Origin of the sequence: Acinetobacter sp. AOR12_HL (genome assembly GCF_027855275.1) — a bacterium.
Taxonomy (GTDB): Bacteria; Pseudomonadota; Gammaproteobacteria; order Pseudomonadales; family Moraxellaceae; genus Acinetobacter; species Acinetobacter baumannii.
Genome location: NZ_JAKTIJ010000020.1, coordinates 229,475 through 287,145, shown reverse-complemented (window position 1 = coordinate 287,145; position 57,671 = coordinate 229,475). Strand labels below are relative to the sequence as shown.

Below are 57,671 nucleotides of genomic sequence, written 5' to 3'. Positions count from 1 at the left end.
TAAAATTATTGGCAGCCACCCATGTATTAAAACGAGCAGTTGCAAATAACATGGCTGCGCTCACTTGACCACGAAGCTCGGCCGGGTCTGGCTTTTGGCCTTTTGGCGGGCGACAAAAATCATTTGCTTGTTTAATGAATTCATCCGCACGCTCAAAGAAAACAGCATTTAACGCTTCTTCTTCAGTAATATCTGTTGCATTAATCTTTTGAGACATGACTTATTCCCGCAAAAATAGAGCTGCTTATTATAGGCAAAGCCTTGCGGAAACAAAACCTTTGCCTTAGTCTGTAAATAGCCTAAGTATTGGGAGTTATAATATGCAAGATGCAATTGCCGTTCAAAGTCTAAAAACAGACATTGCTTTATTACGCCAGCATATTTTTCCACCCCAATATTTGGAGCATGTAGAAGGGCTGCCAATTTATTATGGTTTGCAAGAAGAAGTTGTGGCCTATTATCAGCAATGGAAAGATTTAATAGAAAGGGCACAAGAGCTTTTTCAACCTTTTATGGAAGATGAATTACCAGATGCAATTCATTTACCAAGCCATCTAAACTTACCCTTATTCTTTTTCCATGTAGACCGAATTCGGATTAATAAAACACGAGCAAAAGAATCAAAAACTTTCCGTGGTGTGGCCAGTCTTATTGAAAAATGTGGGCAGTTTGACACAAACCAGATATTTACCATGCAAGAATGGTTGCAGAGTGATGATACAGCAGCATTAGTTGCACATCGTGAATTTATCGATTTAAGGACGTATGTATTCCAGCATGGTCAAAGTGAATATACGCGTTCACGGTTTTATACCAATGGTATTGTGTTAGGGGTAGAGCCACACTTTAAACTCGTCGATGCTCGCGATAAGCCAAGAAAACAGCGTAGTGATAGCTATAGCGATCCATTAGCAGATAATGGTGTATGGAAAGTATTTGGTAAATATAGATAAAAAGTCGCGGCATATTTGCCGCGACTTCAAGATTCTTACCAAAATGTTTTTGCCTGTTTAAATTTTTGCAAAGCTTCGGCAGACTGATTTTGTAAATAAGGTTGTTTGGCTTTAACCCATCCTAATGCAAACCAAAAATGTGGGTCGTGTTCAATCGTTTTATTAAATAGATCTTCGGCAATAAATAAGTCGTTATAAAGTCCTAAAGTATTTTGCACAGGCTGTAATTGTTTTAAAAACTGCTGAACATTTTTACGAGGATATAAGCTCGATATAAACTCAATGCAGTAACGAAGCTGTTTGGCTTTCTTGCGCGTTCTGTGCTGTTCGGTGACTTCAAGCTCAGTGAAATGATTGGCATTACTCACCACTTGATGATGTAACTTATCTAAGCTTTTTCCTATATATTTTTTCAATTTTCCTTTGGCGTTTTGATCGTCTTCTTCTGAATAGGCAAATGCTAATAAGGCGAGTATAAGCTTAATGGTGTCTGCGGATTTAAACAGCGTGGCAAGGTCTTTTAATGGCTGTTCAGAGATCGGAAGTAAAAGCTCAGGTGAACCATGCTGCACAATCATAGGTAAAATTTCGGTACGAATGGCATCTTCGTCTCGCGTGTTTCCAAGCTGACGGAACAGTTCGGCAATTTGCTCTTCCCACACAGGGTTTAACTCGTCTGACCATGCTGAAAAATGTTTTAGTGCACTACGTAAACGGCGTAAGCTTACGCGTGCCTGATGAATGTGCTCAGCCTCGGCAACTCCATCGGCAATTGCGGCCATGTTAGGCAAGAATTGTCCCAAACAGTTTTCTACAATCTTTTTGAGTGCCTGTTCTGCTGAAATGTCTTTATCTAAGTTCAGATTTTTTGCGTGAACAGCCGGTGAAGCAGCTTGCCCCAATGCGAGTAAATTACCGCGCTCGGCTTTACTTCTCACATCGAGCCAAAGTTCATAACGATTAATCCATTGCTGAGCAAATTGAATAAGTGTTTTAACTGCACCTTGTTTAAGTTCGAACTCAACTTCGCAAATTTTGCTTTGTGCTGTTGCTGTTTTTACGGCGCCGTCATCAAGACAGACTTCAATTGCCGTGTCATCTGCTTCAAAAACATGATAGGTACGTTGTACATCAGTCTCAAACTGTAAGCTTAGCTTTTCGACTTCAGAGCCTAAAGCTTGAGTAATCAAATCTGTGACGGCTTTATTGTCTTTATATAACTCAAGGTTTAAGTCAGGTTCTTGATCGCATTTTCCTAAAAAAACTTCTTCTTCGACACGATGTAAATGACTTTGGCCGGCAGCCTTAAAGGTTTGTACCCACAGATCATTTTCTTTACGTAAGCGTAAGGCCATACCATTTTTTGCAAGTAGGCGATCTGGCGTATCGTAATACTTGGCCTGTAAATGAATATACTGTGCTTTATGTTTTTTTAAATATTGCTGGACGGTTTTTTTCTTCGATTCAGGTAACTGAAACTTAAGCTCAACTTCAACCATAACAGATCTCCCTGAATCAGGTATTTAAACTATCTTGAATAAGTATAATAGCTTAGCGCTAAAAATAATGTTATTGATAGAGAAAGTTACAATCAAACATATGACGCTACACTTTTATTTAGGTGTACAATCAGGTGATATTTTGATCAAATAAAAATCAGGAAGATGATCGTGAATGCACCCGTAAATTTTAATCATGAAACTCAGCCAGAGTTTGAATTACCTATTAAAAACTATCAGGAATTTTATCGTTTTTATTTAACTGAACACCGTAACATTATGAGTAGGCGCTTACATGCGGTGGGCAGTAGCATTGGTCTATACTTTTTTTCAAAAGCTATTCGTAAGAAACAGGCCAAATACGCACTCTATGGTTTGGTTTCTGGCTATGCATGTGCATGGGTTGGACATTTTATGTTTGAGAAAAATAAACCTGCGAGCTTTAAACAGCCACTTTATAGCTTTATTTCTGATTGGCGAATGCTCTCTGATGTTGCGACTGGTCGATTAAGTTTAATTGATCGCAAGTACGATAAAATTCCAAGTTAATTTTTATTTCTATTTTTAATATACCGATTGGTACTGATAAGCCTATATCAATCGGTACTTATGATGACTTATAAATCCGTTATACTAGCGAAGTTTTTAAAAAGCGAGAGTAGAGTATGCGCGGTTTATACCTCATTACCAATGATGACCCAATCCAATTATTATTAGAAAAATTAGACGCCGCACTCGCAACCCGTCAAATCGCAATTTTACAGTACCGCCGTAAAAAAATAGACAAAGCCGAACAGCCTGCTGAAGTTGAACAGATTAAACAGTTATGTGAAAAATATCAGGTTCCTTTTGTCATTAATGATGACCTAAAACTGGCTGCACAGTTTGGTTTAGGTGTGCATTTAGGCCAAAGTGACGGTGAAATTACCGATGCAAAATCACAGTTACCAGAAGGTGTGATTATTGGCCGTACTTGCCTAAACTCATTAGAACTTGCCCAAAAAGCAATTGCCGATGGCGCAACTTATATTGCCTTTGGTGCTGTGTATGCAACTGCCACAAAACCAGAAGCAGGCAATGTCGGTATTGAAGTCATTAAGCAAGCAGAGGCTCAATATGATTTACCTATTTGTGCAATTGGTGGTTTAACAGTTGAAAACTCAAAACCCGTGATTGAGGCTGGTGCTGACCTCTGTGCAGTCATTAGTGATATATTAGGTCGATCAACTGCTGAAATTCCTGCCCGTGTACAGGCGTGGGCACAATTATTTTCTTAAGCTTTCAAAATTATTTTTTAGATATTTAAGACGAGCATTTCCATGAGTTTATCTCCAAAGCAAGAACAGTTATTTAAACAAGCCAGCAAACACATTCCAGGTGGTGTGAACTCTCCAGTACGTGCCTTTAATGGCGTTGGAGGAACACCGGTTTTCATTGAGAAGGCCAAAGGTGCATATTTGTGGGATGTAGATGGCAAGCGCTATGTAGATTATGTTGGCTCTTGGGGACCAATGATTTTGGGCCATGCTCATCCGGATATTATTAAGGCTGTGCAAACAGCAGCAGAAGATGGCTTAAGTTTTGGTGCACCAACCGTACATGAAACAACATTGGCAGATATTATTTGTGAAATCATGCCATCAATTGAATTGGTACGTATGACCAACTCTGGTACAGAAGCGACCATGACTGCTATTCGTTTAGCACGTGGTTATACTGGCCGTGACAAAATCGTGAAGTTTGAAGGTTGTTACCACGGACACTCTGACTCATTGTTAGTAAAAGCAGGTTCTGGTTTATTAACTAAAGGTGAGGGCGAACCAACATCAAAAGGTGTACCAGCTGACTTCGCTAAACACACTTTAACGCTGCCATATAATGATATTGCAGCATTAAAAGAATGCTTTGCTAAATTTGGTCATGAAATTGCAGGCGTCATTATTGAACCTGTCGCAGGTAACATGAATATGGTGAAACCAATTGATGGTTTCTTACAAGCGATTCGTGATGTGTGTGATGAATACAAATCTGTATTTATTATTGACGAAGTAATGACAGGTTTCCGCGTTGCATTAGGCGGTGCTCAGTCAGTTTATAACGTTAAACCTGACTTAACGACTTTAGGTAAAATTATTGGTGCTGGTTTACCTGTAGGTGCCTTTGGCGGTAAGCGTGAAATCATGGAGTGCATCGCACCTTTAGGGGGTGTATACCAAGCGGGGACTTTATCTGGTAACCCACTTGCTATGCGCGCTGGTATCGAAATGTTTAAACATTTACGTCAACCGGACTTTTACAGCAAGTTATCTGCTCAACTTGAAAAGTTACTTGCAGGCTTACAAGCAGCAGCAGATGAAGCGGGTATTCCATTTAAAACTCAGCAAGCTGGCGCAATGTTTGGGCTTTACTTTACCGATCAAGAAGACATCACAAGCTTTGACTCTATGTTGGCATGTGATATTGAAGCTTTCAAAAAGTTCTTCCATGGCATGTTAAAACGTGGCGTAAACTTGGCACCGTCAGCATTTGAAGCAGGCTTTATTTCATCTGCTCATTCTGATGAAGATATCGAGTTTACCATTCAGGCTGCAAAAGAAACCTTCGCCGAAATGAAGTAAGCAAAAAGGCCCGTTTTAAACGGGCTTTTTAATTTGAGCTATTTTATATTTGTAGAGAACAATGTTTTATCCCTTACCTCGAAAAATTCAGTTAGCCGCAAGTACTTCAAATTGGCCAATTGAATCTACGCAAAGCATATTGCTCCTAGTCGGGCTAGATGATCTTGAAAATATATCTGATTGGGCGCATCAGCCATTAGCCGATCATTTAGAAATGCTAAGTAAAAGAGCACAAGCACTCGAAATTCCGGTCATGATGATTCAGTCATCTCAACTTCAACAGGCCATGTTACAGCTTGGGCAGCACTTGTCATCAAACACTCAGGCACAGGTAATTATGGCGGGGAATTTATCACCGCTATTTAAGCAAGTGATGCAGCTTGTTTTATCCATTACCGATTATGTAGCTGTTGTAAATGATGCAATCTTGGCGAGTAGTTTAGAGCAGCATATACAATGGATTGAAAAAATCAGTTTTGACCATATTCAACATATAAACACGCAGACTTTAATGCGCTTATGGTCTTTAAGTGCACCGTCGTCACAGGTGTTGTCCGATAAAGGAATTTTATTGGCAGTTGCTGAACAGGTAGGGCGACATCCAATGGAAATTCATCCCGAAATAGATTTAAGAAACTATGGTCTAGACGCTTCGGGAGTCAATTATTTGGTGGAATTATGGCGTGCTAATGGTGCGAGCCTAACTGTTGATGAGTTGATGCAAACTCCTACATTGCAACATATTATGCAGTTATTGAAGCGCTAATCGGCTTTAGCCGTAATGTGATTCATAATATTTGCAAATTCTGTCGTTAATTTACCCGAACGGCATTGTAATTCGGACGTAAGCTTTTTATTATTGCCCGCTTGTTTTTCATCTTGCCTTGGGAATACAACTTTGAGTGATTTTCTAAGTGAACATCTGATCTATCGTGATGATGATTTTATGGTGATTCATAAACCTTCGGACATCTTGAGTGTGCCAGGGAAAGGTGATTTACATGACAGCGTTTTGACAAGACTGGTGGCAATTGAACCACGAACTTTGCTCATTCACCGCCTTGACCGTGATACTTCGGGTATTTTGGTTTTTGGGTTATCTAAGCGTGGACAGAGTGCGATTGCACGCCAATTTCAAGACCGTCAAACTTCGAAAATATATGAAGCGCTAGTTGCTGGTCATTTAGAGGGTGAAGGGACAGTGGATATCCCTGTCGTCTATGATCCGAGTCGACCACCTTTACATATTGTCGATGCTTCTCATAACAAACCTGCTTTAACACATTGGCAGGCGATTGAACATTTCCAGATTCAGGGACAACCGGTTACGCGTGTCAAATTAACACCGATTACCGGACGTTCTCATCAACTCCGTGTACACATGCAATATCTGGGACATCCAATTGTAGGTGATACATTGTATGCAACACCGGAACAATTACTTGTTCCTCGTCTGTGCTTGCATGCTAAACAGTTAAGCTTTAATCATCCTGTCACAGGGGAATCATTAACTTTTAACTGTCCTGTACCGTTTTAATGTAAAAACTTTCGATGAGTAATTTTTGTAGCAAAACAATTTAATTAGTTTTTGCTGCAAAATTTTGCTTTAAAGACTACATAAAAAGATGCAAAAATAAGCTACTTTGCATCGTACAATATGTAGTGCGAACTTGAGAAAAAGGTGGAAAAATTGCAGCAGTATGCTATTGGTCAACGTTGGCTATCAGATACAGAGACTGAGCTCGGTTTAGGCGTTCTTATTGATGTAGATGAAAGATCTGTCAGCATTTTATTCCCCAAAAGTGATGAAACGCGTGTTTATGCACGCAATAATGCACCGCTTTCTCGTATCATCTTTAATGTAAATGATGAAGTTCAAGACCAAGAAGGCAATAAGTGGAATGTCGAGTCTATTGAAGACCGTCATGGTGTATTGCGTTACAACGTTGTTCGTACTTTAGAAAATGGCGAGCAAGAACGTAAAGCGCTAAACGAAACACGTATTGGTGCACAAATTCAATTATCAAAACCTTTAGATCGTTTGCTGGCAAGCCAGATTGATTATAAAGAGTGGTATGACCTACGCATTGAAGCAATGTTGATGCAGGCACAAATGCAAACCAGTCCATTACGCGGCTTGGTTGGGGCGCGTGTAGGTTTAATTCCGCATCAACTCTATATTGCACATGAAGTCGGTAAACGTTTCGCACCGCGTGTTTTACTTGCTGATGAAGTAGGTTTAGGTAAAACAATTGAAGCTGGTTTAATTATCCACCAACAGCTTAAAACCGGCCGTTCTGAACGTATCCTGATTTTAGTCCCTGATTCTCTTCAGTATCAGTGGATGATTGAAATGCGACGCCGTTTCAATTTGCAATTTTCTCTGTTTGATTTAACCCGTACCGCATCTATTAAAGAACATGATCCAGAACTTAACCCGTTCTTAACTGAGCAATGCATTATTGCCAGCGTCGACTTGATGGTGGACCATGACGATTTGCGTGAGCAAGCATTAGAAGCTGGTTTCGATTTACTTGTGGTCGATGAAGCGCATCATTTGATGTGGAGCGAAGAAGAGGGTGGTAACGATCGTTACGACTTGGTTGAAGAGCTTGCTGAAAATACGGCAGGTGTATTGTTGCTTACTGCAACGCCTGAACAGCTGGGTGTAGAAAGCCACTTTGCGCGTTTACGTTTGTTAGACCCACAGCGCTTTAGCAGTTTAGAGCGTTTCTTGGATGAAGAAGCTCAATATCAGCAAACTGCGCAAGTTGCAGAAGTGCTTATGTCGGATGAACCTTTAACTCAAGAGCATTTAACTGCTTTAGAAGGTTTGTTGGGGCATTCAATTGAAGACCAACCTGAGCAACGTTTCAGAGCGATTCATGAGTTGTTAGACCGTCACGGTACAGGTCGTATTTTATTCCGTAATACGCGTGAAGCGATTCAAGGCTTCCCTGGCCGCGATTGCCAACCTGCGCCTTTACCTGCGCCAGCAGATTGGTCAAAAGACGGTAAATTACGCGAGCAAATGTGGCCAGAAGAAGCACAAATTGATGGCTCATGGATGCAAAATGATCCGCGTGTACCGTGGTTAATGGAAATTCTACGTAAAGAACTTAAGCATAAAAAAGTTCTTTTAATTGCCCGTAGTGGTCCTGTTGTCGAGTCTTTAGAAAGTGCGCTTCGTTTGCATGCAGGGATTCGTACAGCCATGTTCCATGAAGGTATGAGTTTGCTTGAGCGTGACCAAGCGGCTGCTTACTTTGCAGAAGAAAGCTACGGTGCTCAAATCTTACTTTGTTCAGAAATTGGTTCAGAAGGCCGTAACTTCCAGTTTGCGAGTGATTTAATTTTATTTGATTTGCCTGCAAACCCTGACGTTTTAGAACAACGTATTGGTCGTTTAGACCGTATTGGTCAAGAAAACCGTATCCAGATTCATGTACCGTATTTAATGGGCACCGCTCAAGAGCGTATGTTCCGTTGGTATAATGAAGCATTAAATATTTTCAGCAATATTTCTCCAACGGCTCAAACGCTACAAGAAAACTTTATTGTTGAATTAAAAGATTGCTTGCTTGCCGACCAAGGTCAAACATTTGAAGATTTACTTGAAGAAGTTAATGTTCAACGCCAAGCTTTGGAAGCAGAGTTACAAGCTGGTCGAGATCGTCTGCTTGAGTATAACTCATGTCGTCCTATCGTTGCACAAGAAATTGTTCAAGCGTTAGAAGACTATGATGACAACACAACGCTACCTATGTTTGTGAAGCGTTTCATGTCTTCAACTAATATTGACTTTGATGAGCAAAGTAACGGTACAGTCATTATTCGTCCAACCGACCAGATGCAAGTGCAAGGTTTGGCATTAGATGAAGAAGGTATGACTGCGACTTTCTATCGTGATCAAGCGCAAATGCGTGAAGACGCTCAGTATCTAACTTTAGAACATCCGTTTATTGAAAGTGTCATGGAAATGATCCGCACACAATCATTTGGTAGTACCAATGTTGCTGTGCTTAAGTCCAATGCATTAAAGCAAGGTTCGGTTTTACTTGAAGTCTGGTTTAAAGTTGATGTGGTGGCACCAAAATCCTTGAACTTGCCATCAAGCTTACCAAAACAACTTATTCGCGTATTGTTAAGTGAAAATGGTCAGGACTTATCTGAAAAGATTGATCCAACCATTTTAAAACCGTATTTGCATCATTTAGATGGCAATAGCTGCCGCCAAGTGGTTAAAGCCCGCCGTGAAGTGATTGAAGAGCGTTATAAACAAGCGCTTGATATTGCTAAAGAAGGTTTACCTCAGCTTCAACAGCAAGCAAAAGAGCATTATGGTAATAAATGGCAATATGAGATTGATCGTTTAACTTACTTAAAACAGTTCAACCCGAGCATTCGCCAAGACGAAATTGAGCGCTTACAGAAGTTGCAAAAAGAAGGTTTAAGCTTGCTTGATGGCTTAACCGTAACCCCTGAAGCGATTCAAGTGCTTGTAGTAGTCAAACCATAAGCAATGAGTAATAAAAAAAGCGCCACACAGGCGCTTTTTTTATTGAGTAAATTTTAGTTAAATCAATCTGGCATCTTTTAATTCTAGTTTTAAATAAGCATAGAAAATCGGTGCTGCAATTAAGCCACTTAAGCCAAAGATTGACTCGAAAATTAACATGGCCAATAAAATTTCCCATGCATTGGCATTAATTTTATGACCAATAATTTTGGCATTAATAAAGTATTCTAACTTGTGAACTAATACGAGGTAGAGTAGCGCAACACCTGCTAGACCGAGTGAAATTGTAAGAGCCGCAATAAAAGTTAAAGTATTTGAAATTAAATTCCCTAAAATTGGAATTAAGCCAAACATAAAGGTAAGAATGGTTAGGGTTTTGGCGAAAGGTAAGTGAACACCCCAGATCGGCAATAGTACAAAAGCAAATAATATAAAGAGCAGCGTATTAATCGCTGAAATTTTAATTTGTGCAAAAACTACATTTCTAAAAGAAATTGATAATTTTTGAATACGTTGAATCAGTAACGATTTGAAAACAGGTTGGGGTGTACGTCGGTGAAAGCCGTGAATAGCAACCAATATACCGATAATAAGACCCATCACCATAGTCACTAGATTGTGCAAAATATCGGAACTGGCATTTTTTAATGTAGTCACGTTATCTTTCATAAACGCGAATATTTCATCTTTTAGTTCTGTAACGCTATCTGGAATATAGCCCGGTAAATATTTCCCAATCTCCGCTTGTAAGTGCAGTAGTGTTTGGTCGACTTTACCGTTAATACTATGTAAACCGACTCCTTTTAAATCATAAACTACAAAGCTAATTAAACTTGTAATGAAAAAGGCAAGAAGAGAAATAGTAATAATACTTAATAAAATACTAATAAAAATGCGGGCTCTTTGACCATCAATATAACGTTCAACAATAGAGCTTAAACTAATAATAATTTCATAAATGAGAAAGCCTGCAAAAAAACTTGCTAAGAGATGCAAGGGGATAACCGAAAGCAAAAAAATGCCCATCAGAATATAGCTTGCAATCAGGCTTTGACGATTACTCAAACTTTGCATGTGAATCCCTGAATAACGTGGGGAAGTATTGATATGTATTGCTAGAATTATTTACTTATACTCTTGCATCTAAGCTGCTTCAATCTATGGTTTATATTTTTATTAATCAGCAGGCACAGGTGTATAAAAAATGGCTTGTAAAATCACAAACCATTTTATGTGGAATCTATCTTATTTTTGCTTCGTCTAGATGACGGGCACCTTCTAAAATCATTCTGATCATAACCATTGTTTGTTCTGCGACTTCCGCACGCTGATCAATAGGAAGGTCAATCACTTTGGCACCCATGTGAAAAACAAGTTGTGTAATTGCTTTTGCAACAAGTTCAGGGTGATATAGATGATTGTTATTGAGGCGTTCTAAGCGAATTAAGTCTTCTTGTAGCTCTTGCTGAAAGAAGTTGAGCTGTCGATCTACAGCAGCTTTATAAGAGGCGGAACCTGTAAAACCTTCTCGCAACAATAAACTTAAATTACCTTCATCAGCATCAAGCTGTTGCAGAAAAATTTCTACAGAACTACGAATAATGCTGTCTTGCAAAGATGCACGAAGGCGAGCTTGACGAATAATTTTACGTAATACGATACCGGCACGGTCAATGAGTGAAATAGCTAATTCATCAATGTCTTTAAAGTGACGATAAAAACTATTTGGGGCAATACCAGCTTCTCTTGCAACTTCACGTAAGCTGAGTGAGGCAATACTTTTTTGTGGACCAATCAGGTTAAGAGCTGCCTGAAAAAGTTCTTCTTTCGTAATCGTCGCTTTTCTTCCAACAGAACGCGTTACTGTTTTTATTTCAATGACATCTTGTGATGAGGTTGTGTCATTTGGGCTCTGAGAAAGTGAGGTTTGAGTCATGTTTTTCAATATATTCATAAACTGTCTGGATTATAGCGTTAGACAGGGAACTTGTGAAATTGTAATTAAAAGTACGAGTGTATATACAAATATATATACATGTGTATAATAATTAAAAAAGAGCGACAGAGCCCTCAGTTATGCAAGCAATCGAAAAGAGAAATTCTCTATTCAATTCATTAACACAAGCTGTATTTGACAAAAATATGGCGAACTTCTGGCTACAAAAAATAAATCCTTTATGGTCTGTGCAGCATGGACTAGTTCAAATTGTAAAAAAAGAATTCGTAGCTCATGACACCGTGAGCCTGACACTAAAATGCAACCGCTTGGTGAAAATGGGCGCGGCAGGTCAACATCATCCAGTGATTGTTGAAATTGCGGGCCGTCGTTATGAACGTACTTATAGCTTGACGCAAATTGATGCAGAGCACTTACGTTTAACAGTTAAAAAAGTTGCTGATGGTATTGTCAGTAACTGGTTTATTGCAGATAGCAAAATTGGTGATGTTTTTGAGCTTGGGCAGCCTTATGGTGACATGCAACAAAACATCCAGACACCGAAATTAATTATGTTAGCTGCTGGTAGTGGTATTACACCAATGTTGAGCTTAATCACAGCAATTAAGCAAAGCCAACAGTTAGAAAAAACGCAGGTTCAGCTTTTATATTGGGTCAAACAACGTTCTGATGCTGCTTTTACAGAGTACTTTGAACAAGTGGCTGAACAAAACCCAAACTTTAGCTATCAGGTGTTTTACACACAAGAAACGCCAAATGATGAACGTTTAAATGCTGAACATCTTGCACTGGTTGAAGGTATTGAAAACAGCACAGTTTATGCATGTGGTCCATCGGGTTTTGTTTCAACTGTTGAACAGCTTTTTGAAAAAGCACCAACTGTACTTACTGAAGCATTTAGTTTAACTAATGAAAGTTCTGCGGATGACATTGGTTATGTGAATGTCACATTAACCCAGTCTAATAAAGTGATTGCAATTCCTAAAGGCCAATCCATTTTGGTCAGCCTTGAGCATGAAGGCCTTAAGCCGACACATGGCTGTCGTATGGGAATTTGTAATAAATGTGTTTGTAGTAAAACGCAAGGTTCTACACGTAATTTACTAAACGGTAGCCAAAATACGGAACCAAGCCAATTACTTAAAATTTGTGTGAACTCAGCACAATCCGATCTAGTTATTGATCTTTAAGAGAGAACTCTTATGAATATGCCAGTGAAAGTCGAATATTTTAAAAATCCTAAAAATCGAGATTTGACTCCAGCAGAACTTGAAGCATTTGCAAAAGAGCTTGATCAGATCAAACAAGAAGTATTGGATGATTTGGGTGAAAAAGACGCTAAATATATCCGCCGTGTCTATGCTGCTATTCGTTATAGTAGCTTTTTAGGCCGAGCTTGTTTATTTGCAGGTTGGTTCCCGCCAGCGTGGATTTTAGGTACGGGTTTATTAGGTTTCTCTAAAATTATGGAGAACATGGAGCTCGGCCATAATGTTATGCACGGTCAATATGACTGGATGAATGACCCGAAATTTAATGGTCAAACTTATGAATGGGATACTGTAGGTACCTCTGATAACTGGCGTCAAACCCATAACTATAAACATCATACTTATACCAATATTAAAGGTATTGATGATGACATTGGTTATGGCTTACTTCGCTTATTCCCTGAACAACGTTGGAAGCCAGGGTTCTTATTGCAGCCTATTTACAGTATTCCATTTTGCTTATTGTTCCAGTGGGGCGTAGCAATTCAGAATCTTGAAATTGGGCGTGTACTTTACAAGCGTAAAACTAAGGCACAATTTTTAGAAGAGTTAAAACCTGTTAATAAAAAGATTGGCAAGCAACTCTTTAAAGATTATGTTTTCTTCCCTCTTATTGCAGGGCCGGCAGCATTACCAGTATTTACAGGTAACTTGGTCGCAAATGGCCTTCGTAATATCTGGACCTTTAGTATTATTTTCTGTGGTCATTTCACGAAAGATGCAGAAGTGTTTCCAAAATCTGTTTTACAAGAAGAAAGCCGTGGACACTGGTATATGCGCCAAATTCGTGGTTCTTCTAACTTAACAGGTTCAGAAGCATTCCATATTTTGTCTGGTCACTTAAGTCATCAAATTGAACATCACTTATTCCCAGATATTCCTGCTCGTCGTTATCGCCAAATGGCTCCAAAAGTTGAGGCGGTTTGTAAGAAATATGGTTTGAACTATAACAATGCCAGCTTTGTTAAGCAGTTTGGACAAGTAGTTGGGCGTATTGTGAAATATGCGTTCCCATTTAAAAAATAATATTTTGTTCTTATAACATTGTACGCACTTCTGATTTTACAGAAGTGCGTTTTTTTTGACTTAGCACTAATTATGAAGGAATTATTGAATTATTATTAAATATGCCCCATTGTTCAAACTGCTTTAAAGAGAGCGAGGTTTGCTCTGTAATATCATTTTCATTCAATTGATTTGCATTAAAAATAACATGGGGAGGATGCCAGATTAAACCACATCTGCGTGCAGTGGCTTTTAAAGGAGCCATGAGTTCATCTAGAGTAAAGCCATTTTGCCCCAGTTTTTGATATGCCGAATTTAAATTGCCAACCGTAATATGCAAATAAAGTGGTTTGCCTTCAATATGCTGACCTTCCTGTTCATAAAAAAGATAAAACATCCGCGTTAAGACGGCATCCATCCAAGCTTTAAAAATAGGTGGAACTGAATACCAATAGATAGGAAACTGCAAAATAATGTGCGAAGCAGAAATCAGGCGTTGAGCTTCAATCGCACCATCGTTCATTATATCTAAAGATCCGTTATACAGCTTTTGAATGTCAACAATATCAATTTTGTCCTGATCCTGTAATGTTGCAACCAAAGCGCGATTAACCTTAGATTGGCTCAAATCGGGATGAAAAACTAATAAAAGTGGTTTATTCATAATATATCTCCTTAATTTCTATGATGATTAATCACATGCGATAAATAATATTCACATCATAAAAAAAGCATCCCTATAATAAAATTGACTAATTTAATTGAGCAGATGAAAGAATTTTGATGAACAAACAGATTTCTTGGGATGATCAGAAATTCTTTTTAGTGGTTTTAGAAGAAGGGAGTTTCTCAGCAGCAGCTCGTAAATTGGGCGTTACACAACCCACTGTTCGAACACGTATTGAGCATCTTGAACATCAGTTGGGAACTGTTTTGTTCAGCCGTTCTGTTCATGGTTTGAAGCCAACGGAACACGCTTTGGCTCTTGAAGTCCCTGCGCGAGCAATGCAACGTGCTTCTGACTATTTTATGCGGACAGCAAGTGCTCCGTTAAACCTAATTGCAGGCAGTGTCCGAGTGAGCGTATCGGATTTTCTGGGAACAATGGTTCTACCTCAATTACTTTCAAAGTTCCGCTTACTGTATCCCGAAGTTAATATTGAATTATCCCTAAACAATTCTTCTGCCAACTTACTTGAGCAAGAGGCTGATCTGGCAATCAGAATGTATCCACCAGTTCAAGAGGCACTTGTGGCTAAAAAGATAGGTGAGGTGCCATTGGGGCTCTATGCTCATCGAGATTATATACAGCGTAAAGGTAATCCCACTTGTCTAGAAGATTTAAGACAACATGATTTGATTGGTCCAGATCGTAATCTTCTTGAAAGAGAAATGATAAGGATGCTTTTACCTGAGCTTAAAAATGAACAATTCAAGATACGCACCGATAGCCATCCTGCTCAGTTTTCAGCAGTAAAGGCCGCGTTAGGAATAGGTTTTATTCAGTGTCCTATAGCAAATCAATGCCAAGAGCTTATACAAGTGATTCCAGACCTAGAAGTTCATCGATATGACCTATGGCTCGTAATCCATGAAGATTTTAGACAAATTCCGAAAATCAGAACGCTTTTTGATTATTTGGCTCAAGCTTTGGGAAATTATTTAATTGGGAAAAATTTAGAGAAGTAGCAAGACTTAAATATAAAAAGCTCATGAAGCTTTATCAAATAAATAATATATGCTGATCAGATATAGAAAAGGGTCCAAGCAATCATATGTTTGGACCCGGAAAATTACTTTTATTTAAACTGGATTGAACCGTTTGCATTTACAGTAATTTTAGATTCACCAGCAGCCATGTCTTGAGCTGGTGCCGCTTCAGCAGCAGCGAACTTAGCTAAGCTGGCACGTATTACAGGTTGAGGAAAATAGTTATTCGTGTTCAGGTTTAGAGTAACCAAAGAATATTGGCTTTTATTCCATGCTTGAGTCAGCATTTGAGCACGCTGTTGAAAGTTTTTAGATGCTTCTACCATCAATTCATTCTCAACTTTTTTACGTTGCTCATCTGAAACGCTAAAATTAATGGATTGAGTTTGAAAGCTTTGTTGTAACTCATTAATTAATTGGCTAGCAGCTTTAAAATCTTTACTTTCTAGACGAATTTCCGCGCGGCCACGCCATTCTTTTAATTTATTACTGTCATTGTCATAAATTGGATAAGTGCTTTGAGCACCAGTTTCCACTTTCACTTGTGGGTATTTACGCGAAGTTGCGAGTGCTTGGTTCATTAACTGGTTAATTTGGTTTGAAAGTTCTGCAGGCTGCTTATTGCTTTTTTCAATATATAAAGTTGCATGCATTTCATCGTTTGAAACTTGGCGAGAAGCTTCTGCTTGAACATTTACAATATTGTAGTGAAGGGCATTATCATCTTGGGCAAAAACCATAGGGCTGAGTACCGTACCAAGGAGAAGAGTAGATATTGCTAAAGTACGCATAAATTTATCCTTTAAAAATTAATATAAATTTAATTTTTTTCATTAAGAAATGTTAAACATAAGTTATGCATAACTTTTGCAGATTTTGTGGGGTATTTGTAATATTTAAATCAAGTTTTTTAATTTTTGGTAAGAATAAAATTCTTTAAAAATAAAAAACTTAGAATTAAAGTGTTTCAATGTAACTTAAAAAATCACACGAATATAAAAAAAGAATATTTTCTTTAGATTGTCACATAGTATGATGATAATTCATCATAACTATTGGGATAATACAATTTTTCAATAAGATTAGATGAGTAAAGTACACAAAAGACGTTTTTTTTCTTGCAAAATTAGGTATCATCGCGCTCCTAGTTACAAGATATAAAATATGTGTCTTCGCTAGTTCTATAAAGCACCGAGTCAAAGGACCAAAAGTCACCAGACTTATTTCTTTCTACCCTTATCAGAGATGGTAATCCGATATGAGCGTTACTTCTGTCAACCCTGCCACTAATGCTACCAACGAATATTATTTGACTCGCCAAAGTCAAATGGAATCGAATGTTCGTAGCTATCCACGTAAATTACCGTTAGCGATAGCGAAAGCACAAGGTTGCTGGGTTACTGATGTTGAAGGTACACAGTACCTTGATTGTTTAGCTGGGGCAGGTACATTGGCTTTAGGTCATAATCATCCTGCGGTGATTCAAAGTATTCAAGACACATTGGCAAGTGGTTTGCCATTGCATACTTTAGACTTAACCACACCTTTAAAAGATGCGTTTACTGAAGCGTTGTTAGCATATTTACCAGGTGGTAAAGAAGAATATTGCTTACAGTTCTGTGGTCCTTCTGGTGCAGATGCGACTGAGGCAGCAATTAAACTTGCTAAAACTTACACTGGCCGTAGCTCAGTGATCAGTTTCTCTGGTGGTTACCATGGTATGACTCATGGTTCACTTGCAATGACTGGTAACTTAAGTGCAAAAAATGCAGTGAATGGCTTAATGCCAGGTGTACAATTCATGCCATATCCGCATGAATATCGCTGCCCACTTGGTCTAGGTGGTGAAGCTGGTGTTGACGCTTTAACTTACTATTTCGAAAACTTTATTGAAGATGTTGAAAGCGGTGTAACTAAGCCTGCTGCTGTTATTCTTGAAGCAATTCAAGGTGAAGGCGGTGTTGTTACAGCTCCAGTAAAATGGTTGCAAAAAATCCGTGAAGTGACTGAAAAGCACAACATCGTTTTAATTTTAGACGAAGTTCAAGCAGGCTTTGCTCGTTCAGGCAAAATGTTTGCATTTGAACATGCCGGTATTGAACCTGATGTCGTTGTAATGTCTAAAGCAGTAGGTGGTGGTTTACCACTTGCAGTATTAGGTATTAAGCGTAAATTTGATGCTTGGCAGCCTGCTGGCCACACTGGTACTTTCCGTGGTAACCAACTTGCTATGGGTACAGGTCTTGTCGTATTAGAAACGATCAAGGAACAAAACCTTGCTCAAAATGCACAAGAGCGTGGTGAATTCTTACAAGCTGAATTGAAAAAATTAGCTACTGAATTCCCATGTATCGGTAACGTACGTGGCCGCGGTTTAATGATTGGTGTTGAAATCGTTGACGAGCGTAAACCTGCTGACCGTATCGGTTCTCACCCTGCTGACTCTCAGTTAGCGGCTGCGATCCAGACTGCTTGCTTTAACAACAAGTTATTGCTTGAAAAAGGTGGTCGTAACGGTACAGTAATTCGTTTACTTTGCCCACTCATCATTACTCAAGAAGAGTGTGTAGAAGTAATTGCTCGCTTTAAGAAAGCAGTTGCAGAAGCATTGGTTGCAGTGCGAGGCGCGTAAGTATGGTGGATTTTGCAGAACATCGTAAAGCGTTACTCTGCAATGATGCACAATCCATTGCTGACTATGAGTCAGCAATGGGCGAAGCGGTAAAAGCCGTTTCAGCATGGTTGCAAAATGAAAAAATGTACACAGGCGGTAGCATTAAAGAGTTGCGTTCAGCAATTTCTTTCCAACCTTCAAAAGAAGGTATGGGTGTACAACAATCTCTTCAACGTATGATTGAGCTTTTCTTGAATAAAAGCTTGAAAGTACACCATCCCCATTCATTAGCACATTTACACTGCCCAACCATGGTGATGAGCCAGATCGCGGAAGTGTTAATCAATGCAACTAACCAGTCTATGGACTCATGGGATCAAAGCCCGGCAGGTTCATTAATGGAAGTGCAGCTTATTGATTGGTTGCGTCAAAAAGTAGGTTATGGTTCTGGTCAGGCAGGTGTGTTCACTTCTGGCGGTACTCAATCTAACTTGATGGGTGTGTTACTTGCTCGTGACTGGTGCATTGCGAAAAACTGGAAAGACGAAAATGGTAATCCATGGTCTGTACAGCGCGACGGTATTCCAGCTGAAGCAATGAAAAACGTCAAAGTCATTTGTTCTGAAAATGCGCATTTCTCTGTGCAAAAGAACATGGCAATGATGGGCATGGGCTTCCAGTCAGTTGTAACTGTTCCTGTGAATGAAAATGCACAGATGGATGTTGATGCTCTTGAAAAAACAATGGCGCATCTTCAAGCTGAAGGTAAAGTTGTTGCTTGTGTGGTTGCGACAGCGGGTACAACTGATGCTGGTGCAATTGATCCATTGAAAAAAATCCGTGAAATTACTAATAAGTATGGTTCATGGATGCATATTGATGCTGCGTGGGGCGGTGCACTGATCTTATCAAATGACTATCGTGCAATGCTTGATGGTATTGAGTTGTCTGACTCGATTACCCTCGACTTCCATAAGCATTATTTCCAAAGCATCAGCTGTGGCGCGTTCTTGTTAAAAGATGAAGCGAACTATCGTTTCATGCACTACGAAGCTGAATACTTGAACTCTGCTTATGATGAAGAGCATGGCGTACCTAACCTTGTGTCTAAGTCATTACAAACGACTCGTCGTTTTGATGCATTGAAATTGTGGATGACAATCGAATCACTAGGTGAAGACCTTTATGGTTCAATGATTGACCATGGTGTAAAACTTACTCGTGAAGTTGCAGATTACATCAAGGCAACTGATGGTTTAGAACTTTTAGTTGAACCACAGTTTGCTTCGGTATTGTTCCGTGTTGTTCCAGAAGGTTATCCAGTTGAGTTTATCGATAGCTTAAATCAAAACGTAGCAGATGAATTGTTTGCACGTGGTGAGGCAAATATTGGTGTAACAAAAGTTGGTAATGTACAGTCATTGAAGATGACAACATTAAGCCCTGTTGTAACATTTGAAAATGTTAAAAACCTTTTAGCTCAAGTATTGGCTGAAGCTGAACGCATTAAAGATGCGATTGCTTCTGGTAACTACGTACCACCAATCGACTAATTGAGTTGATACCCCAAAAAGCTCGGTTTATTGCCGGGCTTTTTTATTACATATTATTTTTATCAAAATTGTGTATCAGAAGAAGGGTATATGCACAAAACATGCATATTTTCAAAAAACAAAAATAATTATGCATGATTTATGGTGAGCAAATTTCTTATTGTATTGGTATGTTCCCGATTTTTTGGTCGCATTGATATATCAATACGGCACTTGCTTTAAACCATACTACATAAAGTAAGAAGTCGTAATTACAATTAAGACAAGGAAGAAGAAATGCAACAAGCGAATATGCTTAATGAATTTAAACTTATTATTGGCGGTCAACTTTGTTCAGGTGAACAAGGTGAACTGGAAATTATTAATCCTGCTACAGGCTTAACTGCGGCACGTTGTGCAAAAGCATCAGTTGCACAAGTGAATCAAGCTGTTAGTGCAGCTAAACAGGCTTCTAAAGCTTGGCAGCTTGTCTCGCATGATGAGCGTAAAACAATTTTAAACAAGATTGCAGATGGTATTGAAAAGCACGCTGAAATGCTTGCAGAGCTGGTGGTGCTTGAACAAGGTAAACCACTAGCACTGGCACAAATGGAAGTGCAAGGTGCAATTGGCTGGACGCGTTATGCGGCTTCTATGGATTTACCGGTAGAAGTAATTGAAGACAGTGAAACTAAACGTATTGAACGCCATCGCCAACCATTGGGTGTAGTGGCTTCAATTACGCCATGGAACTGGCCACTCATGATTGCAGTTTGGCATATCATGCCTGCTTTACGTGCAGGTAACGTTGTCATTAGCAAACCTTCTGAATACACACCATTATCGACTTTACGTTTATGTGAAATCATTCAGCAAGAAGTTCCAGCAGGTGTAATCTCAATTGTGGTTGGTGCTGGTGAGATTGGTGAAGCATTATCTTCTCATCCAGATGTGCAAAAAGTCGTGTTTACGGGATCAACTCGAACAGGTCAGCACATTATGGCTGGTGCAGCACAGCAGCTAAAACACTTAACTTTAGAGCTTGGTGGTAATGATGCTGGTATTGTATTACCAGATGCAAATATCGATGAAATTGCTGCTAAGATTTTTAATATGGCGTTCTTGAATGCTGGTCAAACATGTGCGGCGTTAAAGCGTTTATATGTGCATGAAAGCCAATATGAAGCTTTATCTCAAAAGTTAGCTGATATTGCCAACGCTCAAGTTGTGGGGGATGGTATGGCATCTTCTACAACATTTGGACCAGTACAAAACCAGATGCAATATAACAAAGTGAAAGCTCTTATTGCTGAAGCGATTGCACAAGGTGCAAAAGCACTTTCTGGGCAACAACAGCTACCAGAGCAGGGCTACTTTATTGCACCAACTATTTTGACTGAAGTTTCTGACTCTTGCCGTGTGGTGCAAGAAGAGCAATTTGGTCCAGTGTTGCCTGTTTTAAAATATACCGATATCAACGATGCTATTGCTCGTGCCAATGACAGTGAGTTTGGTTTGGGTGGTTCAATTTGGTCTTCTGATCTTAAAGCTGCACAGACCTATGCTACACAGCTTCAATGTGGAACAGTTTGGATTAATACCCATGCAGAAGTACTGCCTCATGCACCTTTCGGAGGCTGGAAAATGTCTGGCTTAGGCGCTGAGTTTGGTTTGGAAGGTTTGCTTGAAAATACGATTGGGCAAACGGTTCACATCAGTAAAGTCTAAAGATTAATTTTAAGGCGGATTTAGTATCCGCCTTTTTATTTTCACTTTTAAGAGTGAAAAGCTGAGTTACTTTATTGAGAGTGATGATAGCTCATGCTTTTAGGCTTGATTAAAAAATGATTCTGTTCTTTAATTTTTTTCAGAACAATGTAAGACTTTATGTGCCCTATAAAATTATAAGAAAGCAATCTTTCAGTTACAAATTGAGAAAGCTGTTCTAAATTTTCAGCAACGACTTTTAAAATAAAATCTGCATCACCACTAATTGAAAAAGCATCCTGAATGTTGTCTTCAGCTTCAATCAGCTCTTGGAAAGCCTGCTGTGATTTCGCCTCGTGTGTTCTTAAGTTTATGTGAATCATCGCTGTAACTTCTAGTCCTAGCGCCTGTTGCTGGATGCGTGCCGTATAACCGAGAATCACGCCTTTTTGTTCAAGCAATTGACGTCGTCTTGAACATTGAGAAGCAGATAAACCGATTAAATCTCCAATTTCCTGATTGGTGAGTCGTCCATTCTTTTGTAGTGCCTGAATGATTTGCCAGTCGAACTTATCCATTGCATAAAATCCTTTTATGATACACAAATCATGTATTTTTATTAAAATGCGTTTTCATTATGCACGAAATCTAAAAGATAGATGAAATATTATTTTTCTATGGAATAAAAATTGGTCTCAAAGGATATAGAGCAATGTTCATAGAAATTGGTGAATTTTTAAATCTTCGTCTAAAACAAATGGGTATCCAACATCTTTTTGGTGTACCTGGTGATTTTAACCTCTCATATCTAGAACAAGTTGAAGCAGACCCACAACTCGAATTTATTGGAAATTGTAATGAATTAAATGCTGCGTATGCAGCAGACGGTTATGCACGAATTAACGGTTTTTCTGCCTTGGCAACCACTTATGGTGTAGGTGACTTAAGTGCCATTAATGGTATTGCCGGTGCCTATGCAGAAAATGTACCTCTTATTCATATCTCAGGTATTCCACCTTTACATGCAGTTCAAAAGGGTACTCTCATACATCATACGTTAGTTGATGGTAACTACGACAACATTATGAACTGTATGAAAGAGTTCACAGTTGCCCAAACTCGTTTAACTCCTGCAAATGCAGCTTCTGAAATTGACCGCGTATTGCGTCAGTGTTTCCTTGAACGCCGTCCTGTACACATCCAACTACCTGGTGATATTACTCACGTTAAAATTGAAGTGTCTGAACGTCCACTCGACTTAAGCTATCCAGCTGTTGAACCTGAATTATTGCAAAGTGTGGTAAGCAAACTTTGTGACATTATTGAGAATGCTCAAAGTCCAGCGCTTTTAATTGATAATGAAGCCTCAGTTTTTGGTGTAACTTCACTTTTAAATGATTTGTCTCAGAAATGCTCAATTCCATTTGCAGGTATGAATACTGCAAAAAATATTATGGATGAAGGTTCACCTCGCTACATTGGCACTTATGTGGGTGGGGCAAGCCAACCGCATGTGAAAAATATCATTGAACAATCCGACTGCTTAATCGGTATTGGCGCACGCTTTACCGATGTAGGCTCAGCTGTATTTACTCATCAAATTGAGACCAAAAACTACATCGAAATTAAATCTTATGGCCTAAATATTTTTGGACAGGATTTTCCGGGTATTGAAATTGGACAATTACTTGTCGAGCTAAATAAAAAAGTTGCGCCACGTAAATCAACAACACCTCTTCTTGAAAAACAACCGGCGAAAGTAATAGAAGCTCCAGCTCAACAAAAGCTTAGCCAAGATGTGCTTTGGAACTACATTTCAGGGTTCTTAAAAGAAGATGATGTGATTATTGGTGAAGTAGGAACATCAAACTCTGCATTGTCAGGTATCAAACTTCCTGCCACAGCTAAATATATTGCTCAACCGCTTTGGGGTTCTATTGGTTATACCTTGCCAGCTTTGCTTGGTAGTTTGTTAGCTGCTCCTGAGCGTCGTCAAATTTTGTTTATTGGTGACGGTTCGTTCCAGCTTACGGTACAAGAACTCTCTACGATTATCCGCCATGGTTTAAAACCAATTATTTTCTTGTTGAACAATGGCGGCTACACCATTGAACGTTTAATTATGGGTGAAAACGCTGCCTATAACGACGTGCAAAACTGGAAATACACCGAAATTCCAGCGGTATTTAACGGTAAAAAAGGCCATACCACTTACGTGGTTGAGACTGCTGGCCAACTGAAGAGCGTTTTAGATAATGTTCAGCAAAATGATCAGTTAACTTTCATTGAATTGAAACTACCAGCAATGGATGCGCCGGTAAGTTTGAAAAAATTTGCTTCTGTGATTGCACGTTTTGACTACGGTGATCGCGGCTACGAAATTTTAAAGGAGCGTTCCCAACCAGTTAAATGTAAGGATGCAATCTCTTTTTAAATAGAAGATAGGACACGTCTTCTCAAAAATTAAATGGACTCATACTAAAGCAACTTATGTCCGAAGGCCGGTTTCTGGTCTTCGGATATGGTGCTGAATAAAGGTGTACAGGAAGTGACACCAACATTGGAGATAATGTTATGGATGCAAACAATAAGCACGAGTTAAAACAAGGCTTATCCAATCGGCATATTCAACTCATCGCACTCGGAGGGGCGATCGGAACAGGGTTATTCTTAGGTCTATCACAAACAATTAAACTGGCAGGTCCTTCAATTTTATTGGGATATGCAATTGCAGGAATTATTGCCTTTTTGATTATGCGTCATTTAGGTGAAATGGTTGTTGAAGAGCCGGTAAGTGGTTCTTTTAGTTATTTTGCGAACAAATACTGGGGCAAAATGGCTGGTTTTATGTCTGGCTGGAACTACTGGGTTTTGTATGTACTGGTAAGTATGGCCGAACTGAGTGCGATTGGTACTTTTATTCAGTTTTGGTGGCCAGAAATTCCGACATGGCTGACCGCTCTATTTTTCTTTATTTTAATTAACGGCATTAACTTGGTAAATGTCCGCTTTTTTGGGGAATCGGAGTTCTTATTTTCCTGCATTAAAATTGTTGCGATTTTAAGTATGATTGGCTTCGGTGCTTATCTTTTACTTTCAGGCTCAGCAGGTCCGCAAGCGGGTGTTGCAAATTTATGGCAACACGGTGGTTTCTTCCCGCATGGTATTCATGGCTTTATTATGGCCTTGGCTGTCATTATGTTTGCATTCGGTGGTCTAGAGCTTATCGGTATTGCAGCAGCTGAAACGAAAAAACCTGAAACAACAATTCCAAAGGCAGTAAACCAGATTGTTTATCGCATCCTGATTTTTTACATTGGTGCAATCGGTATTCTTTTATGTCTTTATCCATGGAATATGGTGGCAGAAGGCGGTAGCCCGTTTGTCTTAATTTTCCAGTCACTCAATAGTAATGGTGTTGCGAACGTTCTAAACTTTGTGGTCTTGATTGCTGCTATTTCGGTTTATAACAGTTGTATCTATTGTAATAGTCGTATGTTGCATGGTTTGGCAGAGCAGGGTAATGCTCCGGCAATTTTGAAAAAAGTAAACAGCCGCGGTATTCCAGTTCCAGCAGCAGTTGTTTCTGCTTCAATTACAGCCGTCTGTGTAGTGGTCAACTATTTAATTCCAGGTCAAGCTTTTCAGCTCTTTATGATGTTGGTTGTGGCTGCGCTTGTTATTAACTGGCTTATGATCTCAGTCACGCATTTGAAATTTACCAAAGCAATGAAATTGCAAAAGCGTCAAACCAAATTCCAAAGCATTATGAGCCCATGGAGTAATTATTTAACTATTAGCTTTGTATGTTTCATTCTCATTATTATGGCGATGACACCAGATATGAGACTCGCTGTTATTTTGGGGCCAATCTGGCTTGCTGTTTTAGCGATTATGTATTTCTTTAAGTATCGTAAAAAAATGGTCGCAATGCCGGAAGTACAATCAAACTAATAAGCTAAATTTACAGTGATATTGCGGTTATCTGACATAAGGCAGGTAACCGTTTTTGTTTTGTCATAATATTTTCATGTTCGGGCGAAATAATTTTTTAAAAATAAAGGTGACACGTAAAAAATTGAGAATTGTATCAATAAAATAATTTTGTAGCATCAATTCATTAAATTACTTAAGTTTTTATAATTTAAGCATAATTACAATTTTATTATTTTAAACGTTTGTCATATTTCCCATTAAATCTAAATATCAAAGGACTTATAAAATCATCTTAAATAATTGATATAAAATAGATTTAAAAATGTGACAATGAACATTATAAAAATCATGAAAGCGTCATAATACTGTAACTTATTTGTCATATTTTCTATTCACAATGCAGCTATCGAAGAGCGTACAAGCACTCAACAAAAAGTGACGTACAACCTATTGCATTAATGAGAGAGAACAGAATGCGCTTAAATCCACGTCAAATCGCAATTGCATTAGCAGTAACTGGGGCCGCTGTAACAACGACTGCAAATGCAGCTCGTGATACGATTCAAATTGCTGGTTCTTCAACTGTATTACCATTTGCCAGCGTTGTAGCTGAAGAGTTTGGTAATACATTCCCTCAATTTAAAACTCCTGTTGTAGGTTCTGGTGGTTCTTCTGCTGGTTTAAAACAGTTCTGTCAAGGTGTTGGTGACAACACAATCGACGTTGCAAACGCTTCTCGTAAAATTAAAAGCACTGAAATCGAAGCTTGTAACAAAGCTGGTGTAAAACAAATTCAAGAAATCAAAATTGGTTATGACGGTATTGTATTTGCGTCTAGCTCAAGCAAAGCAGCTTATAAATTAAAACCTTACCATGTGTTTGCTGCTTTAGCTGCACAGTTACCTTCAAAAGGTAAATTGGTTCCAAACCCTTATACAAACTGGAACCAAATTGACAAATCACTTCCTAATGAGCCTATTACGCTTGTTATTCCTGCGTCTAACCACGGTACGCGTGAAGTTTTCCAAGAAAAAATGGTTGAAGCTGGTTGCGAAGCGTATGAATACTTCAAGAGCCTAGACAAAGACGCTCAAAAGAAAGCATGTTCTACTTTCCGTAAAGACGGTCGTGTAATTGAAATTGCTGGTGACTATACAGAAACTCTAGCTCGCTTAAAAACTTCTCCAAGTGCAGTAGGCGTATTTGGTTTGAGTTTCTATGACATGAACCGTGACAAGTTACGTGTAGCGACAGTAAACAACGTAGTTCCTTCTGAGAAAACTGTGTTAAATGGTACATACCCTGTATCTCGTCCACTATACTTCTATGTAAAAGGCGAGCACTTAAAATCAGTTAAAGGTTTACCACAATACGTAGAATACTTCCTAAGCAAAAAAGCGACTGGTAAAGGTTCTAAAGCTGAGCGTGATGGTTTAATCGCGATGTCTGATGCAGAACGCGCTAAAGTTTTAGCTGACTTTAAAGCAGGTAAAACTGTTAAATAAGTTGGTTTGAATAGGGGCTGGTGATCTCAAGCGATCATCAGCCTTTTTGTCTAACACGTTTTTTCCAAATTATGACAATTGAGAAAACAGTGGAGAATACATGAATCTGCTACTTATCGGTGTGTTGTTAGCCCTTGTGGCAATTGCATATCAACTTGGGCTGAGAAAGAGCCGCCACCTAGCAGGTAAGGGAAGCAACTCGGCGACATTACATTCTCGTCCTGGTTATTATGGCGCACTGGTTGGGCTTTGGTGCGGTATCCCTGCTTTTTTAATTTTGATCATTTGGAACTTGGTTGAGCCAAGTATTTTAAATCATATTATTTTTAACAACGTACCTGCTTCTGTGACAGCTTCTCTAGATGAAGCAGCAAGAAGTGTACTTGTTGATCGAGTTCAAGCGATCGCTTCTGGTTTTGGGGTAAGTGATCATCCCGCAGCTTATGAGTTGGCTGCTGCTCAGCAATATGCAAAATTTCAAACTATTGGCTCTTTTGCCAAATTTGCTGTTGTTGTCTGTGCCGCTTTGTTGGGCTTAGTGTGGGCAAAGAAAAAAATCAGCCAAGAATATCGCGCACGTAACCAAGTTGAGCGTGCAATTAATGTTGGTTTGATCTTATGTTCTGGCGTTGCAATTTTAACCACGATCGGCATTGTAATGTCGATGTTTGGTGAGGCAATGCACTTCTTCCATTTTGTAAGTCCAATCGACTTTTTCTTTGGTACAGAATGGAACCCTGGCTTTAGTACTTCAGGTAATGCAGAAGGTAGTTATGGTTTATTACCATTACTATGGGGCACGCTCATGGTCAGTGGTATTGCCTTATTAGTTGCTGTACCTGTTGGCTTAATGATTGCTATTTATTTAGCTGAGTATGCTTCGCCGTGGTTACGTTCATGGGCAAAACCTACCATTGAAGTTTTAGCGGGTATTCCAACAATTGTTTATGGTGTTTTTGCCATGATGATTATTGGGCCATTCTTTAAAGCTGCTGGTGCGTATGTCGGTATTGAAATTAATGCAACTAGTGCTTTGACTGCCGGTTTTGTAATGGGAATTATGATTATCCCATTCGTTTCATCTTTGTCTGATGACATTATTACTCAAGTTCCTCGCGCACTTCGTGATGGTTCGTTAGGACTGGGCGCAACCAAATCAGAAACGATTCGCCAAGTGGTTTTACCAGCAGCTTTACCGGGTATTACAGGGGCATTTTTATTGGCTGTTTCGCGTGCCGTAGGGGAAACCATGATTGTGGTTTTGGCAGCAGGGAACAGTCCACTTCTACATGCAAATCCGTTTGAAGCTGTTTCGACAGTTACCGTAACCATTGTAAAACAGTTAACGGGTGATACTGATTTTGCGAGCCCACAGGCCTTGGTGGCATTTGCACTGGGATTAACACTCTTTGTGATCACTTTAGGATTAAACATTGTTGCACTGTACATTGTGCGTAAATACCGTGAGCAATACGAATGAGTACATCAAATACATCGTCTCCTATGGATCAGAACGTATTTGATCCACAAGCTGCTGCTCAGGCACGTGATCGCCGTAAAAAAGTGATTGAAAAATCACTGGCTAAACGTCACCGCAAAGAAAAAGCTTTCCGCTTTGCAGGTTTGTCAGCAGTTGTTATTGGTCTTGCATTCGTTGCGCTACTGTTTGGCAGTATTTTGGCAAAAGGGTTACCAGCATTCTGGCAAACCAGTATGAATGTACCAGTCTACTTCGATCCTAAAGTAATTGATGCAGGTCCAGTGCCAGTACGCACACAAGGTGAAACACCTGCACATTACCAAGAACGTTATGTCGATTGGCAAACGAAAATGGGTATGGTCGATTGGGATAGCCTGATCGTAAATGGCATGATTGCTAAAGATCCTTCACTTGCATCACAACGCGATTATTTAAGTAGCCTTTATGCAAGTTCTGAAGCTTATCGCTTACGTGATATGGTGTTTGCTGACCCATCACTCATTGGGAAAAAAGAGAACCTAACTTTCTTGGGTGATGCCAATGTAGATGTATGGCTGAAGGGTAATATTGACCGCTCATTACCAGACGATCAACAACAACTTGATCCGGAAATCCGCAAGCTGGCAGATGACCTTAAAGCAAAAGGTGTACTTGAAAATACCTTTAATACGACTTTATTTAAGAATCCTGACTCTCGTAGTTCACCAGCGATTAGTGGTCTTGCAGGCGCATTCATGGGTTCATTATTCATGATGCTGATTGTGATCATTATCTCGATTCCAATCGGTGTTGCCAGCGCAATCTATCTTGAAGAATTTGCTCCAAAGAATGTCATTACAGACATTATTGAAGTCAACATTAATAACCTTGCTGCTGTACCTTCAATCGTGTTTGGTTTGTTGGGTGCTGCAATCTTTATTGGTTGGATGCATTTACCGTTGTCAGCTCCTTTTGTCGGTGGTTTGGTATTAAGTTTAATGACACTACCAACAGTCATTATTACAACACGTGCTTCTTTAAAAGCTGTGCCACCTTCAATTCGACAAGCTGCCCTAGGTTTAGGTGCGTCTAAAGTACAAACCGTTTTCCATCATGTTTTACCGCTAGCGTTGCCCGGCATCATGACGGGTGCAATTATTGGTGTTGCACACGCACTCGGTGAAACTGCACCTTTACTTTTAATCGGGATGAGTGCATTCGTTGCAAGTGTTCCAACCACCCCATTTGATCAAGCAACTGCTTTACCTGTCCAAGTTTATCTATGGCAAGGTAATGAGTTGCGTAACTTCTTCGAAGGCCGTACTGCTGCTGCGATTATCGTACTTCTTGCATTAATGATTGGTTTAAACAGCCTTGCAATTTGGTTACGTAAAAAGTTCGAAGTGCGTTGGTAATAGAGGATAAATCATGAATACTATTGATATTACGAATTCCTTAGAAAAGGATAAGTTAGTGAATACTGAACAATCTCAACTTACAGATACACAACTGCATCATGGCACTTCGTACGTTTCGCATTTTGAACCACATGCTTCAAAAAAGCCAAACTCAACCGAAATCAAGATCAGTGCACAAGATGCCCATGTTTATTATGGTGACTTTGAAGCGATTAAAGGCATCGATTTAGATATTTATCAAAATGAAGTAATTGCGTTTATTGGGCCATCTGGCTGCGGTAAATCGACTTTCCTGCGTACTTTAAACCGTATGAACGACACGATTGATGGCTGTCGTGTGACAGGTAAGATCACTTTAGATAACAAAAATATCTATGATCCAAATCTGGATGTTGTATTACTGCGTGCACAAGTTGGTATGGTGTTCCAAAAGCCAAATCCATTTCCTAAATCTATTTTTGATAACGTAGCATATGGTCCGAAGCTACACGGTTTAGCACGTGACAAATATGACCTAGAAGAAATTGTTGAAAATAGCTTGCGTAAAGCAGGTCTATGGGAAGAAGTGAAGGATCGATTAAACCAACCGGGTACTGGCTTATCTGGTGGTCAGCAACAACGTTTATGTATTGCACGTACGATTGCAGTAAGTCCAGAAGTGATCTTGATGGATGAACCATGTTCTGCACTTGACCCAATCGCAACGGCAAAAGTGGAAGAGCTGATTTCTGAACTTTCTGATCAATACACAATCGTTATTGTAACGCACTCTATGCAACAAGCAGCGCGTGTTTCAGACCGTACAGCTTACTTCCATTTAGGTGATTTGATTGAAGTAAACTCTACAGAGAAAGTATTTACTCAGCCTGACCACCAATTAACAGAAGCGTACATTACTGGCCGTTTCGGTTAATTGATCGTTGTAAAAGAAAAAGAGCCTAGTGCTCTTTTTTTTATTTAATAAATGAAAATGACTCTATTTTGCAAAATCGCTATTGAATTTTAATCAAAAGAACCACATCTTAAGGCTATAAAGACAAACTTATGAGCATAGAATTTTATGTTATTCCATTTGCCTAAACTCCCTGCGGAAATACGTGTTAGTCATTTAAATGCACGTGTAAATGAACAGAGAAAAAAAATTGCACAAACCACAGCAAGTCGTTTAGAGCTTTTACAATTGGCTCAACAACTTGCAAAAGAAGGTAAAATTCGCCGTAAGAACAACCAGAAAATTTTTGTTTTAGATTTTAAAGGTGACATTCAGGCATCTGCGGTTGAAAACCTTCGTGAAGAAATCACCCTTATTTTAGCAACGGCTAAAGCTGGACGTGACCGTGTTGTGGTACGTCTTGAAAGTCCGGGTGGTATGGTTCATGGATATGGTTTGGCGGCAGCTCAATTGGTTCGTTTGCGTGATGCAGGTTTTCATTTAACGATTTGTGTCGATAAGGTCGCGGCAAGTGGCGGCTACATGATGGCTTGTATTGCAAATGAAATTATTTCTGCACCGTTTGCTGTTGTGGGTTCGATTGGTGTTGTGGCTCAGGTACCAAATTTTAATCGTCTTTTAAAAGAACATAACGTGGACTTCGAACTTTACACAGCAGGGCAATATAAACGTACTGTCACCATGTTTGGTGAGAATACCCCTGAAGGTAAGGCGAAATTTGAAGAAGAGCTACAACAAACGCATGTGTTGTTTAAGCACTTTGTAGAGAAATATCGTCCACAGCTTAATGTGGACAAGGTTGCTACAGGTGAACATTGGTATGGTCAAGATGCACTTGATTTAAACCTTGTAGATAAACTACAAACTTCCGATGAGTATCTATTAGCATTGTTACCTCAGCATGACGTATATGTAATTAATACCCGTAAAAAAGCAACTTTGGGTGAAAAATTAGGTTTACAAGCAGCTCAAATGGCAGATAGCCTGATTCCGGCTGTAATGAATAAAGTGGCTGATACTTTAGCAAAAGCGAATTCAACCTTAGTCCAAATGCGCGATACTAAATTTTAATTAAGATATATTTTCAAATTAAAGAGTGCCTTTTAGGGGTGCTCTTTTTTATGCGAAAGACTAAAAGAATTTAGTTTGAATTGCCGGAATGCCCATTCATTTTTATAAAAAATAGATATTGAATAAAGATTCAAAAAAAATTGTTGATAAATATACTTATTGAATTGTGATAGATAAGTGATTTTGATATTTTAGGCAACAATAAAATAGCTTTTAGATGTTTCATTTAAAAAGTTACACATTTAAAAATATAACTGAAATTCAGGATAGGAAATAATGACAAGAATAATTGTGGCATCCAAAGAGGGTTTGGACGTTCTGCAAGATGGTCAACTCAATAAAGTAATTTTAAATCAGCCTACTATTATTCAGATTGGTGTAAGCCAAAAAGATATTGCATCCATGGAAAAACAGGGTGGGCGCTTAGTTATCCATTTAAAAAATGGAGAGACTATTGTCTTAGAAAATTTCTTTAATGAAGCAACAAATACAACAGAGCATTCACTTGTTTTTCCGACTGAACATGGAAAATTTGTTGAAGCGCAATTCGATGCTCAAGGTAAAGTGATCGATTATAAAGGCTTAAATCATGTTACAGATTTAGGCTATGCCAGTACGAGTCCAGCAGCTGCAACTATGGCGGTTGATAGTGATCCAAGTTTTACGATGGGTAATGTACTCAAAGCAGGCTTAGCAGTTTTAGCTGCGGAAGGATTATATCTTTGGGCTTTTAAGAAAGATGATAAGGATGACTCATCAAGTGCACCTGATTTAATCGCACCTGCTGCTCCTACAGCTACGCTTGCTGATGATACCGTGACAGTGACTGGTAAAACTGAAGCAAATGCAAAAATCTATCTTAAAGATGCTGCAGGCAATACAGTCGCATCGGGTGTTGCAGATGCAAGTGGTAACTACACTGTTAAATTAGATAAGCCGCTCGTGAATGGGGAAAAATTAAACGTTATTGCCCAAGATGCGGCTGGAAATAGTTCTAAAGCGACTGTTGTGACAGGTACAAAAGATACAATACCTCCAGATGCTCCGCAGGCCCAATTGAGCGATGATGGTTCATTGTTGACTGGTAAGGCAGAGGCAAATGCCAAAATTACAGTTTATGACGCCACTGGCAAAGTATTAGGAACTGTTTTTGCAAATAAAGATGGTATTTATTCTTTAAAGCTTACTCCGCCATTAACCAGTGAAGCGGGCGGTAAAGTGGTTGCCGAAGATGCTGCGGGTAACAAATCTGAGGAAGTTAAAATTATTGCGGGTAAAGATACCATACCGCCAGCATCTCCTTTTGTTGAAGTAAATAAAGAAGGGTCGGTAATACATGGTAAAACTGAAGCAAATGCAAAAGTTCAAATAAAAGATGCCGATGGTAAAGTGATTGGAAGTGGGACCGCCGATGCTCAAGGTGAATTTCAAATTACACTTTCACCTGCTTTAAAAGAGGCGCAAAAGGGCACAGTGGTTGTGGAAGATGCTGCTGGTAATGTATCTAAACCAGTTGAAATTACGCCAGGCTTTGACTCGATTGCACCAGATAAACCGACTGTTCAAATTAATACAGATGGTACTTCTGTAACCGGTACGGCTGAGGCCAATGCCAAAATTGAAATTAAAGATACAACAGGGAAGGTAATTGGTAGTGGAACAGCGGATGCGAATGGAAAATTTACAATTTCTATTTCACCAGCTTTAACGGATAATAAACATGCTTCGGTATCAGCTATAGATAATGCTGGAAATAAGTCTGAAGTTGTTGATATTGTAGGTACAAAAGATACAACACCACCAGCAAAACCTATATTAAATAGCGTAGATGATGATGTAGGCGCTGTTAAAGGAGCTATAACGGCTGGTTCTGAAACTGACGATGCTAGACCAAAACTTACAGGCTCAGGTGAAGCAAATGCAACTCTTACGATTTATGATAATGGTGTTGCAATTGGAGTTGTGACGGTAACAAGTGGTAGATCTTGGTCATTTACATTTGATAAAGACTTAGCTCTTGGTAAGCATACTATTACTTTGACTCAAACTGATGCGGCAGGCCTTACCAGTGAGGCAAGTTCTCCATTTACCTTTTATGTAGTTGCACCGAAAGCTGCGAGCCTGTCTGAAACTTCAGTAGATACTTTAAGTACAGAAGGGCCATCTTTGGCAGATAGTGTCGGATTGCATACTTTAAAGGCAGCGCAAAGTACAACAACTGAGATGAATAACCCGCAGAAATCGGTTCCTTTAGATGATTTATTAAAAAGTTCTACGGCTAGTGAATCAGACCCAATCGCAAAGCTTCTCTCATCAACAGCGTTAAAAACGACTCAGGCATCTGAGCCAATTGAAGTAAATGCATCAGTTGGTCAGACAACATCAAATCCTGATCATCCTTTACCTGATACAACTTCTTCGGTTTTACAAAACCTTTTAGATCAAACTTATCCAGTTGTTTAGGGTATTTGAGACAACATGTAAAAAGCGCTCAATGAGCGCTTTTTTAATTTTAATTTATTGTTTGATTTTTTGGTGTTGTGAGAAGAGCGATTAGCCCATAGAGGATTGCGCCAATTGTAGCGAGTAACATGTCTTTATGTGCATCCCACATATCACCTTGTTGCCCATTATAATTTTCAGCTTGTTCAGGTGATAGCCCGATTGCAATTGCCCATTCGATCAGTTCATAAAAGACACTAGACGCCATCACAAACTGGACTACAAGTAAGAATAAAGAAAAAGGACGTGCAGTGGGTAACCATACTTGGAATACACGATAAATAAGAGGATAGAGCAAAACACCATAGGCAAGATGAACTAAACGATCATACATATTGCGGGACCAGCCCATATATTGATCTAGGTTGAAATGGAACACCTGTTGTATCCAGTCATTGTATGGAACGTAGGAGTAGAGATAGTGAGCACCAATAATATGGATTAATAAAAACAGTAGATAAAAAGTAAAACTTAAGAAATCCAGTCCAATTTTTTTGAAAATAATAAAAAGCAGAATCACCATAAAAACAGTGCCAGCTTGATGAAGCAAATAAGCCTCAAACTCAAGTGGTTGAATACCTGAAATGATAATGGCAATAAAAAGCAGGCCAAGTGCAATATAGTGTTTAACTTTGAATTCTTTTTCGATCATTTTATAAATAAGTCTTTATTCTGATTTGTATGAGTGTAATAAAAAAGCGAAGCCTAAGCTTCGCTTTTTATAACTTTTTTAATTAGATTTTGCTAATTAATTCGTTAATTTGTTTAGCTTGTTCAGCAGCATTACCTGTGTAAGTTGCAGGTGTAAGCTCAGCTAAGCGGGCACGCTCTTCACTTGGTACTTGAGCAAGTTCGTTACCATTTACGAAGTCAACCATCATGTCACGCGTCATTGCTTGACCACGAGTTAATGCTTTTAACTTCTCATATGGTTTTTCAACATTATAACGACGCATAACTGTTTGAATTGGCTCTGCAAGAACTTCTTGAGCTTGGTCAAGATCTTCATTTAAGCGGTTTGCATTGAGTTCAAGTTTACCAATACCTTTTAAACAAGCATCAAAAGCAATTAAGCTTTGAGCAAAACCAACACCCATGTTACGAAGTACAGTTGAGTCAGTTAAGTCACGCTGCCAGCGAGAAATTGGTAATTTTTCGCCTAAGTGAGCCAACACTGCATTTGCAATACCTAAGTTACCCTCAGAGTTTTCAAAGTCGATTGGGTTAACTTTATGTGGCATAGTTGATGAGCCAACTTCACCTTCTTTAAGTTTTTGCTTGAAGTAACCTAAAGAGATATAACCCCATACGTCACGGTTAAAGTCGATCAAAATTGTATTGAAACGACGTAATGCGTCAAATAACTCAGCCATGTAGTCGTGTGGCTCAATTTGAGTTGTATATGGGTTAAATGTTAAACCTAAAGATTCAACAAAAGCTTGTGAATGCGCTGGCCAATCCACATTTGGATAAGCAGAAAGGTGAGCATTGTAGTTACCTACTGCACCATTGATTTTGCCTAATAATTCAACATTTTCAAATTGTTTGATTTGGCGAGCTAAACGATATGCAACGTTCGCCATTTCTTTACCCAAAGTTGTTGGGCTAGCAGTTTGACCATGTGTACGAGACAACATCGGTTGTTCAGCATGAGTTGTAGCTAAAGCAGAGATTGCATTTAAAATTTGCTTCATGCTTGATACTAAAACTTCACGACCGTTTTTAAGCATAAGTGCATGAGACAAGTTGTTGATGTCTTCTGATGTACAAGCAAAGTGAATGAACTCACCCGCATTTTGTAATTCAGCAATACCTGCAATTTTCTCTTTCAAGAAATATTCAACTGCTTTTACATCATGGTTAGTTGTACGTTCAATTTCTTTAATGCGGTTTGCATCTTCTTCAGAGAAGCTGCTTACGATGGCATCTAGAGCTGCATTTGTTTCAGCTGAGAAAGGAGCAACTTCAACAATTTCCGGACGGTTAGAAAGCGCTTGTAACCAACGCACTTCCACAGTGACACGAGCATGAATTAAACCAAACTCAGAAAGAAAAGGGCGTAGCGCATCACATTTGCTGGCATAACGTCCATCTAATGGTGATAGTGCGGTTAAAGCGTTCATAACGATTCCTTAATGCTGGAATAAACATAAAACAAAAATAATCTCGTTACAGCCTTAGATAACTTGGTACTGTAAACGAGCAAGTGCTTGAATATCCTGTAGCAATTTACGTTTGCTAAAAATCATGTTCCATGAACTACCGCCGAGTTGTCGCCATAAATGGGCCATTTGTAGCCCCGTAAACAGACAAGCACGAATACGGTTGGTATGGTTGGTATCTTTAAATGCCTCAGCATTACCACGAACAAGAATACGTGGATTAATCTGTCCGGCAGTTTCAACATAGGTTTGCGCCAAATTGGCTAAAATACTTGGATGTAAATAGTTATTATCAAAAAAAGAAAGCTGTTTTAAAATCTTCTGCTGCGCTTTTTCAATAATCGCCACATATTCAGGATTGCTATAGACCTTTTTCTCTAACTGCAAAAGTGACATCGCATAAGACATTGGAAGTTTTGCACTACGCATTTTAGGCAAACGAGATTTAGGCGCATTGGTAAAAGGCTGAGTGATACAATTTTCAAGAGTTTTAAGACCCAACGAAATATCAGCCAATTGATTGAAAAAATCCAACGTCTGAACAGCATTATTATTTGTTGTAGGGCGAATATTTAAACTCGCCTTTATTAATAACTCAAAATAAAAGTTACCGCTTTCACCAATACTTTGCTGACCTGTCATGGCGGTCATATGCGTAAGCTGGGTCGCTTGAAATACCCCAGCCAAGGCAAGGGCACGGTTTTGGCGAACATTCAAGGCTTGTGATTGTTGAAAGGGTAACTCCACCATGCCATTCATTCCCTTAAATAAAATTTGGTGTAGGGGCGTTTGTATGGTGAATAACACCCCCGCCTAGGCAAACTTCATCCGAATAAAATACAACACTTTGACCTGGTGTAACTGCGCGTTGAGGTTCATCAAACTCAACACGAACACCATGCTCACTATTTTCATCAATAAACACTGTACAAGCTTGATCAGGCTGGCGATAGCGTGTTTTAGCGGTGCAACGTAATCCTTCAGCCGGAATATTTTGCTCGCCTGCTACCCAGTCAATGGCCTCACTCCAAAGCTGTGTACTTTGCATAAGTGGATGATCATGTCCTTGGCCGACCACTAAACGGTTATTGGCAACATCTTTATGAAGTACAAACCATGCACCTTCTGATGCACCTTTCATACCGCCTAGACCAATACCGCCACGTTGACCGAGCGTATAGTACATCAGACCGTGATGTTCACCAACTTCTTTACCGTTATCAAGTACAATTTTACCTGGTTGAGCGGGTAAATATTGTTTAAGGAAGTCATTAAAGCGACGTTCACCGATAAAACATATACCAGTTGAATCTTTTTTCTTCGCAGTTGCTAAGTCCAGTTCTTCAGCAATTCTACGAACTTCCGGTTTTTCAATTTCCCCTACCGGGAAGAGAGTTTTATTAATTTCACGGCCATGCACTGCATGTAAGAAATAAGTTTGGTCTTTATTGTTATCTAAACCACGTAATAAAGGTGCATATGCTTCACCTTTAGAGTTATAAGCAGTTTCAGCACGACGAGCATAATGACCTGTTGCAATAAAATCTGCACCTAAGGTCATGGCATGATCTAAAAATGCGCGAAACTTAATTTCTTTATTACATAAGATATCTGGGTTTGGAGTGCGACCGGCTGCATATTCAGCCAAGAAGTGTTCGAATACGCGGTCCCAATATTCCATAGCAAAGTTTGCAGTATGAAGTTTAATACCGATTTTATCTGCGACTGCTTGAGCATCGGCTAAATCTTCCATTGCCGTACAGTATTCCGTGCCATCATCTTCCTCCCAGTTTTTCATGAAAAGGCCTTCAACTTGATAACCCTGTTGAAGTAAGAGCGCCGCAGAAACAGAGGAATCTACGCCACCAGACATACCGACGATGACACGTTGTTGCATAGGACTAGGCATCCAAATGAGAAGTTAATGAGGGAGAGAAAGGGTGCTCATAAATAAGAGCTAAAGGATAATGTTGTCCTTTCATGGCGTCTTCAATGGCTTTAATGACAAGAGGACTACGTGCACGGGCAGATTCTTTAAGTTCATCTAGAGTCATCCAGACAGCAGAAACAATACCTGTATCAAGTTTTGGATCGCTTTCGACGTGGGTCACATGCGCTAAAAAGCAGAAGCGATAATAAGTACGGTCCGGAAACATAGGGGGGGTATAAGTATAAATACCAAGTAGGGCATCTATATCTATATGATGTCCTGTTTCTTCAAGCGTTTCACGGATCGCTGCTTCTGTTAGTGTTTCACCACATTCCACATGACCAGCAGGTTGATTAAACACTGTGTGTACAAAACCTTCGCTATGTTCTTCGACAAAAAGATAGCGTCCATCTTTTTCTACGACTGTAGCGACAGTGACATGAGGAGTCCATGCGGCCATAAAAAAGCACCATGAATTTAAAAGTCGTATGATACGAAATTTAGGGGTTTTTGGCTACGGTCATCTTACAAACGATAGAGCATGCGAATAACTCTATCGTTTGAAAAACTCGGTTTGTTTTAATTTATTTGATTATCTTTATGGCTATTTTGCACTTTTACATAATGTCTTGCTGAGTAAGGTAAAAATGCCAATTCTTTTTCGGTTAGAGGACGTACTTGTTGTACGGGGCTTCCAACATAAAGATAACCACTTTTTAAGACTTTACGAGGCGGAACTAAGCTTCCCGCACCAATCATCACATCATCTTCAATAACAACATCATCTAAAATAACCGTATTGATTCCGACTAGTACGCGGTTACCAATAGTACAGCCATGTAAAGTCACATGATGCCCTACTGTCACATCTTCACCAATAATAAGAGGTGAACCATTAGGTTTGGCATCATTTTTATGGCTGACATGTAGCATACAATGGTCTTGTACATTACTGTTTTTGCCAATTTGAATACTATTTACATCTCCGCGAATGACTGCAAAAGGCCATACCGAAACATTTTCGGCCAATTTAACATCACCTACAACCACGGACATTTCATCAATGTAACAGCTTGGATCAATTTGTGGGTGATGGTCTAAATAAGGACGGATGTTTTTTGCCATGAGAAGTATCAATAGAAAATTTAGTAAAAGTATAAAATAAAAAAGCACTCACGCTAATAGCATGAGTGCTTAATTCAACTATTCTAAAATTATTTAAATTTAGAATAAGTTGCTGAAGAATTGTTTGATATGGTCAATTAAACGTGCGAAGAAACCAGCTTCTTCAACAGGTTTTAAAGCAACCAATGGTTTTTCAGCAATAACTTTACCGTCTAAACTTGCAACAAGCTTACCAACGACTTGACCTTTTTGAAGTGGTGCATTTAGGTTCGGTTGAACAACCAATTGAGTTTTAATGCCGTCCGCTTTGCCTTTAGGCATAGTCACATTAAAGTTTTCAGCTAAACCAACCTGAACTTCATTTTCTTTACCAAACCAAACTTTAGCTTTTGCAAGCACTTGGTTTGCAGGTTGTACATTTGCAGTTTCAAAGTTTGCAAAACCCCATGCCAATAATGCACGAGTTTGGTCAGCACGTTCAGACATGCTTGGTGTACCAAAAATAACTGAGATTAAACGCATTGGACCGCGTTTACTTGAAGTCGTTAAGCAGTAACCAGCTTCATCAGTATGGCCTGTTTTTAAGCCATCAACACTTGGGTCAGTGTAAAGTAAAGCATTACGGTTACCTTGTTTGATACCGTTAAATGTGAATTCTTTTTCAGAATAAATCGGGTAGTATTTTGAGCTGTCTTTAATAATATGTTGTGCTAAAACAGCCATATCTTTTGCGGTTGAGTAATGACCTTCAGCTGGCATACCTGTTGAGTTAATAAACTGGGTATTGGTCATTCCGATACGTTTTGCTTCCTGGTTCATCATGTGAGCAAAAGTACCTTCATTCCCAGCAATATGTTCAGCCATTGCTTTTGATGCATCATTACCTGACTGAATAATAATACCGCGAAGCATTTCTAAAACAGTTGCTGTGCCATTTAATGGAACATACATACATGATTCAGAACTACTGCCTTTACACCAAGCAGATTCGTTCATACGAACCTGTTCATTTTCGGTAAGCTCACCTTTTAATAATTTTTGTTCAATGATGTAGCTTGTCATCATTTTAGTCATAGAAGCAGGAGCAAGCTTTTCATTTTCATTTTTAGAAGCGAGAATTTGTCCTGTCTCGTAATCCATTAATACATAAGACTTATTATTTAATTCTGGCGGAGCTGATAAGACAGTTGCTGCATAAGAAAAACTTGGTAAGAGGAGGAGTGCAGCAATAGCGCTTTTTCGAGTCATTCTAGGTAATTCCAATATCTTGTATGAAGCAGAAGAGCCTAGCATTTTAGGATAAAGCAAAGCCGACTTCTATGGGGGAAGTCGGCTTTTTCAAACAGTATTGTAACTAGAGAGTTTTTAACTAATTTAGTTTTGCGATTGATAAGCTTTCACGTCTTGGCAAACTAACGTATTTTGTTCGTTACCAGCAGCTTTTGCATCATTACGTGCTTCTTTTAAGACTTTCTTGAAGCTCTTGTCTTTACTACGTTTTTCTAAAGCTGCAACTGGATCGGCTTCATTTGGTAAATAGTCTTTTACAAGACGCTCATAACCTTGAGCAAATTCGGCATCTTTTTTACCAATCAAACTTGGGCAAATTTCAGAAAGTACTTGAATTGCTGCTAATTCTTCCGGTGTAGTACCTTTGGACGGTGTAACTTCAACAACATTTTCATTTTCAGTTTTCTTTTCAGCTGTTTTTTTCTTGTCAGCAGCATAACCCACTGTTGCCATTGTCATGAGTAAAACAACAGAAAGTGATTGAACTAAGCTTTTTTTCATAAACATGGATAACCTGAAACAAAAATTTGAAATATGCCGATAGCTTAAACAATTTAAACGCTAAAAAAATGGAAAAAATGTATTGTTATGTAGGTTTTCTGCTTTATCTCAACAGAAAACCCTAAAGATAAGCGTACTGATTGAGCTAAGCTCTTAATCTTTGTAATTTACCACTTCCTCACAAAGTTCATGTTGTTCGTGGTGATCCATTTCTTTGGCAGCCTGACGTGCTTCACTTAACAGGGTTTTATATTCTGAATCATTTTGCAGCGCAGAGAAGGTAATTGATTTATTGGAATAACCACTCAGGTACATTGCAATAATCTTTTGAGTATTGGTTTCAAGTTTTTTATTTGCACCAACAAAAGTAGGGCAAATTTCTTGTAAGACTTGAGTCGAGGCAATGTCATCTTTAATTAAGCTGTCAGCTTCTTGTGTTGAGATACCCTCATCAGCAAAAACCGCTTGAGTACACAATGTGATACTGATCCCCAATACTTGAAAAAAAGGAGCGAAAGTTTTCATTTTTTCACAATTTTATAATGCTATGGAGGCATAAATATATATAATTCAACAAATAATTCAATTGAGAAAACCTCTGGGTTTATTTGTCGAGAAAGATTTTTTGTGAATATTTTAATTGCCAATGATGACGGTGTATTTGCACCAGGTATACAAGCTTTAGCTGACGCGTTAAAACCACTAGGCCGTGTTGTGGTGGTTGCTCCAGAAAGTGAAAGAAGCGGGTTTTCGAGTGCCTTAACTTTAGATCGTCCTTTACGTCCTATTCAAATTGCTGAAGATGTATGGGCTGTTAATGGCACACCAGCCGATTGTGTTTATTTATCCATGAATGGATTATTTGACTTCGAATTTGATTTGGTTGTTAGTGGAATCAATAGTGGCGCAAATTTAGGCGATGATGTTTTATATTCGGGAACTGTTGGCGCCGCCTTTGAAGGTCGTTTAATGAAACAACCGGCAATTGCGGTTTCTTTGGCCGGGCCTGATGTACGTTCATACGACCATAAAGATGATTATGCGCAAGCTGCCAAATGGGTACATGACTTTATTGCAAAAGGTCTACCTGCACTGCCACCGCGACATATTTTTAATATTAATATTCCAGATGTACCTCAGCTTAAAGGTACACAAATTACTTACCAAGGCCGCCGTGCCCAATCTAAACCTATCACCAGCCATGTAGACCCTAGAGGAAGACAGGTTTACTGGATTGGTCTTGCTGGTGAGGCGGTAACTGATCCACAGCGTATTGCTAGTCAAATACAATCTGATTTTTTTGCGGTCGCGAATGGTTTTGTGAGCGTGACGCCAATTCAGATGGACGCAACAAACTATGCGGTTTTAGAAGATTTGCAGGCCAGTTTGGGGTAATAAACTGAGCCGAATGTTATAACTTTGTGAATAAAGAAAAAGAGGAACATGTTTCCTCTTACTTTTTTGGTACTCTTAGCCGAAATGATTTGTAGCATTTAGTGAGGGAGATCGATGCATTTAACTGGGCAACAAAGCAGATTGCATATTCAAAGAGACAAAATAATGAAAATTATGATGTTGTCTGTAGCTGTAGGTTTTACTGTTGCAATGGCAGGATGTGCTTCTAAACCACAAATTAATAATAGTTCTCGCTATGCAATGGCTCCTAACTATTACACAGTCCGTTCAGGTGATACTTTAAGTGGTATTGCAATGCGTTATGGTCTGGACTATCTCAGTATTGCAGAGATGAATGGTATTGCACCGCCATATCGTATTTATGTTAATCAATCATTACGATTGAAGAAATCTTCTTCACCAAGAACCGTGTCGACACAAGTCATGGCGCAACCGGAACCGATTAAGCGTCAAACAATTGCTTTACCGACAACTACTGCACCAACTACAACCACTCCGCCACCAGCAACTGTTGCGCCATCAACCAATACAACAGTGGGAGCATCTATTCCAAGCTCAAGCTTACGTTGGGTGAAACCAAATAACGGTCCGGTTATTCAAGGCTTTAATTTGGCGAATAATGTCAAAGGAATCCGTTACGGTGGTAACCAAGGTGACCCGATTTATGCGGCGGCTGATGGTCAAGTTGTATACGCAGCCGATGGTCTGAAAGAATATGGTAACTTAGTTTTAATTAAACATATTGATGGTTACATCAGTGCGTATGCCCACAATAGCAAGATGATGGTCAAGAGTGGTGACAATGTAACCGCAGGCCAAAAGATTGCTGAAATGGGGTCTTCAGGGGCATCTCGCGTTATGCTTGAGTTCCAAATTCGCCTTGACGGTAAACCGATCAACCCTGCAAATCTTTTACCAAATTAGCTAATGCATTAAATATAGGTTTCCTCGTATAATACAATTGGTTGCTTTCATTACAACAATAAGCATTTTTTATAAATTTAGAATTAGATTTGAGGAAACCTATGTTAGATCAGCTTCGTGCGATGGGTGTTTTTGCTTGTGTGGTTGAAAAAAGTTCATTTAGTGGTGCGGCACGTGAATTAGGCATTACAACAAGTGCTGTAAGTCAGCAAATCCGTTCTCTTGAAAATGAAATGGATGTAATTTTATTACATCGTTCTACGCGAAAACTTAGTTTGACTGAGGCAGGGCAGGCTTTTTTCTCAAGTTGCCAAGAAATGTTGGCAGCAGCAGAAAGAGGCAAAATCAGAATCAATGAATTACGAGATGATTTGATTGGTGACTTGCGTATTGCAACTACCCCTGATTTAGCGGTTCAGCACATTATTCCTGCTTTATCTCACTGGATGTCTGCCCATCGTGGTCTATCTGTTCATTTTGAAGTGGGGCATCGATATATCGATTTAATCGAAGAGCGAATTGATATTGCTGTGCGCATGAGTTCTACAGCGGTAGAAGAGAGCGACTCTGTTATTCCTATGGCTTTTGTCGATCAGATTTTGGTAGCTTCTCCCAGCTATCTCAATCAAACAAGCCCGATCTTGCATCCAAATGATTTAAACAACCATGAGTTGCTTTCTATCAATGCAATGAATGACTCACGTAGTTTTAATTTTCAGCACGCTAAAACTGGTGAAAAATTAAATATCGAGATGGCAAGCCGTTTGCAAAGTAATAATTTACAAGTGGCTAAAGCGCTATGCCAGCAAGGGCATGGAATTGCCAGAATTTTATATTTAGATGCTCAAAAAGAATTGAAGAATGGTTCTTTAATTGAAATTCTTCCAGATTGGAAACTCCCAGCTTTCACTTTATATGCAGAGATTGCAAAACACGATCAACAGCCAATGAAGATTCAACGTTGTGTCGAAGCGCTTAAGCAATACTTCAGTCAGTTGGCTGGCGGAAGAGCAATGCAGATTGTTCGTTAATTTTTTACCTCATTCATAAAAAAAGGGCTTGTTATTACAAGCCCTTTTTTATGTCAGTGTTATTTTTGCTTTAGCGTAGCAACTTCCTCTTGTATTTCTTGAGGAAGATCATCGGCTGTGAGTTCTTCATGTTTTTTAATTTTTTTCTTATTTTTCTTTTTCTTCTTTGGCTCCTCTTCAACTTCTGCGCCATCTTCGATCGCTTGCCAGTATTCAAGCTGTTCCATTACAGCAGCATAAATAGAATGTTTGCTGTATTTGCCTTTTTTGTCGAGGGTACCAACAGGGCGAGCCATTAAAATCTCAAGTGCTTGATCAATTGTATCAATTGCATGGATATGGAATTGACCCATTCGCACCGCATCAATCACATCTTGACGTAGCATCAAGTGTTGCATGTTTTGGCGTGGAATAATGACACCCTGTTTGCCAGTTAAACCTTGTAGCTTACATGCATCATAGAAGCCTTCAATTTTTGCATTCACGCCACCAATTGGTTGAACTTGACCTAACTGGTTCATAGAACCGGTAATTGCCCATGACTGATCAATTGGTAACTGACTAATTGCAGAGATTAATGCAGAAAGCTCGGCAACGGTTGCACTGTCGCCGTCCACTTGGCCGTAACTTTGTTCAAAAGCCAGAGCAGCAGAAAAATGTAAAATCTGTTCACGGCCAAAGTGAGCTTTTAAGAAGCTAGACATGAGTAACACGCCTTTGGCATGCAATGAACCGCCTAGTTCTACACTACGTTCAATATCAAGAATATCGCCACCGCCTTGATAAACCGAGGCAGTTAAGCGTGAAGGTAAACCAAACTCAACATCTGCATAGTGAATGACAGAGAGGGCATTAATTTGACCTAAACGATGGCCAGAAGTTTCGATTAACTGGGTTCCACGCGATAAATCTTGCCAGTAAAGTTCTCTTAAATAGCCTAAGCGATATTGTCGGTGTTGTAGGGCAAGGTTAATGTGCTGGTCGGTTACCATCTTATCATTGGCTTTAAATGCATGATGATGTGCTTCACGAATAAGATCACCCAACGTTGAAGCATGTAACGACAATGAGCTCTGGTCTTCGGCCTGACGGCTTGAGTCAGTCAGTAATGCCGCTAGAGCACTGCGGTCAAATGGAAGCAGTTTATCGGCTTGTACATAGTCAGCAATCAGCTGCATATAAGCTTGTTCATTTTCGTCATTACGTTGTAATGTATCGGTAAAATCTGCGCGAATTTTAAATACGCTACCAAGCTCTGGTTCTACTTCTAAAATTTCATAATAAATCTCAGGCTCTGCCATCAGTACCACTTTAATATCAAGTGGAATAGCAGCAGGCTCTATCGAGATACTGCCGGTTAAAGTCAACATATGTTCAAGAGAAGAGAGCTTGAGTTGGCCCGATTTTAAGGCACGCTTTAAACCTTGCCATGCATAAGGCTGTTCGAGTAGTTGTTCAGCCTCCAGCATTAAAAAACCACCATTGGCTTGATGTAGGGCACCGGGACGAATAAGAGTGAAATCTGTAGTAATTGTACCGTTGTGGGTGAGTTGTTCTACATGACCCAGCAAGTTGTAGTGTGTTGGGAAATCTTCAAAAATAACTGGCGCACCACTGTTTGGTTTATTTGAGACAATCACATTTGCTTGATAACGCGCCGGTACGCGATTGAACATAGCAGGAGCAAAGTCATCTTCTTCTTGTTCTAAAATTAACTCAACATTGTCAATGATATCTTGAGCATACTGTTTTAAATAATCTTCAAGGCCTTTCACTTGACCATATTTATTTAAAATTAAGTCCATGCGTGGCATAACCACTTGAGTGGCGATGTCTCGATTTAAAACAGAAACTTTGTCGCGCGCGTCATCTTCTAAGTCGCCCAAATGCAGACCAAGACGCTCAAGCTTTTTATCCATATAGCGAATATTGGCTGCAATCTCAGCACGCTGTTTACTATTTAAAGCGTCAATTTCTGTTTGAGTCAGTTCTTGAACCTGATTATCTTTTAACTGTACAGGTACAAAGCCATGTTTCTCATTTCGAGAAATCAATTTTAGATCAAGTTCTTCGCCTTCTTTCGTTAATTCGACAAGTGCCTGTTGCTGTTCATCACCAGTTTCCTGACGGATTCGCTCGATACGGTTATGATAAGTCTCTGCGCTAAAACGGCGTTCAAGCTGCTTTAAAATAATTTGCCAAGTTTGATGAAGAGTTTGTTGAAACTTGGTTCCTTGTCCAGCAGGGAAGCGTAACGCAATGGGCTGACGAGCCTGTTTAAAGTTATAAACATATACCCAATCATCTGGAGTAGGCATTGTTTTGGCATGTTGTTGTAGTAAACGCTTAATCATGGTGCGTTTACCTAAGCCTGCTGTTCCTACCGCAAAAATGTTATAACCAGAGTAGGGTAAGGAAATGCCAGCTTCTACCGAAGCTTTGGCGCGGTCTTGCCCTAAAAAGTTGTTGAGCGGCTTTATGCGTTTTGTTGAGGCTGGAATATTTTCAAAATTTGGAATATGCGTAAGTTGTTCGGGTTTTAACGCTGTTTTATCTAAAGTCATTTTAATATCAGGTTGCTCAAAAGCTGAAGGAAATGCATTTATTGTGACGTTTGTGGTGTTTGTTTTAGCGAGTGATAAAGTTGAAGATGTCACTTGATCAAGTTTTTGTGTCACTGTTGATATCCAGCAAAAGAAAACGAAGGTTGAAGATTAAAGGTATACAGGTTTAGCATAAAATATCAAGCAAACTTGCCGTTTTTATCATCAAAACAAAACTTGATTGCATAAAGAATCTTGAAAGCAATTGTAAGAAGCGATTGAATAGGCGCATTTATAATTTATGGAAAATAAAAAACGAATGATTTCTGAATCGAAAGGGTGGAAAAGTTCTTTTAAAGCTTTCTTGGATCGCCGTGCAATCATTATGTTGTTTTTGGGTTTTTCATCGGGAATTCCAATTTTTCTAATTTTTTCAACTTTATCATTTTGGTTGACTGAGGCTGGAATTAACCGAAGTACTATTACAATGTTCTCTTGGGCAGCTTTGGCTTATTCATTTAAGTTTATTTGGGCGCCGCTAATAGACAAGTTACCCTTGCCATATCTAACCAGAAGAATGGGCCTAAGACGTAGTTGGTTGTTGGTATCACAACTTTTGGTAATTTGTGCAATTTGTATGATGGCATTTACAAATCCATTACCCAACACATCTGATTTCGGTTCATTGTCAAATTTAACGATTATGGCAGGGGCTGCTATTTTTCTTGGGTTCTCATCAGCAACACAAGATATTATTGTGGATGCTTACCGTATCGAATTAACTGAAGACCCAAATATACAAACTGTTTTAGCTTCAACTTATAATGCAGGGTATCGCACTGCTACAATTATTACTCAATTAGGTGCACTATTATTTGCTGCATCTTTGGGAACAGCAGTTGGTAATTATATTTATGAAGCATGGCGAACCACCTATTTATTAATGGCTGGTTTGATGATTGTAGGAATTATTACAACTTTACTCATCCATGAACCTGTAGTTAAGCGCCTACAACATCATTATCATGCAAAAGATTATGTCCAGTTATTTGCAGTTTTTGTTATTTCAACCATAGTTTTTGGAATTAGTTTTTATCAAATCGGTTTAATTTTTGATTCATTTTCTATCGAAGATGCTTTTTTAAATTTTATACTTTTAGTTATTAAGCTTTTAATTAGTATATCAATTGCTGTTATTGTTATTCTGGGTTTAATTAAATTTGGTTTAATTAATAAAAAAATTGTTGTAGAAACATGGTTGTCACCTTTACTAGACTTTTTTAAGCGATATGGATTAAAAGTAGCTTTAGCAATTTTATTATTAATAGGTTTCTATCGTATTTCAGATGTCGTTGCTGGGGTAATGGCTAATCTGTTTTATTTAGATTTAAATTTTGATAAAGAAGAAATTGCTTGGTTTAATAAGTTTTTTGCGATTTTCTTTGTAATATTAGGTGGATTTCTCGGAGGGATGTTAGCTCAGCGTTATAACGTCATGAAAATGATGTTGTTAGGAGCAATTTTAGCGAGCACAACTAATTTAATTTTTGTTGGTTTAGTCAAATCTGGTGCTTCTATGCAAGAGGTCCGGGTTAATATTGGCGATCAAGTATATACCGCAAACCCTGATGAGGTAGGAAACTGGTCTTTAAAATTTCCAAGTAATACTTTAACAACCCAAGCAGAAGTTTCTATTGCCTCGCAACCTAAAGGGTATATTGAACCTTTAAAAATAACTATTCCACTAAAACTATACAAAAATGAGCCAAAACCGGAGATTTATATCCAAGCTATAGGGGGCGATAATCTTGTATATAAAGATGAGTTAGCAAAAGATATAATCCTTCATGGCACTTTGCTAAATTTGCCGAAAAATAGTCAAATAAAATCTGTAAATATTTTCTTAAATCCACAAGTTAAAGTAGATGGTAAAATTAAAAATAGTGACTGGAATGCAGTTATTTCAGGGACAGAACTTGCTAAGCTTGATGCAATAAGAGTGCAGGCAAATTATGAGGTTAATGGGCAAACAAAGACTTTAGTTCAGACTCATACCTATCAAAAAAATTTATCAGAAAGCCAACCTAGATATCGTATGAGTTTATCCGATATCCCAGCGATTCCGATTGATAAAAATATTGATATCGAATTGAAAGGAAAAGTAGTTGTACCTTACAGTAAGACATGGCTTGTTATGGGAATCATATTTGATAATCTAGCTTCGGGTCTGGCAGGAGCGGTTTTTATTGCATTTCTTTCAAGTCTAACAAGTGTATCTTTTACAGCTATGCAATACGCTATTTTTAGTTCATTAATGTTATTACTGCCTAAAACTATTGGCGGATACTCAGGTACAATAGTAAATCATATAGGCTATTCTGGCTTTTTTACGGTTACGTTCTTGATGGGATTACCAATTTTACTACTTGTAATTTGGGTAAGTAAGTTATTGGCTAAACAAGCATCAGAATGAGGGTTTTCTGGAGATAAATATATGCGAATGCTTCATACAATGTTGCGAGTAGGCAATTTAGAACAATCTTTAAAGTTCTATACCGAAGTATTAGGGATGAAGTTACTTCGTAAGCGTGATTATGAAGAAGGTCGCTTTACACTGGCATTTGTTGGTTATGGCGATGAAGAAAATAATACCGTGCTTGAACTTACTCATAACTGGGATACCTCAAGTTATGATTTAGGAAATGGCTATGGTCACATTGCGATTGGTGTTGAAGATGCTTATAAAGCATGTGAAGAAATCAAAGCACGTGGCGGTAAAGTCGTTCGTGAAGCTGGCCCAATGAAGGGTGGTGTAACGGTGATTGCATTTGTTGAAGATCCGGATGGCTACAAAGTCGAGCTTATTCAACAAGACGCAAATGCTAGAAATAATTAAATAAATGACTCAGGCGCTTTAAGATTTAGGTCTTAAAAGTCTAGCTTTATTTTTATAGCCCAGTATGATGAAGGCTTGACCAAATGGTCAATTTATCAACTGGGCTTTTCTTTATCTAAAATAATCATAGGATGTGAACATGCTGAAGTTCTTGGCACTTGATCGATTTACAATTTTGTTGGTTGGCATGGTACTACTAGCAACTTTTTTTCCAGTCAGTGGTCAAGCTGCGCAGTATTTCAATACATTAACTACAGTCGCGATTGCTATTTTATTTTTCTTGCATGGTGCCAAGCTGTCTCGTGAGGCAGTCATTGAAGGTATTTTGCATTGGAAAATGCACTTACTGGTATTTGCAATTACGTTCTTTATTTTTCCTGCTATTGGTTTATTGGCTAAACCTATTCTTTTACCTCTATTAGGGCAGCAGCTCTATTGGGGTTTTTTGTTTATGTGTTTCTTGCCATCTACTGTTCAGTCTTCTATTGCATTTACTTCAGTTGCAAAAGGGAATGTAGCGGGGGCGGTATGTAGCGCATCTTTCTCAAACTTGGTAGGTATGTTTATTACGCCGGTTTTAGTCAGTTTCTTTATTTTAGGACAAAGTCAGCACGGATTTGATCCTACATCTTCAATTATACAAATTACTTTGTTGCTATTAGTGCCTTTTGTTTTAGGGCAATTACTTCGTCCCTATGTTTTTCCATATATGGCAAAAGTACCAAGTATTGTAAAAGCATTTGACCAAGGTTCAATTTTGATGGTGGTCTATGGTGCATTTAGTGGGGCAGTGGTTGCGGGGCTTTGGCATCAGGTGAGTTGGAAAACCTTACTACTTTTGACCATTGCTTGTTCTGTTTTACTCACCATTATTATGCTGCTTGCACTTTATCTACCGCGCGCTTTTGGTTTCAACCGAGCTGATCAAATTACAGTGTTCTTTTGTGGTTCAAAAAAGACCTTGGCCAGTGGTGTACCTATGGCACAAATCTTATTTATTGGCCAACCTTTAGGTATGATCGTTTTACCAATTATGATCTTTCACCAAATACAGTTAATGGTCTGTGGGGTGATTGCAAATTACTTGGCTAAATCCCAAGATTAATTCGCAAAAAAAATTTATATGGCGTATAATACTGCCCACTTGTTGTGCTTAGCTCTAACCCTTGAGGTTTCGGTGGGCCAAAAGAATGGTCTGTTGTGGTGTTGATCTGCTTGTAAAAGCTTTCCTCAATTTAATTGAGAGTGATCAATTGCGATGACAGCTTAAGCCTTTCTTCAATTAGGAGTAATCGACGATGCGCGCCGATATTCACCCAAAATATGAAAAATTAGTTGCAACTTGTTCTTGCGGTAACGTAATCGAAACTCGTTCTGCTTTAGGTAAAGAAACTATTTACCTTGACGTATGTTCAGCTTGCCACCCTTTCTACACTGGTAAACAAAAGAATGTAGACACTGGTGGTCGTATCGACAAATTCAAACAACGTTTTGCTGGTATGTCTCGCTCTATCAAGCGTTAATACTTCAAAACGAAACAAAAAACGGGCTTATGCCCGTTTTTTGTTTTTAATATACAAGACCATTATTGGTCTTGTACGTCTGTTAAGCGGTCAAGTTTTTTCTGAAAATAATCACCTTGTAGAAAGCGCACTTCTACATTCCATGCATTGGCAAACAGGTTCATATCATTCAAGTGAGCTAATAAAATTCCAATCGGTTTTACAGTCAAATAGTTCAATATTTTTTCTTGTAAGTTATTAAGCCCTTGGTCTGAGCTTAATAGATCAGTTTTGCTGGACTGTAATTTTACAAGTTGAATATCAAGCTGCTGTAATATTGAATCGCTATACATAGAAGAAGCAAAATCTCGAATTGAAATTTCCGCACCATGTTGGCGTAAGCGAGCAATGTGTTGTTGAGCAATTGGAAGATAAGGCTGAAGAGCGTGTTCTGAAAATTGCAAAATCAGTGGGCTTTCAATTTTACTTCCGATAATAGTCAATAGTTTGGAAATCAGCTCAGGGAATGTTTTATCTTTCAGCAAAATATCAATATTAAGGTTAATAATGAGTTTCGCTTTAGGATACTGAGCAATGAAATTATGAAGCTGTTTACACGCTTCTACCAATATCCAGCGGTCTAACTGAATTGAAAGTTCTGCATCTTCTTTAAGATCACTTAAATCATTTAAGTCATACCATTGTTCACCCGCAATAAAACCACTTGTCACTTCATAGTTATGAGTTTCTTGGTCATGCTTATCGTAAATTTGCTGGTACTTCAGATGTATTTCGCCCTGAGCTAGTTTTTGTCTTAACTGCTGGAGCAAAGAGGACTGAGGCGTATGGTCAAAATGTTCAATTGTTAAATCAAGAGGAACAGCTTCAATGCTCGGTGAAACCGTTTTTTCTACTGTTGGCATTACTTCAAGTTGAGGTGTAACCCGAGGTAAATCCTGTTTTTCAGCCTCGTTCAATAATGAGCTAAAAGAGTTCTCAGTTAAGGGCTGGTTGAGAAAAGCATAACCAAGCTTTAACTGCACTGAAAAGTTTTGCTCATTTACTTTTAACAAATGTTCTTTTTGCAAAGTTTGTAAACTCGTTAGCTGTGAGTTTAAAACTGAACTATTTTCGGCTTGTAAAATCCCGACATAACTACCCAAGTCGACTTGGAAAATTGGCATCTGTGCATGGTCTTTTAAAAAACCATGGAGCTGATTGAAATATTGTCCTAAAGTTTGCCAACCCTGTTGAAAAAGTCGTTCTGGGCACTGTGCAAGTCTAAATAAAACAACGGCGTTTGCTTGGGCAGGGTGGGTCGATAAATGACGATTAATCTGCGGCCAAGCTGCACTCAACCCAACACTTTTTTCGGACGGAGTACTATTTGCTGGAGTAGTTAAATCAACTTGATAGTCGATGGTGAGTTGTACCGCGTCTTCTTCTTGGCTTGGAATAAACTCGAGTTTTAGCGCATTATTACCCGAAATAGCCTGATGCTGACTCTGAATTTCAAAGCGTGCTTGATCGAACTGGCCTAAAGAAATTTTCTTAAACCGCTGCTTAAAAACATTTAAATCGTTGGGTTGTAAGACATCTAAAATCGGCAATCCGATAATGTCTTCTTCTTGTTGAAAACCAAAAAGATTCAAATATTCGGTATTTGCCTTAATGTGGATGCCTTCTTGAAAAATAGCAACCGCTTTATGGCTGTTGTCGACCAGCGTTTGCGTATGCGTATGAATGGTATCAAGCTCGGCCAAAAGACGTTGTTCCGTCTGTAAAAGGCGGCTGTATGACAGTGCCCGAACCAGCGTAATATAGAAATAATCTAGCGGTTCTAATGGGACTACATCATAAATCCCTTTTTGAATATAGCTTTGATATTGCTGCGCTTGGTAGTCGTCTGGCTGTAAAAATAATATTGGAAGCTGCGGCTGTTCTGAGGCTTGAACAAGGGAGAGAGTTTGTTCAATTTTCAAATCATAGGCGCGACCAAAAATAATGACATCCCACGATGTATTGAGCTGCTTTTCAAAACTTTTTAAATCATCAAGTAATAAGGCATTAACTTGATAATCATTCCCCGATAATAAATTTAAAATTTGGTTATAACGTAACTGGTTATCATCAATAATGAGTAAACGTATTTCAGTACGTTTTAACCTTTTAGATAGTAAAGAGTTTCTCACTTTAATGCTTCCCATAAATCTTGGCTATTCACGGTGTTATTCTTTTTCAGCATGAACTGATCAAGCAGGTACTGTTGCTGCTCATTCAGAAGCTCAAATTGAAATTGAATAAAACTTTGAGTAATGAGTTGTGCTTTGAGTAGATACACTTTGATTTCTTCTGTCCCCAATCGTAAATGAATTGTTTGTTGCTCTCTAAAAATTTGAGACCCCGGTAAAATAAGCGTGTTTTGTATTTCTTCTAGGTTTTGAGTTTGTAGTAATAGTGCAGGGTGATAATTACGCGTATGACGCTCTGCCTGAATATGTACAGCGCAAGGGAACATGGCCTGTGAAAGAATTTCTAAACCCAGTTCCAGACTTTTTTCTGTAGATTGTTTAATCCAGCGAATTACACCGCCACGCCACTGACCATGTAGCGTTTCCTTCACCAAAATATATTCGCCGGTTCTTAAGTTTTTAGGTGCTTCGCCGGACCATTTAATACGATAGCCATTAACACTAATATCAAGCACTGTAGTTTGATAAATGGTTTTACTCTCACGGCTTAAGCGTTGATAAGACGAGGTTTGTTGTTCTTTTTTCTCTAAATTGGATAAGACTTTCGATTCACTTTGTAAATTATAGTTATTACTCAGTTGTAGCGTTTCTTCAAAGTTTTTGGCTTTAGATAAATAAAAATGTGCAGTACTTAAGCCAAAACAGATTTGTAAAGCTGCATTATATTCATAACGCTCATGACGGCGCTGTGCTGTGGTTCCCAAAATCGTTTGAACGTGAAACTTTAATGCGGGACTCAAATAAATCTTTTCATTTTTAGACATATATTGAGCATTTTTATGCATGGTAGCAGTGACATGCTCAAGCAAAGCTTGCGTGCTAATAAAAATACTTGGATTGAAATTTGAGCTTTGTTTCTTGTTATATACAGGCGGATGATCTTTAGTCGGGTCGACCACATACTTTGTTGAAGCAGTGTCTTTCGGCAAGATCTGAATCATGCGTGCCCAGTCAAAACTACATTGAAACAGGGCCTGAATTTCTGACTGGCGAATCTGATTGGTGTTAAAAATATCTAATAAAATAAGCTGAGCATAAGCCTGCGTAATATTGGCTAGCGGATGCTGTACACCTTGAATATGATTAATATTGGTTAAATGATATTTGTATTGAACCGCTGTTTCATAAAGCTGGTGGGCAATTAACCATTGACCTTTTACAGGTTCGCTATAGAGCATATGCTGTTGATATAAAAGATTGGTCAACTGCTGCAATGCGTGGAATGTCGCCAGAATTCGTGCGGTTTGTAAATTTTTCTTTTGTTTAAAAGAGAATAAAGAAAACTTCTGCTTTTGTAGCTGTTCGTGGCTTGTTTGCGCAATATTTAAATAAATACTGGCAAAATAACAGCGCAGAAGCATAGCCAGTTCAATAATGTGCTCGTTACGGTCGGTACTAATGACGCCTTGGTTAAAGAAGTTTTTTTCTAAACTCGCCAACACATTATTAATGGTTGGGTGAAGTGTCTGAATTAAGTCAAAGCGTAAGGTTTCACTACAATTTAACTCATTCAGCTCCAAAATTGCTGTAAATAGCGCTTTTGAAGTATCACCCAATTGCATAATAGAAAGGGTAGTGACCCACTCGTTAAGATCTTTAATGTTGGCTTCACAAAAGCTTAACCGTTCACGAGTAAGTGCGGTTTGATTGTGAAAAATGTCCGAAAGTGCATTATTCATCATCACTTATTATATAACTCAAAAAGTTGTAGCCCCAAAAAGCGGTGTTTTATTCTTTTCGCCCGCAATTTCCCTGACGAGTTTAGGAACCAAATATCCTGGTAGGCTCGCTAACACGTCTTGATATATCGCATCTATTTCAGATGGTATTAAATCAAAATGTTGTGCGCCTTTTACTTTATCTAATACATGTAAGTAATATGGCATAACGCGAGCTTCAAATAGACGATAACTTAAATCAGTTAAAGTTTGAGCAGAATCATTCACCCCTTTAAGCAATACTGCCTGATTTAGAACAGTAATGTAGTGTTCAGATAGCTGCAACAATTTTGAACAAGTAAAGTCATCGAGTTCAGAAGCATGGTTTGAGTGTACCACCAGAATAATACGCAGCCTACTGTTTTTTAATAAAGAAATAAGCTCTTCGTCGATACGGTTTGGAATGACAATTGGAACGCGTGAATGAATTCTCAGAATCTTCACTTGTTTGAGAGATGATAAACGTTCTAACCAAAGCGCTAATTTACGGTTAGAAAGCGTAAGAGGGTCACCTCCGCTTAAAATCACTTCGTTAATATCGGGGTTCGACTCGATATAATTTTTAATGTTTAGCCAATCTTCATTTTTAGGTAAATTTTCTTGATAAGGAAAGTGGCGGCGGAAGCAGTAACGGCAATGGACCGCACATGCACCGGTCAAAGTCAGTAAAAAACGAGATTTATATTTATGTAAAACACCCGGTAACTGATTGGCTGCTTCTTCACCTAAAGGGTCGGTGACAAACTCAGGATGTTCCTCAAGTTCTAAATGATGTGGCAACACTTGGAGTAAAAGCGGATCAAGAGGATCTTTAGCGTTCATTTTTCCGACGAACGCACGCGGAACACGCAATTTAAACTTTTCAGAAGCCAGAATCGCCCCTGATAATAGCTGATCAGTGGATAACTCGAGCAGGTTCAACAACTCTAAAGGATCGGTAATAAGGTCACTGAGTTGTGATTGCCAGTTTTGCTCTTGGTGTAAATAGTTTATCATGCGACACGATTAAGATAATGCAACAGCGCATTATATCGCATAGTTGACTTGTTAAGTTTGGAGTGTGCCAGTCATGGCCAATTATTCTACAAATGATTTCAAGCCAGGCCTTAAGGTCATGCTTGATAGTAACCCATGTTCAATCATGGAAAACGAATACGTAAAACCGGGTAAAGGCCAAGCGTTCAACCGTGTAAAATTACGTAACCTTAAAACTGGTAAAGTTTTAGAAAAAACTTTTAAATCTGGTGATACTTTAGAAGCTGCTGACATCGTAGAAGTAGAAATGAACTACCTATACAACGATGGCGAAATGTGGCACTTCATGGACCCAGAAAGCTTCGAACAAATTGCAGCTGACAAAACTGCAATGGGTGATGCTGCTAAATGGTTAAAAGACGACTCAAATGAAACATGTACAATCATGTTATTCAACGGCGTTCCTTTAAACGTAAATGCACCTAACTTCGTTGTATTGAAAGTTGTTGAAACTGATCCGGGCGTACGTGGTGATACTTCTGGCGGTGGCGGTAAGCCAGCTAAGCTTGAAACAGGTGCGGTTGTTCGTGTTCCGTTATTTGTTCAGCAAGAAGAAAGCGTTCGTGTAGATACTCGTACTGGTGAGTATTTAGAGCGTGCATAATAGTTAAAAAATAAACTATTATCGAAGGGATGATGTCAATCATCCCTTTTTTTATGCGAAAGTATAAGAGGAAAAAGAACAAAGGAGGAGTAGAGTCACAAGGATTGAGCAGAGAACAGTACATAACAATATAAAACTGCTGTAATTATTTATTGAGAGGTTAAGAATGGACACAATGCAAGCGAAATCTACGCTTCCCTCCAAATTGGTCTGGAGCCTAGTAGCAATTATAGGTGCTATTTCTTTCGGGATGCTGGCGCTAAGTCGTGGTGAACATGTTAATGCAGTATGGTTGGTACTGGCAGCTGCATGTGTGTATAGCATCGCATATCGATTTTATAGTCTATTTATTGCAACTAAAGTATTTGAATTAAACCCGAGACGGTTAACTCCTGCACATCGTTTAGCCGATGGCTTAGACTATGTGCCAACAAATAAGTATGTACTGTTTGGACACCACTTTGCCGCGATTGCCGGCGCAGGGCCATTAGTTGGGCCGATTTTGGCTGCACAA

General features: G+C 38.9%; 50 protein-coding genes (2 of these 50 running past the window's edge). 30 read left to right on the top strand and 20 right to left on the bottom strand.

The annotated features are described in order from the left end of the window. Positions 1 to 217 carry the 5' portion of a DUF3144 domain-containing protein gene (locus MKL36_RS09810; protein WP_000078676.1) on the bottom strand. Its footprint begins 167 nt before the window's first position, so 217 of the gene's 384 nt are visible here — the first part of the coding sequence; its start codon is at positions 215 to 217; the stop codon falls past the left edge of the window. Between the two features lie 103 nt (positions 218 to 320). On the opposite strand from MKL36_RS09810, the gene MKL36_RS09805 reads away from it, so the two are divergent. Continuing rightward, on the top strand, positions 321 to 953 hold the full coding sequence (locus MKL36_RS09805; protein WP_001150005.1) for a hypothetical protein: 633 nt from the start codon (positions 321 to 323) through the stop codon (positions 951 to 953). 35 nt (positions 954 to 988) lie between these two features. Here the strand turns inward: MKL36_RS09805 and MKL36_RS09800 are convergent, their stop codons facing one another. Next, positions 989 to 2,452 (bottom strand): CYTH and CHAD domain-containing protein, encoded by a 1,464-nt coding sequence (locus tag MKL36_RS09800; protein WP_021511050.1) that lies wholly within the window; start codon positions 2,450 to 2,452, stop codon positions 989 to 991. A gap of 165 nt (positions 2,453 to 2,617) precedes the next feature. Between MKL36_RS09800 and MKL36_RS09795 the strand changes: the two genes are divergently transcribed. The 6 genes from MKL36_RS09795 to rapA all read left to right on the top strand — a co-directional run bounded on the left by MKL36_RS09795 (position 2,618) and on the right by rapA (position 9,589). Beyond that, complete coding sequence (locus MKL36_RS09795) at positions 2,618 to 3,001, top strand: DUF962 domain-containing protein (RefSeq protein WP_086374095.1); 384 nt, start codon at positions 2,618 to 2,620, stop codon at positions 2,999 to 3,001. Positions 3,002 to 3,117: 116 nt separating this feature from the next. After that, the gene (thiE, locus tag MKL36_RS09790; protein ID WP_005128154.1) at positions 3,118 to 3,729 is read left to right on the top strand and encodes a thiamine phosphate synthase; all 612 of its coding nucleotides are present in this window, start codon (positions 3,118 to 3,120) and stop codon (positions 3,727 to 3,729) included. 42 nt (positions 3,730 to 3,771) lie between these two features. Then, entirely contained in the window at positions 3,772 to 5,070 is a 1,299-nt protein-coding gene (hemL, locus tag MKL36_RS09785; RefSeq protein ID WP_000059223.1) for a glutamate-1-semialdehyde 2,1-aminomutase, read from the top strand. Between the two features lie 61 nt (positions 5,071 to 5,131). Further along, complete coding sequence (locus MKL36_RS09780) at positions 5,132 to 5,836, top strand: isochorismatase (protein WP_021511049.1); 705 nt, start codon at positions 5,132 to 5,134, stop codon at positions 5,834 to 5,836. 132 nt (positions 5,837 to 5,968) lie between these two features. Beyond that, positions 5,969 to 6,607, top strand: coding sequence for an RluA family pseudouridine synthase (locus tag MKL36_RS09775; RefSeq protein WP_001279315.1), 639 nt, complete (start codon positions 5,969 to 5,971; stop codon positions 6,605 to 6,607). 144 nt (positions 6,608 to 6,751) lie between these two features. Next, positions 6,752 to 9,589 (top strand): RNA polymerase-associated protein RapA, encoded by a 2,838-nt coding sequence (gene rapA, locus MKL36_RS09770; protein ID WP_000413591.1) that lies wholly within the window; start codon positions 6,752 to 6,754, stop codon positions 9,587 to 9,589. Between the two features lie 57 nt (positions 9,590 to 9,646). Here rapA and MKL36_RS09765 read toward each other — a convergent pair whose 3' ends face one another. Further along, positions 9,647 to 10,663 carry an AI-2E family transporter gene (locus MKL36_RS09765; RefSeq protein ID WP_001191208.1) on the bottom strand — a complete coding sequence of 339 codons (1,017 nt, stop codon included), beginning with the start codon at positions 10,661 to 10,663 and terminating at the stop codon, positions 9,647 to 9,649. A gap of 166 nt (positions 10,664 to 10,829) precedes the next feature. Further along, complete coding sequence (gene fabR, locus MKL36_RS09760; protein ID WP_021511048.1) at positions 10,830 to 11,525, bottom strand: HTH-type transcriptional repressor FabR; 696 nt, start codon at positions 11,523 to 11,525, stop codon at positions 10,830 to 10,832. Between the two features lie 140 nt (positions 11,526 to 11,665). On the opposite strand from fabR, the gene MKL36_RS09755 reads away from it, so the two are divergent. Both MKL36_RS09755 and MKL36_RS09750 read left to right on the top strand, forming a co-directional pair. Then, positions 11,666 to 12,736, top strand: a complete 1,071-nt coding sequence (locus tag MKL36_RS09755) for a ferredoxin reductase (RefSeq protein ID WP_021511047.1) — start codon at positions 11,666 to 11,668, stop codon at positions 12,734 to 12,736. Between the two features lie 12 nt (positions 12,737 to 12,748). After that, complete coding sequence (locus tag MKL36_RS09750) at positions 12,749 to 13,843, top strand: fatty acid desaturase family protein (protein ID WP_001057073.1); 1,095 nt, start codon at positions 12,749 to 12,751, stop codon at positions 13,841 to 13,843. 70 nt (positions 13,844 to 13,913) lie between these two features. Here MKL36_RS09750 and MKL36_RS09745 read toward each other — a convergent pair whose 3' ends face one another. Beyond that, entirely contained in the window at positions 13,914 to 14,486 is a 573-nt protein-coding gene (locus MKL36_RS09745; protein WP_021511046.1) for an NAD(P)H-dependent oxidoreductase, read from the bottom strand. Between the two features lie 119 nt (positions 14,487 to 14,605). Between MKL36_RS09745 and MKL36_RS09740 the strand changes: the two genes are divergently transcribed. Next, a complete protein-coding gene (locus MKL36_RS09740) occupies positions 14,606 to 15,511 on the top strand; it encodes a LysR family transcriptional regulator (protein WP_001041366.1) in 906 nt (301 codons plus the stop codon). Positions 15,512 to 15,621: 110 nt separating this feature from the next. On the opposite strand, the gene MKL36_RS09735 is transcribed toward MKL36_RS09740, so the two are convergent. Then, complete coding sequence (locus MKL36_RS09735) at positions 15,622 to 16,323, bottom strand: SIMPL domain-containing protein (RefSeq protein ID WP_021511045.1); 702 nt, start codon at positions 16,321 to 16,323, stop codon at positions 15,622 to 15,624. A 467-nt stretch (positions 16,324 to 16,790) separates the two neighbouring features. Between MKL36_RS09735 and MKL36_RS09730 the strand changes: the two genes are divergently transcribed. From MKL36_RS09730 to MKL36_RS09720, 3 genes are all read left to right on the top strand, one after another. Next, entirely contained in the window at positions 16,791 to 18,164 is a 1,374-nt protein-coding gene (locus tag MKL36_RS09730; RefSeq protein WP_000117540.1) for a diaminobutyrate--2-oxoglutarate transaminase, read from the top strand. A gap of 2 nt (positions 18,165 to 18,166) precedes the next feature. Then, positions 18,167 to 19,699 (top strand): pyridoxal phosphate-dependent decarboxylase family protein, encoded by a 1,533-nt coding sequence (locus tag MKL36_RS09725; protein WP_021511044.1) that lies wholly within the window; start codon positions 18,167 to 18,169, stop codon positions 19,697 to 19,699. A gap of 276 nt (positions 19,700 to 19,975) precedes the next feature. After that, positions 19,976 to 21,406: an aldehyde dehydrogenase family protein gene (locus MKL36_RS09720; protein WP_021511043.1), complete on the top strand. Its 1,431-nt coding sequence runs from the start codon at positions 19,976 to 19,978 to the stop codon at positions 21,404 to 21,406. A gap of 71 nt (positions 21,407 to 21,477) precedes the next feature. Here MKL36_RS09720 and MKL36_RS09715 read toward each other — a convergent pair whose 3' ends face one another. Further along, positions 21,478 to 21,963, bottom strand: coding sequence for an Lrp/AsnC family transcriptional regulator (locus tag MKL36_RS09715; protein ID WP_000357090.1), 486 nt, complete (start codon positions 21,961 to 21,963; stop codon positions 21,478 to 21,480). A gap of 134 nt (positions 21,964 to 22,097) precedes the next feature. Between MKL36_RS09715 and MKL36_RS09710 the strand changes: the two genes are divergently transcribed. The 8 genes from MKL36_RS09710 (at position 22,098) to blp2 (ending at position 34,189) form a co-directional block, all read left to right on the top strand. Next, positions 22,098 to 23,819, top strand: coding sequence for an alpha-keto acid decarboxylase family protein (locus MKL36_RS09710; protein WP_021511042.1), 1,722 nt, complete (start codon positions 22,098 to 22,100; stop codon positions 23,817 to 23,819). A gap of 140 nt (positions 23,820 to 23,959) precedes the next feature. Further along, a complete protein-coding gene (locus tag MKL36_RS09705) occupies positions 23,960 to 25,339 on the top strand; it encodes an amino acid permease (RefSeq protein ID WP_000339848.1) in 1,380 nt (459 codons plus the stop codon). Between the two features lie 455 nt (positions 25,340 to 25,794). Continuing rightward, complete coding sequence (locus MKL36_RS09700) at positions 25,795 to 26,826, top strand: substrate-binding domain-containing protein (protein WP_001238909.1); 1,032 nt, start codon at positions 25,795 to 25,797, stop codon at positions 26,824 to 26,826. A 100-nt stretch (positions 26,827 to 26,926) separates the two neighbouring features. Further along, complete coding sequence (pstC, locus tag MKL36_RS09695) at positions 26,927 to 28,306, top strand: phosphate ABC transporter permease subunit PstC (RefSeq protein ID WP_001050723.1); 1,380 nt, start codon at positions 26,927 to 26,929, stop codon at positions 28,304 to 28,306. Further along, on the top strand, positions 28,303 to 29,700 hold the full coding sequence (gene pstA / locus MKL36_RS09690; RefSeq protein WP_000107954.1) for a phosphate ABC transporter permease PstA: 1,398 nt from the start codon (positions 28,303 to 28,305) through the stop codon (positions 29,698 to 29,700). The genes pstC and pstA overlap by 4 nt, the downstream gene beginning before the upstream one ends. 13 nt (positions 29,701 to 29,713) lie before the next feature. Further along, the gene (gene pstB / locus MKL36_RS09685; protein WP_001091973.1) at positions 29,714 to 30,616 is read left to right on the top strand and encodes a phosphate ABC transporter ATP-binding protein PstB; all 903 of its coding nucleotides are present in this window, start codon (positions 29,714 to 29,716) and stop codon (positions 30,614 to 30,616) included. A 147-nt stretch (positions 30,617 to 30,763) separates the two neighbouring features. Then, positions 30,764 to 31,726 carry a protease SohB gene (gene sohB / locus MKL36_RS09680; RefSeq protein ID WP_021511041.1) on the top strand — a complete coding sequence of 321 codons (963 nt, stop codon included), beginning with the start codon at positions 30,764 to 30,766 and terminating at the stop codon, positions 31,724 to 31,726. Positions 31,727 to 32,002: 276 nt separating this feature from the next. Further along, on the top strand, positions 32,003 to 34,189 hold the full coding sequence (gene blp2, locus MKL36_RS09675) for an Ig-like repeat protein Blp2 (protein ID WP_021511040.1): 2,187 nt from the start codon (positions 32,003 to 32,005) through the stop codon (positions 34,187 to 34,189). 49 nt (positions 34,190 to 34,238) lie between these two features. On the opposite strand, the gene MKL36_RS09670 is transcribed toward blp2, so the two are convergent. From MKL36_RS09670 to MKL36_RS09630, 9 genes are all read right to left on the bottom strand, one after another. Beyond that, on the bottom strand, positions 34,239 to 34,880 hold the full coding sequence (locus tag MKL36_RS09670; RefSeq protein ID WP_000570321.1) for a DUF2238 domain-containing protein: 642 nt from the start codon (positions 34,878 to 34,880) through the stop codon (positions 34,239 to 34,241). Positions 34,881 to 34,962: 82 nt separating this feature from the next. Next, positions 34,963 to 36,351 (bottom strand): adenylosuccinate lyase, encoded by a 1,389-nt coding sequence (gene purB, locus MKL36_RS09665; protein ID WP_021511039.1) that lies wholly within the window; start codon positions 36,349 to 36,351, stop codon positions 34,963 to 34,965. Between the two features lie 54 nt (positions 36,352 to 36,405). Then, positions 36,406 to 37,140, bottom strand: coding sequence for a high frequency lysogenization protein HflD (hflD, locus tag MKL36_RS09660; RefSeq protein ID WP_021511038.1), 735 nt, complete (start codon positions 37,138 to 37,140; stop codon positions 36,406 to 36,408). Between the two features lie 13 nt (positions 37,141 to 37,153). Next, positions 37,154 to 38,287 carry a tRNA 2-thiouridine(34) synthase MnmA gene (mnmA, locus tag MKL36_RS09655; protein WP_001187604.1) on the bottom strand — a complete coding sequence of 378 codons (1,134 nt, stop codon included), beginning with the start codon at positions 38,285 to 38,287 and terminating at the stop codon, positions 37,154 to 37,156. Positions 38,288 to 38,291: 4 nt separating this feature from the next. After that, entirely contained in the window at positions 38,292 to 38,780 is a 489-nt protein-coding gene (locus MKL36_RS09650) for an NUDIX hydrolase (protein WP_000741964.1), read from the bottom strand. Positions 38,781 to 38,899: 119 nt separating this feature from the next. Further along, positions 38,900 to 39,445, bottom strand: coding sequence for a gamma carbonic anhydrase family protein (locus MKL36_RS09645; RefSeq protein ID WP_021511037.1), 546 nt, complete (start codon positions 39,443 to 39,445; stop codon positions 38,900 to 38,902). Between the two features lie 99 nt (positions 39,446 to 39,544). Continuing rightward, positions 39,545 to 40,693, bottom strand: coding sequence for a D-alanyl-D-alanine carboxypeptidase PBP5/6 (gene dacC / locus MKL36_RS09640; RefSeq protein ID WP_000197255.1), 1,149 nt, complete (start codon positions 40,691 to 40,693; stop codon positions 39,545 to 39,547). 126 nt (positions 40,694 to 40,819) lie between these two features. Then, on the bottom strand, positions 40,820 to 41,242 hold the full coding sequence (locus MKL36_RS09635) for an MCR_0457 family protein (RefSeq protein WP_000480885.1): 423 nt from the start codon (positions 41,240 to 41,242) through the stop codon (positions 40,820 to 40,822). 147 nt (positions 41,243 to 41,389) lie between these two features. Next, on the bottom strand, positions 41,390 to 41,761 hold the full coding sequence (locus MKL36_RS09630) for an MCR_0457 family protein (RefSeq protein ID WP_000846423.1): 372 nt from the start codon (positions 41,759 to 41,761) through the stop codon (positions 41,390 to 41,392). Between the two features lie 102 nt (positions 41,762 to 41,863). On the opposite strand from MKL36_RS09630, the gene surE reads away from it, so the two are divergent. The 3 genes from surE (at position 41,864) to MKL36_RS09615 (ending at position 44,607) form a co-directional block, all read left to right on the top strand. Continuing rightward, positions 41,864 to 42,631 (top strand): 5'/3'-nucleotidase SurE, encoded by a 768-nt coding sequence (gene surE / locus MKL36_RS09625; RefSeq protein ID WP_001023216.1) that lies wholly within the window; start codon positions 41,864 to 41,866, stop codon positions 42,629 to 42,631. 114 nt (positions 42,632 to 42,745) lie between these two features. Continuing rightward, positions 42,746 to 43,576, top strand: a complete 831-nt coding sequence (locus tag MKL36_RS09620) for a peptidoglycan DD-metalloendopeptidase family protein (protein ID WP_000550750.1) — start codon at positions 42,746 to 42,748, stop codon at positions 43,574 to 43,576. A 101-nt stretch (positions 43,577 to 43,677) separates the two neighbouring features. Continuing rightward, the gene (locus MKL36_RS09615; protein WP_000886770.1) at positions 43,678 to 44,607 is read left to right on the top strand and encodes a LysR family transcriptional regulator; all 930 of its coding nucleotides are present in this window, start codon (positions 43,678 to 43,680) and stop codon (positions 44,605 to 44,607) included. A 59-nt stretch (positions 44,608 to 44,666) separates the two neighbouring features. On the opposite strand, the gene MKL36_RS09610 is transcribed toward MKL36_RS09615, so the two are convergent. Beyond that, a complete protein-coding gene (locus tag MKL36_RS09610) occupies positions 44,667 to 47,285 on the bottom strand; it encodes a Lon protease family protein (RefSeq protein ID WP_021511036.1) in 2,619 nt (872 codons plus the stop codon). Positions 47,286 to 47,451: 166 nt separating this feature from the next. Here MKL36_RS09610 and MKL36_RS09605 point away from each other — a divergent pair, with 166 nt between their 5' ends. The 4 genes from MKL36_RS09605 (at position 47,452) to rpmE (ending at position 51,569) form a co-directional block, all read left to right on the top strand. Further along, positions 47,452 to 49,623, top strand: a complete 2,172-nt coding sequence (locus MKL36_RS09605) for an AmpG family muropeptide MFS transporter (RefSeq protein ID WP_021511035.1) — start codon at positions 47,452 to 47,454, stop codon at positions 49,621 to 49,623. A 21-nt stretch (positions 49,624 to 49,644) separates the two neighbouring features. Next, positions 49,645 to 50,046 (top strand): lactoylglutathione lyase, encoded by a 402-nt coding sequence (gene gloA / locus MKL36_RS09600; RefSeq protein ID WP_001242511.1) that lies wholly within the window; start codon positions 49,645 to 49,647, stop codon positions 50,044 to 50,046. A gap of 133 nt (positions 50,047 to 50,179) precedes the next feature. Beyond that, a complete protein-coding gene (locus MKL36_RS09595; RefSeq protein ID WP_001984712.1) occupies positions 50,180 to 51,151 on the top strand; it encodes a bile acid:sodium symporter family protein in 972 nt (323 codons plus the stop codon). Between the two features lie 193 nt (positions 51,152 to 51,344). Beyond that, complete coding sequence (gene rpmE, locus MKL36_RS09590) at positions 51,345 to 51,569, top strand: 50S ribosomal protein L31 (protein WP_001200845.1); 225 nt, start codon at positions 51,345 to 51,347, stop codon at positions 51,567 to 51,569. A 62-nt stretch (positions 51,570 to 51,631) separates the two neighbouring features. On the opposite strand, the gene MKL36_RS09585 is transcribed toward rpmE, so the two are convergent. From MKL36_RS09585 to epmB, 3 genes are read right to left on the bottom strand one after another with little or no spacing between them, the layout of a single operon-like run. After that, on the bottom strand, positions 51,632 to 53,740 hold the full coding sequence (locus MKL36_RS09585) for an EAL domain-containing protein (protein WP_086374102.1): 2,109 nt from the start codon (positions 53,738 to 53,740) through the stop codon (positions 51,632 to 51,634). Continuing rightward, positions 53,737 to 55,482, bottom strand: a complete 1,746-nt coding sequence (locus MKL36_RS09580) for a hypothetical protein (protein WP_000981543.1) — start codon at positions 55,480 to 55,482, stop codon at positions 53,737 to 53,739. Before MKL36_RS09580 ends, MKL36_RS09585 begins: the two co-directional genes overlap by 4 nt. A 15-nt stretch (positions 55,483 to 55,497) precedes the next feature. Further along, positions 55,498 to 56,514, bottom strand: a complete 1,017-nt coding sequence (gene epmB, locus MKL36_RS09575; RefSeq protein ID WP_021511034.1) for an EF-P beta-lysylation protein EpmB — start codon at positions 56,512 to 56,514, stop codon at positions 55,498 to 55,500. Between the two features lie 73 nt (positions 56,515 to 56,587). Between epmB and efp the strand changes: the two genes are divergently transcribed. Together efp and MKL36_RS09565 are read left to right on the top strand one after the other, a co-directional pair. Continuing rightward, positions 56,588 to 57,157: an elongation factor P gene (efp, locus tag MKL36_RS09570; protein WP_000035083.1), complete on the top strand. Its 570-nt coding sequence runs from the start codon at positions 56,588 to 56,590 to the stop codon at positions 57,155 to 57,157. Positions 57,158 to 57,323: 166 nt separating this feature from the next. Then, on the top strand, positions 57,324 to 57,671 hold the beginning of the coding sequence (locus MKL36_RS09565; protein WP_000380470.1) for a carbon starvation CstA family protein. 1,749 nt of this gene lie beyond the right edge of the window; 348 of the gene's 2,097 nt are visible here — the first part of the coding sequence; its start codon is at positions 57,324 to 57,326; the stop codon falls past the right edge of the window.

Coding starts and splice junctions, on each gene's coding strand:
- MKL36_RS09620 (WP_000550750.1), top strand. CDS start 42,746: ATGCATTTAACTGGGCAACAAAGCAGATTGCATATTCAAAGAGACAAA.
- MKL36_RS09580 (WP_000981543.1), bottom strand. CDS start 55,482: ATGATGAATAATGCACTTTCGGACATTTTTCACAATCAAACCGCACTT.
- MKL36_RS09715 (WP_000357090.1), bottom strand. CDS start 21,963: ATGGATAAGTTCGACTGGCAAATCATTCAGGCACTACAAAAGAATGGA.
- MKL36_RS09750 (WP_001057073.1), top strand. CDS start 12,749: ATGAATATGCCAGTGAAAGTCGAATATTTTAAAAATCCTAAAAATCGA.
- MKL36_RS09745 (WP_021511046.1), bottom strand. CDS start 14,486: ATGAATAAACCACTTTTATTAGTTTTTCATCCCGATTTGAGCCAATCT.
- hflD (WP_021511038.1), bottom strand. CDS start 37,140: ATGGTGGAGTTACCCTTTCAACAATCACAAGCCTTGAATGTTCGCCAA.
- pstA (WP_000107954.1), top strand. CDS start 28,303: ATGAGTACATCAAATACATCGTCTCCTATGGATCAGAACGTATTTGAT.
- MKL36_RS09800 (WP_021511050.1), bottom strand. CDS start 2,452: ATGGTTGAAGTTGAGCTTAAGTTTCAGTTACCTGAATCGAAGAAAAAA.
- rpmE (WP_001200845.1), top strand. CDS start 51,345: ATGCGCGCCGATATTCACCCAAAATATGAAAAATTAGTTGCAACTTGT.
- MKL36_RS09670 (WP_000570321.1), bottom strand. CDS start 34,880: ATGATCGAAAAAGAATTCAAAGTTAAACACTATATTGCACTTGGCCTG.
- MKL36_RS09730 (WP_000117540.1), top strand. CDS start 16,791: ATGAGCGTTACTTCTGTCAACCCTGCCACTAATGCTACCAACGAATAT.
- MKL36_RS09630 (WP_000846423.1), bottom strand. CDS start 41,761: ATGAAAACTTTCGCTCCTTTTTTTCAAGTATTGGGGATCAGTATCACA.
- MKL36_RS09765 (WP_001191208.1), bottom strand. CDS start 10,663: ATGCAAAGTTTGAGTAATCGTCAAAGCCTGATTGCAAGCTATATTCTG.
- MKL36_RS09795 (WP_086374095.1), top strand. CDS start 2,618: ATGATCGTGAATGCACCCGTAAATTTTAATCATGAAACTCAGCCAGAG.
- purB (WP_021511039.1), bottom strand. CDS start 36,351: ATGAACGCTTTAACCGCACTATCACCATTAGATGGACGTTATGCCAGC.
- epmB (WP_021511034.1), bottom strand. CDS start 56,514: ATGATAAACTATTTACACCAAGAGCAAAACTGGCAATCACAACTCAGT.
- sohB (WP_021511041.1), top strand. CDS start 30,764: ATGTTATTCCATTTGCCTAAACTCCCTGCGGAAATACGTGTTAGTCAT.
- MKL36_RS09735 (WP_021511045.1), bottom strand. CDS start 16,323: ATGCGTACTTTAGCAATATCTACTCTTCTCCTTGGTACGGTACTCAGC.
- MKL36_RS09700 (WP_001238909.1), top strand. CDS start 25,795: ATGCGCTTAAATCCACGTCAAATCGCAATTGCATTAGCAGTAACTGGG.
- MKL36_RS09720 (WP_021511043.1), top strand. CDS start 19,976: ATGCAACAAGCGAATATGCTTAATGAATTTAAACTTATTATTGGCGGT.
- MKL36_RS09605 (WP_021511035.1), top strand. CDS start 47,452: ATGGAAAATAAAAAACGAATGATTTCTGAATCGAAAGGGTGGAAAAGT.
- gloA (WP_001242511.1), top strand. CDS start 49,645: ATGCGAATGCTTCATACAATGTTGCGAGTAGGCAATTTAGAACAATCT.
- hemL (WP_000059223.1), top strand. CDS start 3,772: ATGAGTTTATCTCCAAAGCAAGAACAGTTATTTAAACAAGCCAGCAAA.
- MKL36_RS09650 (WP_000741964.1), bottom strand. CDS start 38,780: ATGGCCGCATGGACTCCTCATGTCACTGTCGCTACAGTCGTAGAAAAA.
- thiE (WP_005128154.1), top strand. CDS start 3,118: ATGCGCGGTTTATACCTCATTACCAATGATGACCCAATCCAATTATTA.
- MKL36_RS09805 (WP_001150005.1), top strand. CDS start 321: ATGCAAGATGCAATTGCCGTTCAAAGTCTAAAAACAGACATTGCTTTA.
- MKL36_RS09645 (WP_021511037.1), bottom strand. CDS start 39,445: ATGGCAAAAAACATCCGTCCTTATTTAGACCATCACCCACAAATTGAT.
- MKL36_RS09705 (WP_000339848.1), top strand. CDS start 23,960: ATGGATGCAAACAATAAGCACGAGTTAAAACAAGGCTTATCCAATCGG.
- fabR (WP_021511048.1), bottom strand. CDS start 11,525: ATGACTCAAACCTCACTTTCTCAGAGCCCAAATGACACAACCTCATCA.
- MKL36_RS09615 (WP_000886770.1), top strand. CDS start 43,678: ATGTTAGATCAGCTTCGTGCGATGGGTGTTTTTGCTTGTGTGGTTGAA.
- efp (WP_000035083.1), top strand. CDS start 56,588: ATGGCCAATTATTCTACAAATGATTTCAAGCCAGGCCTTAAGGTCATG.
- MKL36_RS09740 (WP_001041366.1), top strand. CDS start 14,606: ATGAACAAACAGATTTCTTGGGATGATCAGAAATTCTTTTTAGTGGTT.
- MKL36_RS09755 (WP_021511047.1), top strand. CDS start 11,666: ATGCAAGCAATCGAAAAGAGAAATTCTCTATTCAATTCATTAACACAA.
- mnmA (WP_001187604.1), bottom strand. CDS start 38,287: ATGCAACAACGTGTCATCGTCGGTATGTCTGGTGGCGTAGATTCCTCT.
- pstB (WP_001091973.1), top strand. CDS start 29,714: ATGAATACTATTGATATTACGAATTCCTTAGAAAAGGATAAGTTAGTG.
- MKL36_RS09780 (WP_021511049.1), top strand. CDS start 5,132: ATGTTTTATCCCTTACCTCGAAAAATTCAGTTAGCCGCAAGTACTTCA.
- MKL36_RS09635 (WP_000480885.1), bottom strand. CDS start 41,242: ATGTTTATGAAAAAAAGCTTAGTTCAATCACTTTCTGTTGTTTTACTC.
- MKL36_RS09725 (WP_021511044.1), top strand. CDS start 18,167: ATGGTGGATTTTGCAGAACATCGTAAAGCGTTACTCTGCAATGATGCA.
- blp2 (WP_021511040.1), top strand. CDS start 32,003: ATGACAAGAATAATTGTGGCATCCAAAGAGGGTTTGGACGTTCTGCAA.
- MKL36_RS09710 (WP_021511042.1), top strand. CDS start 22,098: ATGTTCATAGAAATTGGTGAATTTTTAAATCTTCGTCTAAAACAAATG.
- pstC (WP_001050723.1), top strand. CDS start 26,927: ATGAATCTGCTACTTATCGGTGTGTTGTTAGCCCTTGTGGCAATTGCA.
- dacC (WP_000197255.1), bottom strand. CDS start 40,693: ATGACTCGAAAAAGCGCTATTGCTGCACTCCTCCTCTTACCAAGTTTT.